Annotated in this window: 48 protein-coding genes; 23 read left to right on the forward strand and 25 right to left on the reverse strand. The window is 58.0% G+C overall.

Annotation, left to right across the window (positions count from 1 at the left end; genetic code table 11):
* Nucleotides 1-503: 503 nt before the first annotated feature.
* Nucleotides 504-1,781 carry an MFS transporter gene (locus QP977_RS04030; protein ID WP_284847160.1) on the reverse strand — a complete coding sequence of 426 codons (1,278 nt, stop codon included), beginning with the start codon at nucleotides 1,779-1,781 and terminating at the stop codon, nucleotides 504-506.
* Between the two features lie 261 nt (nucleotides 1,782-2,042).
* Between QP977_RS04030 and QP977_RS04035 the strand changes: the two genes are divergently transcribed.
* A complete protein-coding gene (locus tag QP977_RS04035; protein ID WP_284847161.1) occupies nucleotides 2,043-3,611 on the forward strand; it encodes an NYN domain-containing protein in 1,569 nt (522 codons plus the stop codon).
* Between the two features lie 181 nt (nucleotides 3,612-3,792).
* Here the strand turns inward: QP977_RS04035 and QP977_RS04040 are convergent, their stop codons facing one another.
* Complete coding sequence (locus QP977_RS04040) at nucleotides 3,793-4,647, reverse strand: PspA/IM30 family protein (protein WP_070827207.1); 855 nt, start codon at nucleotides 4,645-4,647, stop codon at nucleotides 3,793-3,795.
* Between the two features lie 161 nt (nucleotides 4,648-4,808).
* On the opposite strand from QP977_RS04040, the gene QP977_RS04045 reads away from it, so the two are divergent.
* Nucleotides 4,809-6,110, forward strand: coding sequence for a serine hydrolase (locus tag QP977_RS04045; protein WP_070549571.1), 1,302 nt, complete (start codon nucleotides 4,809-4,811; stop codon nucleotides 6,108-6,110).
* A gap of 104 nt (nucleotides 6,111-6,214) precedes the next feature.
* Here the strand turns inward: QP977_RS04045 and trxA (QP977_RS04050) are convergent, their stop codons facing one another.
* The 10 genes from trxA (QP977_RS04050) to QP977_RS10985 form a co-directional block, all read right to left on the reverse strand.
* Entirely contained in the window at nucleotides 6,215-6,595 is a 381-nt protein-coding gene (gene trxA / locus QP977_RS04050) for a thioredoxin (protein ID WP_016421700.1), read from the reverse strand.
* 142 nt (nucleotides 6,596-6,737) lie between these two features.
* Nucleotides 6,738-7,586, reverse strand: coding sequence for a fumarylacetoacetate hydrolase family protein (locus QP977_RS04055; protein WP_016421701.1), 849 nt, complete (start codon nucleotides 7,584-7,586; stop codon nucleotides 6,738-6,740).
* 89 nt (nucleotides 7,587-7,675) lie between these two features.
* On the reverse strand, nucleotides 7,676-8,872 hold the full coding sequence (locus QP977_RS04060) for an acyltransferase family protein (RefSeq protein ID WP_070827208.1): 1,197 nt from the start codon (nucleotides 8,870-8,872) through the stop codon (nucleotides 7,676-7,678).
* A gap of 142 nt (nucleotides 8,873-9,014) precedes the next feature.
* On the reverse strand, nucleotides 9,015-10,607 hold the full coding sequence (gene dnaB / locus QP977_RS04065) for a replicative DNA helicase (protein ID WP_049170075.1): 1,593 nt from the start codon (nucleotides 10,605-10,607) through the stop codon (nucleotides 9,015-9,017).
* 735 nt (nucleotides 10,608-11,342) lie between these two features.
* Nucleotides 11,343-11,795 (reverse strand): 50S ribosomal protein L9, encoded by a 453-nt coding sequence (rplI, locus tag QP977_RS04070; RefSeq protein WP_005511982.1) that lies wholly within the window; start codon nucleotides 11,793-11,795, stop codon nucleotides 11,343-11,345.
* A 100-nt stretch (nucleotides 11,796-11,895) separates the two neighbouring features.
* Nucleotides 11,896-12,462, reverse strand: a complete 567-nt coding sequence (locus QP977_RS04075) for a single-stranded DNA-binding protein (protein ID WP_070602149.1) — start codon at nucleotides 12,460-12,462, stop codon at nucleotides 11,896-11,898.
* A 121-nt stretch (nucleotides 12,463-12,583) separates the two neighbouring features.
* Entirely contained in the window at nucleotides 12,584-12,871 is a 288-nt protein-coding gene (rpsF, locus tag QP977_RS04080; RefSeq protein WP_005511978.1) for a 30S ribosomal protein S6, read from the reverse strand.
* A 311-nt stretch (nucleotides 12,872-13,182) separates the two neighbouring features.
* The gene (locus QP977_RS04085) at nucleotides 13,183-13,374 is read right to left on the reverse strand and encodes a hypothetical protein (protein WP_016421704.1); all 192 of its coding nucleotides are present in this window, start codon (nucleotides 13,372-13,374) and stop codon (nucleotides 13,183-13,185) included.
* Nucleotides 13,375-15,852, reverse strand: coding sequence for a transglycosylase domain-containing protein (locus QP977_RS04090; RefSeq protein ID WP_016421705.1), 2,478 nt, complete (start codon nucleotides 15,850-15,852; stop codon nucleotides 13,375-13,377).
* An 11-nt stretch (nucleotides 15,853-15,863) separates the two neighbouring features.
* Complete coding sequence (locus QP977_RS10985) at nucleotides 15,864-16,235, reverse strand: DUF5318 family protein (protein ID WP_224786660.1); 372 nt, start codon at nucleotides 16,233-16,235, stop codon at nucleotides 15,864-15,866.
* 272 nt (nucleotides 16,236-16,507) lie between these two features.
* Between QP977_RS10985 and QP977_RS04095 the strand changes: the two genes are divergently transcribed.
* From QP977_RS04095 to QP977_RS04110, 4 genes are all read left to right on the forward strand, one after another.
* Nucleotides 16,508-17,593, forward strand: a complete 1,086-nt coding sequence (locus QP977_RS04095) for an inositol-3-phosphate synthase (protein WP_016421706.1) — start codon at nucleotides 16,508-16,510, stop codon at nucleotides 17,591-17,593.
* Nucleotides 17,594-18,116: 523 nt separating this feature from the next.
* A complete protein-coding gene (locus tag QP977_RS04100; protein WP_016421708.1) occupies nucleotides 18,117-18,608 on the forward strand; it encodes a MarR family winged helix-turn-helix transcriptional regulator in 492 nt (163 codons plus the stop codon).
* Between the two features lie 158 nt (nucleotides 18,609-18,766).
* Nucleotides 18,767-19,699 (forward strand): universal stress protein, encoded by a 933-nt coding sequence (locus QP977_RS04105; RefSeq protein WP_005511918.1) that lies wholly within the window; start codon nucleotides 18,767-18,769, stop codon nucleotides 19,697-19,699.
* Nucleotides 19,700-19,745: 46 nt separating this feature from the next.
* Nucleotides 19,746-20,159 (forward strand): hypothetical protein, encoded by a 414-nt coding sequence (locus tag QP977_RS04110; protein ID WP_049170083.1) that lies wholly within the window; start codon nucleotides 19,746-19,748, stop codon nucleotides 20,157-20,159.
* Between the two features lie 154 nt (nucleotides 20,160-20,313).
* Here the strand turns inward: QP977_RS04110 and leuS are convergent, their stop codons facing one another.
* The gene (gene leuS, locus QP977_RS04115) at nucleotides 20,314-23,232 is read right to left on the reverse strand and encodes a leucine--tRNA ligase (RefSeq protein ID WP_070827209.1); all 2,919 of its coding nucleotides are present in this window, start codon (nucleotides 23,230-23,232) and stop codon (nucleotides 20,314-20,316) included.
* Between the two features lie 60 nt (nucleotides 23,233-23,292).
* Between leuS and QP977_RS04120 the strand changes: the two genes are divergently transcribed.
* The 4 genes from QP977_RS04120 to QP977_RS04135 all read left to right on the forward strand — a co-directional run bounded on the left by QP977_RS04120 (nucleotide 23,293) and on the right by QP977_RS04135 (nucleotide 27,101).
* Nucleotides 23,293-23,904, forward strand: coding sequence for an SdpI family protein (locus QP977_RS04120; protein WP_070827210.1), 612 nt, complete (start codon nucleotides 23,293-23,295; stop codon nucleotides 23,902-23,904).
* 72 nt (nucleotides 23,905-23,976) lie between these two features.
* Nucleotides 23,977-24,960, forward strand: a complete 984-nt coding sequence (locus tag QP977_RS04125) for a bile acid:sodium symporter family protein (RefSeq protein ID WP_049170088.1) — start codon at nucleotides 23,977-23,979, stop codon at nucleotides 24,958-24,960.
* Between the two features lie 108 nt (nucleotides 24,961-25,068).
* Nucleotides 25,069-26,199: a DUF695 domain-containing protein gene (locus QP977_RS04130; protein WP_070827211.1), complete on the forward strand. Its 1,131-nt coding sequence runs from the start codon at nucleotides 25,069-25,071 to the stop codon at nucleotides 26,197-26,199.
* Between the two features lie 14 nt (nucleotides 26,200-26,213).
* Nucleotides 26,214-27,101, forward strand: a complete 888-nt coding sequence (locus QP977_RS04135; protein WP_049170092.1) for a serine hydrolase family protein — start codon at nucleotides 26,214-26,216, stop codon at nucleotides 27,099-27,101.
* Between the two features lie 51 nt (nucleotides 27,102-27,152).
* Here QP977_RS04135 and QP977_RS04140 read toward each other — a convergent pair whose 3' ends face one another.
* From QP977_RS04140 to QP977_RS04155, 4 genes are all read right to left on the reverse strand, one after another.
* Nucleotides 27,153-27,503, reverse strand: coding sequence for a branched-chain amino acid transporter permease (locus tag QP977_RS04140; protein ID WP_049170093.1), 351 nt, complete (start codon nucleotides 27,501-27,503; stop codon nucleotides 27,153-27,155).
* Nucleotides 27,500-28,183, reverse strand: a complete 684-nt coding sequence (locus tag QP977_RS04145; protein WP_049170132.1) for an AzlC family ABC transporter permease — start codon at nucleotides 28,181-28,183, stop codon at nucleotides 27,500-27,502. The genes QP977_RS04140 and QP977_RS04145 overlap by 4 nt, the downstream gene beginning before the upstream one ends.
* A 111-nt stretch (nucleotides 28,184-28,294) precedes the next feature.
* Nucleotides 28,295-28,936, reverse strand: a complete 642-nt coding sequence (locus QP977_RS04150; RefSeq protein WP_016421725.1) for a YqgE/AlgH family protein — start codon at nucleotides 28,934-28,936, stop codon at nucleotides 28,295-28,297.
* Nucleotides 28,936-30,378, reverse strand: a complete 1,443-nt coding sequence (locus tag QP977_RS04155) for a CCA tRNA nucleotidyltransferase (protein WP_016421726.1) — start codon at nucleotides 30,376-30,378, stop codon at nucleotides 28,936-28,938. The genes QP977_RS04150 and QP977_RS04155 overlap by 1 nt, the downstream gene beginning before the upstream one ends.
* A 160-nt stretch (nucleotides 30,379-30,538) precedes the next feature.
* Between QP977_RS04155 and QP977_RS04160 the strand changes: the two genes are divergently transcribed.
* The 7 genes from QP977_RS04160 to QP977_RS04190 all read left to right on the forward strand — a co-directional run bounded on the left by QP977_RS04160 (nucleotide 30,539) and on the right by QP977_RS04190 (nucleotide 41,787).
* On the forward strand, nucleotides 30,539-31,396 hold the full coding sequence (locus tag QP977_RS04160) for an NUDIX hydrolase (RefSeq protein WP_191622131.1): 858 nt from the start codon (nucleotides 30,539-30,541) through the stop codon (nucleotides 31,394-31,396).
* A gap of 6 nt (nucleotides 31,397-31,402) precedes the next feature.
* On the forward strand, nucleotides 31,403-33,940 hold the full coding sequence (locus QP977_RS04165; protein WP_070546007.1) for a hypothetical protein: 2,538 nt from the start codon (nucleotides 31,403-31,405) through the stop codon (nucleotides 33,938-33,940).
* 27 nt (nucleotides 33,941-33,967) lie between these two features.
* The gene (locus tag QP977_RS04170; RefSeq protein ID WP_070827212.1) at nucleotides 33,968-37,576 is read left to right on the forward strand and encodes a murein biosynthesis integral membrane protein MurJ; all 3,609 of its coding nucleotides are present in this window, start codon (nucleotides 33,968-33,970) and stop codon (nucleotides 37,574-37,576) included.
* Nucleotides 37,577-37,775: 199 nt separating this feature from the next.
* Complete coding sequence (locus tag QP977_RS04175) at nucleotides 37,776-38,375, forward strand: sigma-70 family RNA polymerase sigma factor (RefSeq protein ID WP_065421637.1); 600 nt, start codon at nucleotides 37,776-37,778, stop codon at nucleotides 38,373-38,375.
* Between the two features lie 164 nt (nucleotides 38,376-38,539).
* A complete protein-coding gene (gene trxB / locus QP977_RS04180) occupies nucleotides 38,540-39,478 on the forward strand; it encodes a thioredoxin-disulfide reductase (RefSeq protein ID WP_005511625.1) in 939 nt (312 codons plus the stop codon).
* A 393-nt stretch (nucleotides 39,479-39,871) separates the two neighbouring features.
* The gene (gene trxA / locus QP977_RS04185) at nucleotides 39,872-40,192 is read left to right on the forward strand and encodes a thioredoxin (protein WP_016421730.1); all 321 of its coding nucleotides are present in this window, start codon (nucleotides 39,872-39,874) and stop codon (nucleotides 40,190-40,192) included.
* A gap of 410 nt (nucleotides 40,193-40,602) precedes the next feature.
* On the forward strand, nucleotides 40,603-41,787 hold the full coding sequence (locus tag QP977_RS04190; protein WP_048733139.1) for an N-acetylmuramoyl-L-alanine amidase: 1,185 nt from the start codon (nucleotides 40,603-40,605) through the stop codon (nucleotides 41,785-41,787).
* 26 nt (nucleotides 41,788-41,813) lie between these two features.
* On the opposite strand, the gene QP977_RS04195 is transcribed toward QP977_RS04190, so the two are convergent.
* From QP977_RS04195 to rpmH, 8 genes are all read right to left on the reverse strand, one after another.
* Nucleotides 41,814-42,767 (reverse strand): hypothetical protein, encoded by a 954-nt coding sequence (locus QP977_RS04195; RefSeq protein ID WP_070827213.1) that lies wholly within the window; start codon nucleotides 42,765-42,767, stop codon nucleotides 41,814-41,816.
* 11 nt (nucleotides 42,768-42,778) lie between these two features.
* Nucleotides 42,779-44,056, reverse strand: a complete 1,278-nt coding sequence (locus QP977_RS04200; protein WP_016421733.1) for a ParB/RepB/Spo0J family partition protein — start codon at nucleotides 44,054-44,056, stop codon at nucleotides 42,779-42,781.
* A gap of 21 nt (nucleotides 44,057-44,077) precedes the next feature.
* A complete protein-coding gene (locus tag QP977_RS04205) occupies nucleotides 44,078-45,034 on the reverse strand; it encodes a ParA family protein (RefSeq protein ID WP_016421734.1) in 957 nt (318 codons plus the stop codon).
* 278 nt (nucleotides 45,035-45,312) lie between these two features.
* Nucleotides 45,313-45,948 (reverse strand): 16S rRNA (guanine(527)-N(7))-methyltransferase RsmG, encoded by a 636-nt coding sequence (gene rsmG / locus QP977_RS04210; protein ID WP_049193120.1) that lies wholly within the window; start codon nucleotides 45,946-45,948, stop codon nucleotides 45,313-45,315.
* 320 nt (nucleotides 45,949-46,268) lie between these two features.
* Nucleotides 46,269-47,417, reverse strand: a complete 1,149-nt coding sequence (gene yidC, locus QP977_RS04215; RefSeq protein WP_049193107.1) for a membrane protein insertase YidC — start codon at nucleotides 47,415-47,417, stop codon at nucleotides 46,269-46,271.
* Between the two features lie 86 nt (nucleotides 47,418-47,503).
* Nucleotides 47,504-47,836, reverse strand: a complete 333-nt coding sequence (gene yidD / locus QP977_RS04220) for a membrane protein insertion efficiency factor YidD (RefSeq protein ID WP_080972909.1) — start codon at nucleotides 47,834-47,836, stop codon at nucleotides 47,504-47,506.
* Nucleotides 47,796-48,176 (reverse strand): ribonuclease P protein component, encoded by a 381-nt coding sequence (gene rnpA, locus QP977_RS04225; RefSeq protein WP_005511651.1) that lies wholly within the window; start codon nucleotides 48,174-48,176, stop codon nucleotides 47,796-47,798. The genes yidD and rnpA overlap by 41 nt, the downstream gene beginning before the upstream one ends.
* A 20-nt stretch (nucleotides 48,177-48,196) precedes the next feature.
* On the reverse strand, nucleotides 48,197-48,334 hold the full coding sequence (rpmH, locus tag QP977_RS04230; RefSeq protein ID WP_005511646.1) for a 50S ribosomal protein L34: 138 nt from the start codon (nucleotides 48,332-48,334) through the stop codon (nucleotides 48,197-48,199).
* Between the two features lie 694 nt (nucleotides 48,335-49,028).
* On the opposite strand from rpmH, the gene dnaA reads away from it, so the two are divergent.
* The 6 genes from dnaA to QP977_RS04260 all read left to right on the forward strand — a co-directional run bounded on the left by dnaA (nucleotide 49,029) and on the right by QP977_RS04260 (nucleotide 57,660).
* On the forward strand, nucleotides 49,029-50,777 hold the full coding sequence (gene dnaA, locus QP977_RS04235) for a chromosomal replication initiator protein DnaA (RefSeq protein WP_049170112.1): 1,749 nt from the start codon (nucleotides 49,029-49,031) through the stop codon (nucleotides 50,775-50,777).
* Nucleotides 50,778-51,279: 502 nt separating this feature from the next.
* A complete protein-coding gene (gene dnaN / locus QP977_RS04240; RefSeq protein ID WP_048731377.1) occupies nucleotides 51,280-52,470 on the forward strand; it encodes a DNA polymerase III subunit beta in 1,191 nt (396 codons plus the stop codon).
* A 9-nt stretch (nucleotides 52,471-52,479) separates the two neighbouring features.
* Nucleotides 52,480-53,679 (forward strand): DNA replication/repair protein RecF, encoded by a 1,200-nt coding sequence (gene recF, locus QP977_RS04245; protein ID WP_049170115.1) that lies wholly within the window; start codon nucleotides 52,480-52,482, stop codon nucleotides 53,677-53,679.
* 5 nt (nucleotides 53,680-53,684) lie between these two features.
* A complete protein-coding gene (locus tag QP977_RS04250; RefSeq protein WP_049170117.1) occupies nucleotides 53,685-54,347 on the forward strand; it encodes a DciA family protein in 663 nt (220 codons plus the stop codon).
* Between the two features lie 289 nt (nucleotides 54,348-54,636).
* Nucleotides 54,637-56,676, forward strand: coding sequence for a DNA topoisomerase (ATP-hydrolyzing) subunit B (gene gyrB / locus QP977_RS04255; protein WP_016421743.1), 2,040 nt, complete (start codon nucleotides 54,637-54,639; stop codon nucleotides 56,674-56,676).
* 96 nt (nucleotides 56,677-56,772) lie between these two features.
* Nucleotides 56,773-57,660, forward strand: coding sequence for an alpha/beta fold hydrolase (locus tag QP977_RS04260; protein ID WP_049189410.1), 888 nt, complete (start codon nucleotides 56,773-56,775; stop codon nucleotides 57,658-57,660).
* Nucleotides 57,661-57,671 lie beyond the last annotated feature (11 nt).

Consider the following 57,671-nt stretch of genomic DNA (forward strand, 5'->3'; position numbering starts at 1 on the left):
GAAAAGCACCCAAACAAAGGCGCCGCCACGCAATCCATCACCCGCAAGCACAAAAGGACCCAAAACAAACAAAGGCCCCCGGCACCCACCAGCAACACACACGCGCAAACGACAACCAAACAAGCACTTTCCCAAAAAAGTATTAGTTAGTACATCGGCACACTATTGAGTTCTCACACAACACACACCCACGAAGACAACCACCCCAACCAGGGCAACCACCACGTGAGCAGCGAGAGAAAACATTAACAAACAATTAACCAGAAAGTCAAACCAACGACTCCCAGCGGCTAACCGCACGAAAACATTTCCCCCACATCAACCAACCAAACACATAAACTGCCTGGCCACGCTGACCTCCAAATACATTACACACATGCCCCTATTTAAGCGAATCCGCTGGTAGAACCTGGAAAACGAATCACTTTAGTTAACTCTGTACGCCAGATTTGAGCCTTCCTACGGCTCGGGCGCTACTTTTCAGCAACTCAGCAATCGACCAATTACTTAGTCAGAGCCGCCTTGTCACCTGCGAGTCGTCGCCAAGCAGTGGCAGACGCGACCCCCATCAGCGCACCCGCACCCAGAAACACGCTGCCTGCACCCATCGCGGTAGCACCCAAACCAGCAACCGGCGGCAGGATGACCTGCGCCAAGCGGTTACCCATCAGTCGGATGGATAGCGCCTGAGCGCGCACCTCGGCATCCACCAGGGAGCTCACCCACGTCATTGACATGGGCATGACAAAACCCCACGCCAAGCCACAGATACCAACTGCGACAACCATCAGCCACGCACTCTGTAGCCACGGCATTGCCAAAAGCGGCAGGACACCGGCACAAACTGCAATGATAAGGACTCGATTGCGATTAGCTCGGTGCAAAACAGTCGGCATGAGGGCTCGGGAAATAATCGCGAGGCCACTACGCGCACCAAGGATTACCGTCACCTCGGCAACACTAAAGCCCAGTTCGCGTCCCAGCACCGGCACATATGCCGTCAACAGGTCAATGGCTACGATGACCGCAATTGATACAGCCATGGCGCTGGACATGCCGTCGATACGCAGGATGCTTAAGACCGATGCGCCACTGGCTTCGGCCTGCGCCGGTCGCCTCTCCTCCATCCGGCTGCGGTCGCTAACAGTCGACGCCGGAGAATACTCAGTTGAGCTAGCAGCTTGCACTTCGGCGGCTGCATTCGCTTCGTGCCGTCGATAAGCAGTTGCGACCGGCCAGCCGATGACCAGGGCGATCGCACCGATTCCCGTCATCGCCCAGAGCGCGGAAGTGGTGGCGGTCATGGCGCTGCCGTCGTGGTTGGGAGTGAGCAGACCCGCACCGACGATGCCGAGGAACTGCCCGACAGAGATTCCAAGCGTGAAGTATGCAAAGAGGCTATCAAGCCCGGCGACGCCGCCACGCAGGTGCGAAACCATGCCTTGAGCGGCGATGAGCGTGGTCATGTGGGCAAAACCCAGGGCCACGTAGCCGAGCAGAAGAATAGGTAGGTTCGGCGAGAGCGCCATTACTGCCGCAGCGATGACGGTGGCGACGAGACCGGAGTACATGACTTCGGTGGCACGATGGCTGTCGACAAGCTTGCCGGCGGGAAGCGCAATAATAAGAGGTACAAGTGAAAATGCGGCAGTGAACCAACCGACGGTGGCGGCGGAACCGCCAAAATCGAGGACTCGCCAAGAAAGCAGCACGCGACCGCCGTTGAAAACCGCTTGCCCCAACACAGTAATGAGAACCAATAGGCCGAACCAGCGTCTCATACCTGTTTGCAACTCCCCTTCTCCTGTGTGGTCGCACTCTTCGCGGGGTGATTTCTTTGCACGTCAATACCTAAATTGATCGGTGTTTTCTCGTCGGCTCGCACTTCTGCCAACCCGCGAAGAACGGTCAAAGCAATGCGGCTTATTAAGAATAGTCCCTGAAGTTAAACATGTTTAGCGCATAGAATGAATTATTCGGGCATCCTTGTCGATGTAACCGGTTTGCTTATTTAGTTAATAAAGAATCAGGAATTAGGAGCCATGCTTGAACGCACATTGGTGTTCGTCGATACGTCATATTTACTGGCGAGCTTTTACAACTCGTGGGAAACCGGAGCCCGCGGGCAATTAGAAATCGACCTTAGAGAAGTAGTTAGTGTCCTTGACCGAATGATTAACCAGCAGCTGAACCAGCCAGTTCAGCGGCAACTTTGGTACGACGGCATCCCGGAGTCGGGGCCGCATCGTTACCAGCGCTCACTGCGCACGATTGATGGTGTGCAGCTGCGCGCAGGTCAGCTCATTGAATGGGGTGACCGACGGACGCAGAAGGCCGTCGATACGCGACTCGTCGCAGACATGGTTGTCGCCGGCCTACGCAACCAAGTTTCCGATATCGTGCTGGTCTCGGGCGATGCGGACATGCTGCCCGGCGTCGCTGAGGCTTCGGCCGCCGGTGTGCGCGTGCATCTCTACGGCTTCGGCTGGGACTCTATGTCCGGTGCACTTCGCCATGCCTGCGATTCGACGACAATCCTCGATCCCCGCGAGGACTTCGCCGACGCCATGCAGCTCAATGTCCTCGAGGGTCCAATCCCACCGGTCGTCCGCACGAATAAGCCGCTGGGCGATGCCGAACCAATCGAAGATCTCGGCGCCACCTGCGTACCGGATACGCGCATCACTCCTCCAGGTGAGGGCTCGCTTGACGACGGCACGGAGAACACTCCCTCCGCCGCCGACGGTGACGTTGCTTCGCCGGAGGCCGGCACTCCGGAGGTTCCGCAGGACCAGCGCGTTGTGCCATCCCCCACGGCTGACAGCGATTCCGACTGTCGTAGCGAAGACAATGCCGCAGCCACGCCGACGGCCAAGGCCGACTCGCCGAAGTTCAACGAGGTCGAGCACGCGGCCAAGATGGGTGCCCGGGAAATCCCGGCGCAGGCTGAGCACCGCGCTGAGGTAGAGCGCACCGGCGGTTTGGAAGCTACACAGGTGGATTCCGCTGCTTCGGGCGTTTCGGCTGACTCGCCAACGCAGCCAGCGCAGCCAGCACAGCCTTCTCCAGCGGCCATGCCCGGCGCGACAGTCAACACTGGCAGTGGGGCTGGTAACGACACTGCGAACAACACCGGAGCCGAGAATGCAGGCGCGTCTGCCCCCGATTCCGCGTCGTCGACTGCAGTTGGCAGTGGGGGGTCGGCGACGGAGCCGTCGACAAGCGAAGACGGTGCCAACACGAGTACGCCGAAACCAAGCCCGCGGCCGAATCCTTCGATGATGGCGCCAAGGAGGAAGCTGCGTAGTCGATACGTGCCCCTGCCGAACGAGGTGTGGGCATCCGCGGGTTTTCAGACGCCGTTCGATGTGGGACAGCAGTACGCGAACTGGTGGTACGAGAATATTGCGAACGAGCAGGCGCGCGATAGTGCCCACTTGCTCTCTGGTGGTGGGCTGCCACCGGACATTGATCGTCCGCTGCTGCAGTTTGCGTGCGAAACCCTGCACGAATACACGCTGACGGAGACGCAGCGCGTCAATCTGCGCGATGGTTTCCACGCCGGTATCCGCGGAGTGCTGCTCGCGCGGAAGAACGGCGAATTGGAGTAATAGCGCGCCTCACGGATTCGGCAGTTTCGGTGGCTTCAGCACTGCTGGCGCTACTGTCGCTGCTGGCGCTGCTGGTGCGAGAAAGTGTCGGGGTTTATGTCAGTTTAGGGTGGTTTTTCCCGCTCAAACTGACATAAACCCCGACACTTTCTTGTTGACGATTGTTGGCAACTGGTGAACGCTACTTCGCTTCGTCTGCGTCCGTTGTGGTGTCCTCAACGGCCTCAACGGACTCGGCGGACTCGGCGGACTCGGCGGACTCCAGCTCGCCGGCGTTATCCTTCGCGGCAGAACCGGATTCGAGAGCAGCGTTTTCATTATTCATCTGGGCACGAATTTCGGCCAGACGCATGTCTGCAGCGGCATCGCGAGTCGAAGTCTCGATCTCAGCCATGCGACCTGCCTGTGAGGATTCCGCGAGCTCCTGAGCGCCCAACGCATTGGCGTAGCGGCCTTCAATCTTCTCACGGACCGAATCCAAAGTCGGCACATTCGGATCCTCGGAAATACCCTGCATGCTCTGGAGAGTCTTCGACGCGGTCTCTTGCATCTTGGCCTGATCCGCCTGCGACTCCAGCTTGCGGATATCCTGCTTAATCTGCTCGTAGCGAGCCTGCGACTGCTGCGCCTGACGCTGTGCCTCCTCAGCAGCAGATACGGCCTGCTGGTGGAGCTGCGTAGTATTTTCCAGCTCCTTTTCAACATTCACCAGCTGAGTGGCAAACACCTCAGCAGTGCTTTCCATCTTCTGTGCAGTGGCCTCATCGCCCTTGGCACGAGCTTGATCCGCATTGGCGAGTGCCTGCCGGGTGTTCTCGGTAATCTTGTCACGCTCAGAGGTCAACCGCCCCAGCTGCATTTCCAGCTGATTGCGGTTGCCGATGATAGCCGCAGCCTGACGCTGAATCTCCTGATGGCGCTGACGCTCGGCCTCAGCTGCCTGTGCAATCTGAACCTTAGGATCCGCATTGTCCTCGATCTTCTTATCGAACGAAGACATCATGTACTTCCAGCCCTTGGCAAATGGATTAGCCATGCAAATCCAACCTTCCTCAACATATGCGGAATAACTAATCGGAACCGAGAAGATTCCATCTCTTAAAAAATTGTACGTGAGCTAGCTCGCTCTCTCTCGGCAAACGGAAAGAGCTGGTTACCGACAAGCAAGACTCCCCCAGAGTTGTAAACTCTCTAAACATGGTTCATTGCCCTCAACGCACGTACCGCGGACTGGCCGCGAGTCTCGCCGCGGTAATTACTCTGTCAGCAACTGCGCCGCTGGCTAACGCGACAGTCACCGCAACTGCTGACTCCACCGATACCGGTGCATTTTCGCAGGTAGTCGTAGCAGCTCCATCGTCAACGGAGCCGGCTAAGCCCTCCGACGCAAAAACCAAGAAGACCACCGAAAAGCCAACTGAAAAGGCTCCCGAGAAGAGCACAGGGCGAACCGCAGAGAAGTCGGCGGAACAGTCGGCTGAGAAGTCGACCGAGAAAACCTCTTCACCGACATCGGAAACGTCCTCGACGGAGCCGTCGGAAAGCACTGTGAAAAGTGAGCCGAAGGAGTTTCCCCCACTTGTGCCAGGGGCGAAGACCCAGTGGGGCCTTGGCGTGCAAACTCGTCTCGACGAAGTGACTGAGAAGTTCGACGCTAAGGGCGGCATGCTCGGCATGGGCATTCTGGATCGCCAGACCGGTGAGTTCATCTGCAACTCACACTGTGATGATGTTTTTCGCCTCGCCAGCCTGATGAAGGTATTCGTCGCCGACGTTGTGGCCTATTCCAACTACACGCAGCCGAAGAAGGGCGAGATTGTCGCTGGCCAGGGTGATATGCCGGTTGAGGGCAACCCCGACGCCATGCTGCGCGACGACATGATTCGATACTCCAACAACGAAGCAACTGACGAGCTGTGGGATTCCTACGGCGGTGTACGCATCGTTGACAATGTCCGACAGCGCTACGGCCTCTCGGATAAGACTGTCGGCTCACCTATGTGGGGAGCCACCACCAGTACGCCAGCCGACATGGTTGCCTACTTTGACCGGATGCTGAGCGAAGAAGGCGGGCTGAGCGACACGGAGACCAAATACATGCGTCAGCTGATGTACTCACTGCCGCGCTACTCCTACGGCGATGCAGACCAGAACTTCGGTCTGCGTGCAGCGCTACCGAAGGAAACGATTGCCAACAAGTCCGGTTGGTACGAAGAGCAGCACACCACTGCCGGATTCCTTGGCGACGATGACCGTTACGCTATCGCGGTTCTGGGCAAAAACCTGACCGCCAACGAACTCACCGAAGCTGTCAAGCACGTGTTCCCAGACGGGCAGGTTCTGCCAACAGGTGAGAAGGAGACAAAGCACGCCCGCACCAGCGCACCACTGTCGATTGAGGAGGACTCAAACAAAGTCGCTCCAGCCCTGTGGGCGCTAGTAGCAGCACTCGCTGGCTTTGGTATTGGCTGGCTCATTCGTGGCCAGCGCGCGGACTAGATACAAAAAGCCCCCGCGCGCTTGAGGGCTAGTTCAGGCGCGGGGGCTTACGCGGAAGTGCTCCAAGTCGGAAAACGCACAGTACGCTGGCTGAACCGCAGAGTTTACTCGGTAGCGCTATCCTGTGCAGCCTGCTCGGCAATCTGCGCACGGACATCATCCATGTTCAGCTCCGAAGCCTGGCCAACCAGATCGCTCAGGGCGGCCTCCGGCAGCACACCAGAGTGCTGGAACAGCAGGATTCCCTCGCGGAAAACAAACAGCGTCGGAATCGACTGAATGCCCAGGGCGGCCGAAACCTCCTGGTTGGCATCGGTGTCAAGCTTTGCGAACACTACCTCTGAGTGCTTCTCGGAAGCCTTCTCATAAATCGGGGCGAACTGGCGGCACGGACCGCACCAGGATGCCCAGGCATCAACGAGCACAATGTCGTTGTTCTGAATGGTCTCGGCGAAAGTCTCGTTCGTAATATCAACAGTTGCCATGGGTCTAACTCCTCTTACTCTTTAACGTCGTGTTCTAACTTCACGTTCTTTACGTAGGTTTTTACCCGTTAGTCTCCCACAACGCACGCGGGGGTCGTTTCATTCCCGCCGGGTTCGCGGGAACGTCGTAAAGCGGCGCGTGCTAGTGGTTGATGCGGACAGTGTTGGCCTGTTTACCCAGGCCATCGATGGTGATGACCATTTCCTGACCATCCTGAAGGTAGGTCTGCGGGCTCATGCCGTGGCCAACACCCGCCGGCGTTCCCGTGGAGATGACATCGCCCGGGTTCAGCTGCACGAACTGTGAGATGTAGGCGATCAACTTCGCCGGGGAGAAAACAAGGTCCGCAATCGGTGCATCCTGGCGCAGCTCTCCGTCGACGTATGTGCGCACCCGCGCGGAGTCCGCATCGAAAGCATCGGCCGTGAGCATCCACGGCCCGAAAGCACTGGCGCGCTGCAACGTCTTCCCCTGTAGCCACTGCGCGGTAGCGTACTGGAAATCGCGCTGAGTGAAGTCATTCATAATCGCGTACCCAGCGATAGCGTCCTGTGCCTGCTCCTCCGACACCCGCAGGCAGGTCTCGCCGACGATAACCGCGAGCTCGCCTTCGTAATCGAGCTTCTCCGCGCAGGCCTCCGGCACTCGGATATCATCCTTCGCACCGGCGACGGCATCGGCAAACTTCGCAAATAACGTTGGCACCTCGGGGCGCTGGTGCCCCATCTCGTCGATGTGCGCGGCATAGTTCAAGCCGACGCAGACGATTTTGCCCGGCCGCGTAATCAGCGGTGCGAACGCCCACGCGCTCTCCGCCATGACGTTGTCAGGGTTGTTCCCCGCCTCCGCCAAGAGTTCTTCCGCTTCACGACGCCACGTTGGCCGCGCTAACACATCTCCGAGACAGTGGTCATCAAAAAGGACCGCTACGCCGTCGCCGAGAACAGCGGCGCGGGTTGCACCCTGGTATCGCAACGTTGCTAGACGCATGGCTTTCTCATTTCTTCATGGCTATTCTCTGTGTCACTTCTGCCGCCTGATCGGCTCCCGGTTCCACGCTACCGCCTTGTTGAGCTGAATTAGGAAGCAGGTTCGCTCTTAGGCTGCCGCGGAGCCTCGCCTTCAGGCAGGGAAGAAGGATTCTGACTGCGCTGAAGGGCACGCTGCCCCGGCGTAGTCATGCGCACTACCCACGCAGGACGGACAAAGAGCCACCCGGCACCGATGGCAAGCAGCAACCTGTGCAGACCAAGACACAGCATCGCCGCAATGATAGTCACCAGCGGCGTCATGATGACCAAATGTGGGTCCTTCGGCAGAATGAGGTCACAAATAATCATGACCACAACCAACATTGGAATGTGCATGAGGAAGATAGGCAGCGTTCGGCCGCCAACCTTTTCAAAGGGCACAACTAGGCGAGTGTTCTGCAGCATCGCCATAATATTGATTGCAGCCAGTGCGCCAGTGGTGGACAGGTACACGCGGGTGAAGCCGACGTTGCCTTCGTTAAAGCTCGAGTAGGTCGCCTGCACCCAGATCGCCACCGACAGGAACGCCGTCAGCGTCACTAGCAGTGAGAGGCCGCTGCGACGCTGTGCCATCCGGAAAACCCAGGGCGCACCGTACATGCCCAGCACGTAGAAGAACAGCATCTTGGTGACAAAGTCCCACGACCAGCTGGACGAGGCAAAAGGTGCCCATGCACTAATGAGGCCTGTAACGATGAGCTGAATCACCGGATGTACCCAGCGAAATGCTCGTGTGAGAATTGCGAACAGCGCCAGCGCCCACAGGAACCAAAGGTAGGAAGTTGGTTCGATGATCGCGTGAAGCGTGTTGTAAATTCGCGGCCCCCACGCGCTGTGGTCCGTGATCGGCGGCGGAGATACTATGCCATCGGCATCCACGTGCGTATACGGCATGAGGAAAAGCACGAAGTCACGCAGTGGAACCCAAATCACGTAGAGATAGACCATCACCCAGATTCGGCGATTGGCTAACTTATGCCACGACTCCTTAAGTGCCTTGCCGGCGAACAGCCCAGATAGCAGGAAAAACAGCGGCATACGGATTGGTCCGAGGAAGAAGTTAATCCCCGCCCACTGCGCCGTGTAGTAACCGTGCGCTTGCAGCTCTGTGATGGCATGGCCAAGCACAACTAAAAGAATGCACAGCCCCTTAGCCGCATCTACCCAACCGACGCGCTGTTTCGGCGCACTCTTCTGCCTTTTCGCTTTGGCCTCCGCTGCCACGGGAGCGGCAGTTGGTGACATAGTGCTTCCCCGCTTCCCGACGACTCCGCGTAACCCTCAAAACCTTCAAAACCATCAACGCACGAAAACTCGCCCTATTGACTGTCACTCACCTTACCTAGCCACCCGGATTGCACTAATTCTGGGTGGCTAGGCCAGGCACCTAGAGAGAACCGCTGGGCTCCTCCGCCAGGTTGGCGAACCTGGAGTAATGCAGCTGGTGGGCCACAGCAATGCTTCCGGTCGGTCCACCACGGTGCTTTGCGACGATAATATCCGCCTCACCAGCACGTTCATGGTCAGCCTCCTGCGAGTCCGGCCGGTAAATCAGCATGACGATATCGGCATCCTGCTCCAGCGAACCCGACTCACGCAGGTCCGAGACCTGTGGCTTCTTATCTGTGCGAGCTTCCGGACCACGATTCAGCTGCGAAATTGCAATCAGCGGTACCTCGAGCTCCTTCGCCAACAACTTGAGCTGACGGGAGAACTCCGAGACCTCTTGCTGCCTGGACTCGACTTTTTTACCCGAGCTCATCAGCTGCAGGTAGTCGACCACGATCATCTTCAGATCGTGCTTCTGCTTCAGCTGACGTGCCTTCGCGCGAATTTCCATCATGGTCAGGTTCGGCGAGTCATCAATAAACAGCGGAGCATCACGAATCTTGTCGCCGACCTCGACCAGCTTTGTCCAGTCCCGCTCATCCAGGTCACCGGAGCGCAAAGATGCCATGTTGATCTTCGCCTCTGCGGACATGATGCGCATCATGATTTCGTTGCGCGACATTTCCAACGAGAAAATTGCGCTGGTCATGCCGTTGCGAATCGAGGCCGAACGCATGAAGTCCATTGCAAGCGTGGACTTACCCACACCCGGACGGGCCGCAATAATCACCATCTGACCTGGGTGAAGGCCATTTGTCAGCTTGTCCAGGTTGGTAATCCCCGTCGGCACACCCTGCGCCAGACCGCCGTTTTGGGTAATAAGATCCAGTTCCTCCAGCGTGTCATCCAGGACATCGGCGATGGGAACGTAGTCATTCTTCGTGTTCTCACGTCCAACGCTGAAAATGAGCTGCTGCGCCTCATCCACCAGCTGCTCCGGCTCCGTGTCCTCCGCGCCCGCATAGCCAATCTGGGCGATTTTCGTGCCGGCCTCTACCAGGCGACGGATTGTCGCCTTCTCCGCAACAATGCGGGCATAGAACTGCGCATTCGCCGCCGTTGGCACCAGGGAGGCCAAGGTGTGCAGGTACAGCGGACCACCGATGCGCTCCAGGTCTCCAGTTCGATCCAGACGACCTGCCAGCAAAATGGGGTCAATTTCCGAGGACTCACCGTAGAGGTGCAAAATCGCCGAGTAAATCGTCTGGTGCGCTGGCCGGTAGAAATCCTCCGGCGTCAGCTGCTCGTACACATCCGCAACGACCTCTGAGTTCAGCAGCATCGCGCCGAGCACACTCTGCTCCGCCTCGATATTGTGCGGCGGGGTGCGCTCAAAAGTCGCGCCCGCGACCGCACTCGCACGAGCGCCACGACCACGGTCTCGCTCCCAGTCCCGCGCCCCAGATCCGCTTGCCGACGATCCGTTGCCCGAGCTCTGCGAGAAGGAATACTCCTCCGGTGGCGCATCCTCTACCGGCGGTTCCGGGGGCAGCGGAACGTCATCGAAGGAATCATCGTGGGAATTTACCGAGTAGGAGGACGCCTCGTCCCCTGCTCCGGAATGACCACCATCACCTACAGGCTGACTCATCGTGAGCAGCTCCTCCCCTTCTGGACCACTTAGGTGCCTTTTCAACCCTGTTGCTGACTGACCGTCACACTCAATATGTCTGTTCCGACCGCCAGCAGTGGACACCTGACTACCTACCGCAGTTATACCTGTTCGAGCGGATTGATGGACCTGTAAAAGTACCCTTGGAGTCCCCAGAAAACAATCTTCTACGGTGTTTATCCCCGAAGTTATCCACAGCACCTGTGGATAAGCCTGGGGAGAACATGTGCACAATCAAGAAAAGTCCAGGTGAACGGTCCGTAACCCTAAACCGCCGCTTGAATGTTAACGGGGGTAGCGGAGTTTCAATCCGAAAATATTCTATCTACGCAGGTCAGTGCGTATTTGCCTTAATCCTGCACAAATGTAATCCTCTGCTACCCCTTTAGCATCGATGCTGCTCATGCGGAGATTATTAACGATGAATTAATAAAAATCTCGCGCTCTCCAGAAAAGTTATCCACGGCAGCCAGGCAAGTTACCCACAGGTCTATCCACAGCAATCGTCGTTAGCCTGTGGACAAGTCGTAGACGCTCTTTCCAGCACCTGCGTAAAAGGCTTTAAACCAGCCTTAAACCACGAAAAGCCCCGACCTTTCACTACGAAAGATCAGAGCTTCACGTGTGCTGTTGTCATTGGGCCTCAGAGCCCGCGCAGTCTTTAAACGCGGTGCTCGTCAGCCGCCGTCAAAGTAAAAACTCTAAACCGCGAACTTACGCGGCGACGACCTGTACGGAAACATGCGCGGTAATCTGCGGGTGCAGCGCGATGTCAACGGTGTGCTTACCAAGGGACTTGATCTGGCTCGGAGCAAGCACGACTGCGCGCTTGTCGATAGCCTGACCGGAAGCCTTACGAACTGCATCGGCGATGTCACCCTTGGTGACAGAACCGAACAGCTTGCCATTTTCCGAAGCCTTCACAGCAACGGAGACATTGTCGAGCGAATCAATCTTCTGCTTGACTTCACGTGCATGGTCGAGGTCGCGGATAGCGCGAGCCTCCTGGGCACGACGAATGCCCTCGATCTGCTTTTCTGCGCCGCGGGTGGCAACAATTGCCAGTCCGCGAGGAAGCAGGTAGTTACGTCCGTAGCCGGCCTTGACCTCAACGATGTCGCCTGCGACACCGAGCTTGTCAACGTCGGCGGTGAGGATCAGCTTCATGATCCCTGCCTTTCGCTGGATATGTCTTTAAAAGATTATGAGAATTGTGGATGCTGAATCTGCTGCAAACTAGTCACGTAGTGCCGTGGCTGGAAGGAGTTTAGAACGGAGGCTCATCGCCGCCGAAGCTGCCACCGGCCGGAGGAGCTGAGTTCCACGGATCTTCCGCAGGAGCTCCGCCACCAAAACCGCGATCGCTCTGTCCACCCTGGTTGCCCTGGTTTCCACCAAAGCCACCGCCGAAACCACCACCGGCATTTCCACCCTGGCCGCGGTTACCGCCGCCAAAGTTTCCACCGCCGTTGCGTGGAGTGCGCGTAACCTGAGCTCGAGCGAACTTCAGGGACGGACCCACCTCATCGACCTCAACCTCAAAGACGGTACGACGCTCGCCCTCGCGGGTCTCGTAGCTGCGCTGGCGCAGACGACCCTGGACGATGACGCGCATGCCCTTGGAGAGACTTTCGACAGCGTTCTCCGCTGCCTCACGCCACAGGCTGCAGGTGAGGAACATGCCCTCGCCGTCAACCCACTGGCCATCTCGGTACACCCGCGGAGTCGACGCGACGCGGAAATTCGCCACGGCGGTGCCGTTCTGGGTGTACTTAAGCTCCGGGTCAGCAACCAAGTTGCCAACCACCGTGATTTGTACGTCTCCCTGAGCCATGCTTCTTCTCCTCGGTTGTATTCTGTCGAGCTGATGATGGGGCTTTCGCCCGCTATCCTACGGCTTTCGCATTACCGGTGTGCCCCATTCGAGCACTCTGGCTACGCAAATATGACGCAGATTAACGATCAACCCGCAGCACCTTGGTGCGCAGGATGCTGTCGTTCAGATTCAGACGACGGTCGAGTTCCAGCACGGTTGCGGACTCGCAGGTGAGGTCAACGACAACGTAGATGCCGTCTTCCTTCTTCTCGATCGGGTAGGCGAGGTGGCGCTTACCCCAGATGTCCACCTTCTCCACCTTGCCGTTCTCCTTGCGGACAACGTCAAGGTACTTCTCCAGGGACGGGCCTACGGTGCGCTCATCCTGAGACGGATCGATAATAATCATTACTTCGTAGTGACGCACGGACCTCATCACCTCCTATGGTCTAGTTCTTGTATTTCGGCTACACAGCGTGGTGCGCTGGCACTGTCTTTCATGCCAACCGCTATGCAGCAGGAGGATCGTTGCGTCAAGCAACCCTGCCAGGGTACCGCAGGCAGAGGTATATGTCCTAATCGCAGGCGCCATCGGCAAGCAGTACTGGCAAGCGGTGTCAGGGCGCCGAATAGAAAGAGACGCACACAGAGCTACTGCGTGCGCCTCTTTGAATTGTGAAGTTGTCGCGTGCTTGGTGGGCAGTTAACGCTCTAGCAACTGACTACCTGGCCTGCGTCCTACATTGATGTCGAGGAAGCATGTGCCAACGCAATAATCACCGGAATGACTGTCGCGAATAGGAAAGCTGCCAGGCACAGAGCCCAAATGATTGCCGGTTTCCACTTCTGCATGAAGCCCCAAAAGGCCGTGCCGAACATCAGGAAGCCAATCGCGACGCAGACGATGGTGAAAATCACCCACGTGTCCACTTACTGTCCACCTCCAGGGTTACCGGGGTCTCCGCCGCCTTCATTGCCACCGCCGAAACCACCGCCTCCCGGAATCGGGATGGGCAGTAGGTCAGCGATTCCGCCGCCACCGCCTCCGCCATCGCCACCCGGAACCGGAAGCGGTGCAGGCTGCTCCTCGGAGGACTCAGAGGTCGACTCCTCGGCCGACTCCTCTTCTGTGGTCTCCGGGGCATAGCCCTGGTCATAGCCAGAGTCAGAGGTCGACGGCGCCTGGTACTGCGGCGCACCTGCGACACCACCGATTGGCTCCGGCTTGGTGAAGTACTCAAAGTCCTCGTTAGACAGTGCGTTATCCATGGTGTACTTCCACAGATCGCCCGGGGTTTGCGAGCCGTACATGATGCCACCATAGGAGTTGTAGAGCGCCGAACCATCGACGTTGCCAACCCACACTGCAGTCGACAGCTGCGGTGTCGAACCGATCATCCACGCATCCTTGTTCTGGCCGGTGTCACCCAACTGCGTAGTACCGGTCTTGGCGGCCGACGGGCGACCACCACTCAAGGGCTTGTTGCTGTAACCGGCAATAGGCTCCATGGCCGATATCATATTGGTGGCCACTGCCTTGGAAACTCGACGGTCGCCCTTGTCAGCGTTGGACTCGTAAACAATCTCGCCCTTGGAGTTTTCGACCTTCTCTACGAAGTGAGTCTGCTGATAGACGCCATCGTTAGTCAGGGTAGCCAGACCAACGGCCATATCCAGCGGACGTGAGAGGTACTGACCCAGGGCGATACCGTCCTGCGAGTGACCGTTGTCGTCCATCAGAGTCTTTTCAATACCCGGGATGGACTCAGCCACGCCCAGACGATGAGCCATTTTGGCGGTGTCATCCGGACCATTCTTCAGGTCGCGCTGCAGGCGAATAAACGGGGTGTTCAGCGACTGCTTCAGGGACTCATAAAGCGGAAGCACGCCACCGCCGGCACCGCCGTCGTTGTGCAGAGTGACGTTACCGGACTGCACAGGTGCCGAAGAGTACTGCGCGGTCAGTGGAATACCTTGATCGAGAGCTGCTGCCAGCGCAAAAATCTTGAAAGTAGAGCCGGTCTGCAGACCGCTGTTTGCGTAGTCCCAACCAGTCGGATCGTCGCCACCGTAGTAGGCGCGGACAGCACCGGTCTTCGGCTCCACCGAAACGATGGCGGCACGCAAACCCGTTGACTGATCGACGTAGTTTTCCATCGCATCCAGGGCAGCCTGCTGCACCGTCGGGTCAATGGTCGTCGTAATACGTAGACCGCCAGTGTTGACCTCCTGCTCGGAGATACCTTCGCGCTCCAACTCAGCCAGAACCTGATTCTTAATCATGGCAGCCGGGCCGGGCTCCGGAGCCTGCTTCGGCGCCAACGCCGGATCGATGGTCTCCGGGTACTGCATTCCCGCGCGGTCCTGCGGCGAGACGATGTTCATCTCCACCAGGCCATCGAGGACGTAGTTCCAACGCTGCTCAGCCTCCGGGCGGTTAGTCCACGGATCCAGTGCAGATGGACGCTGAATCGAGGCTGCCAGCACAGCACCCTCTTCGGCATTCAGCTCACCGACTTCCTTACCGAAGTAGGCCTTCGACGCTGCCGCGATACCGTATGCGTTACGACCAAAGTAAATCGTGTTGAGGTAGGCCTCAAGGATTTCGTCCTTAGTCCACTCCCGCGCCATCTTCGCCGACATGACCAGTTCCTTGGCCTTACGGGTCAGCGTGCGCTCATTGCCCACCACAGCATTCTTGACGTACTGCTGCGTAATGGTCGAGCCGCCACCGGCACTGGAATTACCAGTCACGACTCCCAGAGCCGCACGGGCATAACCAGTCAAGGAAAAACCCGGGTTGGTATAGAAATCACGATCCTCAGCTGCCAGCACTGCATTGCGTACAGCATCCGGCACCTTGTCGATAGTGATGTTGCTTCGGTTACCGCCCTCGGGGACGATGCGCGTGATTTCCTTTTCACCACTGCGGTCATAAATCACCGCAATCTGGCTATTGGCCAACTCCTCTGGCTCCGGCACGTCCGTTGTCGCATAAGCAACACCGAACACAACTACCGGCAACAGCACGACCAGCGCCACGGCTAGACCGAGCCACGCTAAAATTCGCCGCTTATTATCAGTCGGCTGTTCTTCTTGCGCCATCGAGCTTTCCTCTTCATGGTCATCTGGTTCATGGTCATCTGGGGCGTACTGCCCCTTCTCCGGGTCCGGCTCGCTTGCCGACGTCATCTCTGAATCGGTAGCCAGACCCTCGTCACTGCCACCGACCGAAACAGCATCAATGCTGTCGCTGGAATCGTCGTCAAGCGATGCGTCATCGGAGCGTGCGTGCGTATTGAAGGAATCAGCATCCGGCTGATCCCACCACTCGCCTGATGAATTAGAACCCTGGCCCTCGTGAGGGCTGTTAGGACCGCCTGGGCTATCGGGTCGATCATTGCTCACGGGTGCTCTCCCTAGTTTTCTGACTCTTCTCGAGCTGCCTGAAGTGTCCGGGTCAGGAAACTCCACTTGCAGTCGGGGCACACCTCAACTTCTTTGACGGTGCACGAACCATATTCATTAACTATTGCGGATAATTCATTTTCAGTACAAGCAGAGCCGGAACGACGGCCCAAGTTTTCTCCGAACACCCAGAATACGAGTCGGAGATGGAATTTGCGACATACTGGGCACTCTTCCTGGGACTTTCTGCCGTGAAAACGCGCGGCAGCGACCAGCCGAGCATCGGCATCACAGAGTGATTTCCGTGAAATCTCCCCTACACGCCACTGCTCCAATAACTGCTTCTTGAGCAAGGAGTGATCAATCTCGCCCTGCCATGTCATCACGAAGACAGATTAGCAGGCTCGTGCGGGCTGGTTTCACCCCCGCTTTATCGGTAAACACATGCCCCCTCACGGTTCGGGCATCGGCAAAAAACGCATAAAGGTATAACGTCACGCTCGTTACCTCAATGCGCGCGCCCACTCACGGCCGCACCGCTGGCGCAAGGTCCTGGTGCGGGGTTCTGATGCTAGGTCTTGATGCGAGTTCCCGGTGTGAGTTCCCGGCGCGAGGTCAAAGCCTCCGAGCACATAGTTTCAAGGAGAATTACTAAATGAGTTCAATTCGCGTCGCTATCGTCGGCGTCGGCAACTGCGCCTCTTCCCTGGTGCAGGGTGTCGAGTTCTACCGCGATGCAAAGCCCGATGAGACCATTCCTGGCCTCATGCACGTCGTCTTCGGCGACTACCACGTCTCCGATGTCGAGTTCGTCGCAGCTTTCGACGTTGACGACAAGAAGGTCGGCAAGGACCTCTCCGAGGCCATTGTTTCCTCCGAAAACTGCACCATCAAGATTGCCGATGTCCCGACTCTCGGCGTTGAGGTTCAGCGCGGCCCGACCCTGGACGGCGTTGGCAAGTACTACGCGGACACCATCGACGAATCCCCGGCTGAACCGGTCGACGTAGTTCAGGCGCTGAAGGACGCCAAGGTCGATGTCCTGGTCTCCTACCTGCCGGTCGGTTCCGAGCAGGCCGACAAGTTCTACGCACAGTGTGCCATTGACGCTGGTGTGGCCTTCGTCAACGCCCTGCCGGTCTTCATCGCATCCGACCCGGAGTGGGCCAAGAAGTTCGAAGACGCGGGCGTTCCGATTGTCGGCGACGATATCAAGAGCCAGGTCGGCGCAACCATCACCCACCGCGTCATGGCCAAGCTGTTTGAAGACCGCGGTGTTCGCCTCGAGCGCACCCTGCAGCTCAACGTCGGCGGCAACATGGACTTCAAGAACATGCTCGAGCGCGACCGCCTCGAGTCCAAGAAGATCTCCAAGACCCAGGCTGTCACCTCCAACCTCACCGGTCCGCTGGCCGGCAAGATCGATGACCGCAACGTCCACATCGGCCCGTCGGACTGGGTGGACTGGCTGGATGACCGCAAGTGGGCCTACGTCCGACTCGAGGGCAAGGCCTTCGGCGAGGTGCCGCTGAACCTTGAGTACAAGCTCGAGGTCTGGGACTCCCCGAACTCCGCCGGCATCATCATCGATGCTGTTCGCGCGGCCAAAATCGCCAAGGATCGCGGCATCGGCGGCCCGGTTTACGCCGCTTCTTCCTACCTGATGAAGTCCCCGCCGAAGCAGCTTGCCGACGATGTTGCGCGAGCACAGCTCGAAGCATTCATCAAGGGCGAAGACTAAAAGGTACAAGCACTCAAAAGTACAAGCGAGCAGCTCCGAGAGCATGTGCCTTGAAAAGTGCCAGCCGGTTACCCATGCGGTAGCCGCTGGCGCTTTTGTGCTTCTCTAGCCTCCCCGCGCCCTCCCACGCTCTTCTCGTCCTCCTCGCCCTACTCGCTGCTGCGCCCATCTCGTCCCCGCCATGGATGCGTGCGCTGCAGTCGTCGTAAAGCTGACAGCAATACACCCGCGAGGATGAATCTGCGAGATATATCACAAGCCAAAAGGGTTCGCGAAAGTAGCCGTATGGCTACCTCCAACCCAACGTTCTAAGTACAGAAGAAGTGACACTTTAGGGGGTTTCTGCCAGCACCGAAAAACCTTATACGCAGATATGTTTAATGCCTTGTACTGGGGTTTTAGATGATTGGTGGAAGATTCCTGGTGATTTCATTGCCGAAATCACCAGTTGTAGAAAAATAAATAGCACCCCAAATAAATTTCGTATTGGCAACTAGCACTGTTCGCATATAACATCGTCGCTATGACATTATCTTCGGGCTCGATTGGCAATCCTGATGCCGTTACTCCTCTGTCGCTCGCTAAGCGCATTCGCCCTCTCCTGACTCGCGCTGAGCTGCTCTACAGCCGCCGCTCCTCGGAGTCCCAGCTCAGTCGCGCGCAGCTGTCCATCATGATGACCCTGGAGGCACTGGGCGCCTGCCGTATCAGCCAGTTGGCTGAGGCCGAGGCCATCCGCATGCCCACCGCCTCCAACGCCGTGCACCACTTGGAGGTCGCCGGCATGGTGGAGCGCGTCCGCGACAGCAAAGACCGCCGTGGCGTCCGCGTTGAACTGACCGACCGTGGCCGTGAAGAGCTGCACCGCGTTTCTGAAGAGCGCAATCAGCAGATGGCTGAGATGTTCAGCACGCTGACCCAGGAAGAGCTGGAGTTTGGCGCTGGTCTTGAGACGATTCTGTCCAAGATCCTCGAAAACTACCCGGAGCACCCAAAGACAAACCCAAGCGTCTAGTCTCTTTTCCAGCTAGCCCTGCCACCTTTAAGCCCACAGGCAGGATACATAGCTTTTACACTTCCTCGGTGCCGTTTTAAATATGCCCGCCTATCCACGTAGGCTATTACCCAGAAGCACCACTTGGATATTTCTGAGTAATCACAGGAGGATTAGCGATGGCTTCCCGCCCGCTTCGTATCATGATTGCGTGGCGTCCAGGCGAGTACGGCACCGAAACGCTTGCTTACGCCGCTTGGTTAGCTCGCACCACGAAGGTGCAGATTCGCGTTGTCAGCGCACTGTCGCGTGGCTGGCCGCTGACCTCACTGGCTCGGTTGAGCACCAATGACTCCTGGGTTTCCCACGAAACCGAGTCTCTTGAAAAAATCATCAAGGATGAGCTAAAGCTCGCTGGCCTGCGCAAGGGCATGCTTGACGACGATGCCGTACGGATCATCGAATCCTCCAGCGAATCCACAACTATCTGCAACGAAGCCGAAGAATTCGAAGCCGATGTGGTTCTGCTTGGCACCCGCCGAAGCAATACCAAGGACTGGGCCGCCAAGAACCGCAGTCGCTTTACTGCGGGATCAACCTCGGATGCGCTGCTGCATTACTCACCAATCCCGCTGGGATTGGCGATTCCCGGCGCGAAGCTTTCTAAACACGGTGTGACCCGTGTCAGCATTTGCTACATTGACACCCCACAGTCGCACCACGCATTGAATAAGGCTGCTGACCTGGCATATCGCTGGGAAGTTCCCCTGCGTTTGGTCTCATTTACGCCGCGTGGTGCGACCATGTACCCGACGGAGAACGGCTACGGCCCCTCCTCTGACCTGATGATTGAGTGGCGCGAGCAGGCTATGGGCCTGCTCGACCGCGGTATCGACCGCGCGCATACCCGTTACCCAGACCTTTCCATTGATGCGGAAGTAGCCTCCGGCAACGGTTGGGAAGAGGCCATTCAGTCCATCAAGTGGAAAAAGGGAGACTTGCTCGTTTTGGGTTCGTCTACTCTTGGCCCATTCGGGCGAATTTTCATCGGCTCGTCGACTAACCACATCGTTCGCCACAGCCCAGTGCCAATGCTGATTACTCCGGCCTAGTATGGCAGGCACATCAGACGGCATTTAGAGGCGAGGGGAGCAGAAGGTGGATAATTCATCGGAACGCAGTACACCAGAGCGCAATGAGGATGAAATCTTCGACGAGCTTGAGCGCAAGATGTATTCCGGCAAGCGTGCCTACATCTACACCGCGGGTGTGATTCTTACGACGCTGCTCGCGGGCCTCATTATTGGCATCGCCGGCGCCATTGTCGGTGGCCCCACCTGTGATGCGGGTAAGTCCAGCTTCCTCTGCTCCCGCACTTGGGAGATCCTTTTCCCCGTTGTCCCGGGCGTAATCTCCCTGGTCGGCTGCCTTTTGGGCTTCTGGCAGACCTACGTGGAGTGGAAGAACTTCCGCAACTGGCGCGCGTGGCTCGCTATGTGCTGGGTGCTCATGCCCTTCACTTTGATGTGGATGCTCTCCACATTCGGCGTCCTGATTCTGGGCGTTAAGTAGGGGTAAGAGGCGGCCAGCCTCGGAGCCACCCCTTGAGGCTTTTGCGAGAAAGTCTCAAGCGAGAAAGTGTCTGGGTTTATGTCAAATTTGAGCCGATTTTAGGCTTCAAACTGACATAAACCCAGACACTTTCTTGTAGGCATTAGCCTCCCGGCTACTTCTTCACAACTAGATTGACCATCTTGCCCGGAACGACAATGACCTTCACGATATTGCCACCGGCGTTCTCCACAGCTGCGACAACCTTTTCGTCGGCACGCGCGGCGGCCTCGATGTCCTCGCGGGAAGCATCGGTAGCCACGTCAATGCGAGCGCGAACCTTGCCGTTGATCTGAACTGGCAGCTCAACGGTGTCGTCGACCAGCCACTTTTCGTCAACTGCCGGCCACGGACCGTGTGCCAGGGACTCGGTGTGGCCGAGACGGCTCCACAGTTCCTCCGCGATGTGCGGTGCCACAGGGCCAAGCATGAGGGCCAGCGGTTCCACGGCGGCGCGCGGGGCACCGGTCGAACCGTAGGTCTTAGTCAGGTAGTTGACGTACTCAATGAGCTTTGCGACGGCCGTGTTGTCACGCAGCTCTGCGTAGTCAGAGGTAACCCCTTCCACGGTGCGGTTGAGCGCCTTGAGGTCGTCGTCGGAAAGCGCTGCGTCCGTGACGGCGAGCTCCCCGGAGTCCTCATTGACCACCAGGCGCCAAGCGCGCTGGAGGAAGCGCTGCGAGCCGACCAGATCCTTCGTCGCCCACGGGCGGGAAGTGTCCAGCGGACCCATGGCCATCTCGTAGACGCGCAGGGTGTCGGCGCCGTAGTTGTCGCAGACCTCGTCGGGGGAGACAGCGTTCTTCAGGGACTTGCCCATCTTGCCGTACTCCTGGAAAACTTCCAGGTCAGAGCCGTCTTCGGCGCCGCCTGGGATGAGGAACTTATCATCGCGCTCAACAACCTGATCGGCCGGCTGGTAGACACCACGGGCATCGGTGTAGGCGTAAGCCTGGATGTAGCCCTGGTTGAACAGACGGCGGTACGGCTCCTTGGAGGTCACGTAGCCGAGGTCGAAGAGGACCTTGTGCCAGAAGCGGGAGTAGAGCAGGTGCAGCACTGCGTGCTCGACGCCACCGACGTAGAGGTCGACGCCGCCTGGGTCGTCCTTACCGTGAGTCTCCGGGCGAGGGCCGGTCCAGTAGCGCTCGTTTTCCAGGTCAACGAACTCCTCAGCGTTGTTCGGGTCGATGTAGCGCAGCTGGTACCAGGAGGAACCTGCCCAGTTCGGCATGACGTTGGTGTCACGGCGGTACTTCTTCTTGCCATCGCCGAGATCGAGCTCGACATTGACCCAGTCAGTGGCCTTGTCCAGAGGAGCCTTTGGCTCGGTGTCGGCGTCGTCCGGGTCGAAGGTGACCGGCTTGTAGTCCTCGACCTCTGGCAGCTCGACCGGAAGCATGGACTCGGGCAGCGCGTGGGCGTGACCGTCCTCGTCGTAGACGATGGGGAAGGGCTCGCCCCAGTAGCGCTGGCGGGCGAACAGCCAGTCGCGCAGCTTGTACTGGACCTTCTCGTGACCAGCACCTTCCTTCTCCAACCACTCAATGACGGTGGCGATGGCGGTGTCCTTGTCCAGGCCATTGATGTCCAGGCCGGAATCATTGGCGGAGTTCACGCACGTACCGTTACCGACGTACGCCTCCTTTGCAATGTCACCACCTGCGACGACCTCGCGGATTGGCAGACCGAAGGCAGTGGCGAACTCGTAGTCGCGCTCATCGTGGGCCGGGACAGCCATGATGGCACCGGTGCCGTAGCCAATCAGGACGTAGTCGGAAATGAATACCGGCACCTGCTCACCGCTCACCGGGTTGGTGGCGTAAGCGCCCAGGAAGACACCGGTCTTTTCCTTGTTCTCCTGGCGTTCCAGGTCGGACTTGGAGGCAATTGCGGCGCGGTAAGCGGCGACGGCCTCGGCTGGGGTTTCCTTGCCGAAGGTCCAGCGCTCATCCACGCCCTCGTAGGAACCGCTGCCGGCTTCGACCAGCTGATCCACCAGCTCGTGCTCAGGAGCAAGCACCATGTAGGAGGCTCCGAAGAGAGTGTCCGGGCGAGTGGTGAAGACCCTGATCTTGGTGGAGACCTTCGGGCCGACCTCGGCTGTGAAGTCGACCTCGGCACCGCGGGAGCGGCCGATCCAGTTGCGCTGCATGGACTTGACCTTGTCCGGCCAGTCCAGCAGCTCCAGGTCGTCGACCAGGCGGTCAGCGTATGCGGTGATGCGCATCATCCACTGGCCCAGCCGCTTGCGGAACACCGGGAAGTTACCGCGCTCCGAACGGCCCTCGGCGGTCACTTCTTCGTTGGACAGCACAGTGCCGAGGCCCGGACACCAGTTGACCATCGAATTCGACTGGTAAACCAGACGGAACTCATCCACGGCTTCGCGCTGCTCGGTCTCGCTGAGCTCAGCGTAGACGCGACCGTCCTTGGTAGCCATCTCGCCCGACTCCAAGAGTGGAATCAGCTCATCGATGCGACGGGCCTTCTTCTGATCCTCATCGAACCAGGCGTTGTAAATCTGCAGGAAAATCCACTGCGTCCACTTGTAGTAGTCCTGGTCAGTGGTCGCGAAAACACGGCGGCGGTCATGGCCAAGTCCCAGGCGGCCCAGCTGTCGCTCCATGTTGGCGATATTCGTTTCCGTCGTCACGCGCGGGTGCGTACCGGTCTGGATTGCGAACTGCTCCGCCGGCAAGCCGAAGGCGTCGTAGCCCAGGGTGTGCAGCACGTTTGCGCCCTGCATGCGGTGGAAGCGCGCGAAGACGTCGGTGGCGATGTATCCCAGCGGGTGGCCTACGTGCAGACCGACACCGGACGGGTACGGGAACATGTCCTGGACGAAAAGCTTGTCCTTCGGCGGAGTCGAGCCGTCGGCAGCTGCCAAATCGCCCACCGGGTTGGGGGCGTAGAAGGTGCCGTTATCTTTCCAATACGCCTGCCACTTTCCCTCTAGCTGAGTCGCCAGCTCGGGGGAGTAGCGGTAGTCGGTGGCTTCTGCCGAGGACGAGGACTTTTCGCTGTTGGTCATGGTCTCACAGTCTAATAGGTGCGTTTGGCACGTGCTCAACCACCTATATAAATTGGAAGCATGATTGTCATCCCTGTAATTACCCTGGTTCTGGCTGTTTGCATAGCCGTTGTCGCTGGTTTGGCATGGTCGGCGAAGCTACCGGGTAATAACTGGATCGGAATTCGTGCGCCTGAGGCTCGAAAGTCCCAGGAAAACTGGGATATTACGCACCGCGTTGCCGGCCCGCCGTGGGCTGTGTCCGCTGTCGCTTTCCTCGGTGCCACCATGCTCGGCTTCCTCGCCATCCGCCCGGAGGCCTCTGGTTGGATGTGGCTGTGGTACGCCGTCGCTCTGCTCGCCGGTATCGCCATGCTCGGCATTGGTGCGGCTATCGGCTCGCACACCATCGCGCTTTACGACGCCAAGGTCTCCGCCGAGTCCGGCTCCGGTTGTGGGTGCGGTGACGGTGACAGCGGCTGTGGCTGTGGCTCCGCCGCCACTGATGCCACCGACACTGCGGCTGATGATGCCTGCTGCTCCGACAACCCGGCAGCAGACTGCGGTGTCTCCGGTGGCTGCAGCTCCTGTGGTCTGGAAGGGTTGTGCACGGACAAGGGCTCATCCGCGAATGTCACTTTCAAGCCTGTGGACAAGGATGCGCTGCGCAAGGCAGCTGAGCAGAAGAAGTAAAAAAATTATTGCAGAGAAAAGCTTCTGCAAAACAGTAAGACAACATCTGGTTGCCCACTAAACTGTTTGTCCATGTGGCAACGAATTGTGAATTGGCGTCCAGATCCCCTCATCGTCGGTATCGTTGCTGCAGCGATACTGGCGATTATTTTTCCTGCAAGCGGCACTACCGCTGAGGTTTTCAGCTGGGCCACAAAGATCGCCATTGGCTTCTTGTTCTTCCTCTATGGCGCGCGCCTGAGCCCGCAGGATGCGTTGGCCGGTGTTAAGCATTGGCGGCTGCACATAACCATTCTGGCTTTCACATTCGTGCTGTTCCCAATCCTCGGCCTGCTCATGAAACCCCTGGATTGGATTCTCTCGCCTGGCCTCTACCTGGGCATTTTGTACATGACACTGGCACCGTCGACGGTGCAGTCGAGTGTGAACTTCACCTCCATCGCCAAGGGCAATGTCGCCGGCGCAATCGTCAGTGCCTCGGCATCTAACCTGCTGGGCATTGTGGTCACACCGGTGCTGGTGATGCTGTTGATGGCCACCGGTGGCGGCGTTCATGTGGATTCGTCGGTGTTCTTGGATATTTCGCTGCAGTTGCTGCTGCCATTCGCAATCGGCCAGCTCACTCGCCGTTGGACCCTGAAGTTTGCCGCCGCGAAGACGACTAAGAACGTTGACCGCCTATCTATCGCAATGGTCGTTTACGCAGCCTTCTCCCAGGGCATGGTGCAGGGCATCTGGTCGAAGGTGCCGGCAGGGGACATTGTCATCCTGTGTGTGCTTTCGGTCGTGCTGGTGGAATTCGTTTTGCGGTTGTCCGGATTCATCGCAAATAAGATGGGCTTCGACCGCAAGGACCGCATTGCGATTCAGTTCTGCGGTTCGAAGAAGTCCCTGGCCACCGGTCTGCCCATGGCTGCCGTTATCTTCGGTGCCGATGCCAGCCTCTACATTTTGCCGCTGATGATTTTCCACCAGATTCAGCTGATGATCTGTGCGGTCTACGCCGCTCGCTGGGGCAAGGAAGCAGAAGCTGAGCCGGAGCCACAACCCGCTTAACGCGGTCTAGCGCATGGACCCGAGGAGCGAATCCGGCTTGGCACATATACTGGGGCGCACAACATATGGTTCGGTTTTAAACGAGCAAACGAAAGTGTGAGATTCAGCATGGCTAACGAGAATCCGGCTCCGTTCTCCCCGGAACAGCGCGCCGCAGAAGAGACCGCAATCAACGAGTTCTGGTCGTGGTGGAACTCTTTTTGCGCCGATGCGCTCGACTCGATGTTTAGTGTCCAGCTCGGTATCGATGGTGCTCCGAACGCCGCCGATGTGGACATTATTGATGTCCAGAAGGAGGTCGGCGGCCGCATCGCCGCTATTAATGACCGGCTCATCTGGGGGTTTGAGGCTGGCGCTCCGTATTCTCGCCACCTTCTGACTGTTAGCGCTGCGGGTGACCCTGAGCTGCGTCCGGTCGCTCGCCGTTGGCTGGAGGCCGCGCCTGACGACGGCGCGGTGTGGTCTTTCACCGACCTCCGTCAGGCGGATCCGGCGATGAAGCTGTCGCTGGGGGATGTCGCGGCCACGTTGGTTGCACAGGGTGCTCTCGAGGCCGATGCTCCGGCCGAGGTCGATCCGGCAGACGCCCGCGTGGCTGTTAGCAGTGGTCATGGGGCAGTGGACGTTCGCCTATTCCACCCGCTGTTCCCGGCAATTGCTCAGTTGGAGGACGGTGAGCGCTTGGTAGCTCAGCTCGGTTTCACGCTGCTGCAGCTGGCTCTGGGGGAGGAGGACTTCGGCCTATGGCTACGCGGTTTTGCCTTCGCCGGCGAGGAGCCGGAAGGTGCGATCCCGCTACCGGAGCTGGGCGGTGTCGTCGAGAAGCTCGCGGAAGAGTGCCCCGAGTGGCTCACCATTGATGCCGAAGCCAACGGCCAGCCGCTCGTCGTCGCCACCCGCGCTCCGATTACGCAGCTGGTGAGCCCGACTATGACGCAGCATGTGCTGATTCAGCTCATGCTCGGCAATATTGACGACAAGGGCTTGCCGACGGACGAATCGAAGGAATCCCTCTCCGAGTTCAATACCGCTGCCGCTGAAGCCATCGCTGAGGACAAGGGTATTTTTGTTGCAACTGAGCAATCCGATGGCATGGCTCTGATGCACTTCTTTATTGACCCGGCATCTGATGCGGAGGCGGGTCTGCAAGCTGTTGCGGAGACGTGGACCGAGGGAGAGCATGTCATCGATACCGCTTACGATCCAGCTTGGCAGCGCGTCGGTCACCTGCGCGTGTAGATTGGTTTTTTGTTATGAACGCTCGTCATCGTCTTACTCCACGGCCTTCCCGCGCGATTCGCATGGGTCTTACCGGTGTCATCGCTGTCACCAGCCTTCCGCTGGCAGCTGGAAACGTCGCTGCGGCTCCGCAGCCAAAACTGACTCCGCAGGGCACTATTGATGCTCCGGGGCGAACCCAGATCAGCTTTACCCACACCCCAAGTGGCACGCACTACGGTACGGCGAACGAGAATGAAGCTCGTCCGGGGCTTTCGATTGTCAAGCTCTACATTGCGGACTACGTCTTCAAACATGGCACAGAAGCGGACAAGGCGAAGGCCACAGAGATGATTCGCTACTCCGATGACAATATCGCCAGTGAGCTCTATGGCCGTTACCCGGATTCCATCAACGCCACTGCGCGTGAATACGGCCTCAGCAACACCCACGATGCAGGTCACTGGGGAAATTCAACTACGTCCAGCGCGGACACTGTGAAGTTCCTGGAGGCCAAGAAGCGTGAGAACACTTCTGACCCGGTTCTGGTTGCTATGAGCACCGCGTCACCTGTGGCAGCGGATGACTACCGTCAGGATTACGGCACCGCCACGCTGCCGGGTGTTATTGGCACAAAGTGGGGTTGGTCCGATGACCGCCAGAGCGTTCACGCCTCGGCATCCATTGGACCTGACTTCAGCGTCGCTGCTAACACCTACGGCACGAAGGAAACTCACACCAGCGATGTTCAGAATGCCTTCGACGGCACGCTGGGCACTCCATCGCTGCCGGACATCCCAGGCGTCCCGAACCTGCCCGAGAGCCCAAATCTCGGCGAACTACTGAATCTGCCGGAATCCCCGCAGCTGCCCCAGATTCCGGGACTACCGGACTTCACTGGTCAGGTACCGGCACAGTTCTAGCCACTGCCGCTAGCCACTGGTCCGCTGGCACCGTCCCACACACAGCGCACCTCACGCGACAAGGTTCACGAGGACCATATACAGCGCCGTGCCTACAAAAATCGAAATCACGGTGTTGCGCCGCCACCAGTGCAGGCCAACGGTGACGGCCAGCGCTACGGGCACGGCCCAGGCAGCGCCGGGGTCGCCACTCTCACCGCTGAGTCCTAGCCGCCCGAAGACGGTGTAGGCAACCAACGCCACCATGACTCCAACCGGCATGGTCGTGCCGAGGAACTCGAACAGGGGAGACCCCTTCAGAGTGCGCACGAATGCAAACGGCAGCGCACGCAGCGCAAGAGTCACCGTACCCATCGCAAAGAGCGCGGCAAGCACATAGCCGGAATCGGGCATCGCGGTCATGCTCGCTCTCCCTCCGTCGTACGCTGATTGCTTGCCGACGTCATGCGCATCACCCGATCCACCCGCGGTGACCACACGCGCAACAGCAGCAGGCCGAAGTACATCAGCAGTCCGATAACCAGCATCTGGTTCGGGTTAATCAGCCAGCCCACCAGCGTGCAGACGATAGCGGACAGGGGCAGTGACCAGTCCTTAGAAGTCTCAAACGCGTCCATGGCCAGCACCGTAAAGAGCGCCACCAGTGCGAACTCGGCACCGCGGATACCCTCGGGCAGTGCTGCGCCGGTTAGCGCCCCGACAATGCCGGAGCCCACCCACAATAACTGGCAGAGAATCTGAATCGTCAGCAGTCGGTGGCCCGACATCTTTTCGGTCGGATTTGCTGCAGAGACGATGGCATACGACTCGTCGGTAAGCGCGTATGTGGAATATGCGCGGCCGAGACGAGACTGTATCCGGTCGCGTGGGAACGTCAGTCCGTAGAAGACGTGGCGGAAGTTGACCATAAAGGACGTCACGGCACAGCCGAGCAGACCCGTATGCGCCATAACCAGGCCGACAGCGAGGAATTCCATCGACCCGGCGTAGACCACGAAGGAGAAGATGGGGGCCCACCACCAGCTAAAGCCAGTTTGTGCGATGAGCAGGCCGAATGCGAGCCCTAGCGGAATGAGTCCCATGCCCACGGGCAGTGTCTGCCGGATGCCGGCAGCTATGTCGCTGCGGTCGCTGTTTCCTGTGGCGCTACTTCCTTCAGCCCTGTTTCCTTCGGTATTGATGTGCTCACTCATCTAGTTGTCACGTACATCTACGGGATAGGTGCCATACAGTGGCAGCGGCCAGGGCTGACGGCGCATGCAATCACCCCAGATGTCCGCGGCAGCAGGCGCGAGTACATCTGAGGGCAGGGCAGGGGCGACGTACCAGTCACCGCGCTCGAGCTCGTCTTCCAGCTGCCCCGGATCCCAGCCTGCGTAACCGGCGAAGATGCGTGCGCCATCTATGCGGTCGCGTACGCCCTCCGGCTCCGCACCGAGGTTGACCAGCGCAAACCTGTGAGCGATGCGTTCCATCAGCGGGGCACCGGTAATACTGTCGGTCTCCTCTGGGAGGGTGGCACCATTTCGCACCACACCAATGCAGATTGGCTGTGTCTGGTTGACCGGACCCCCGACGTAGAGCACCGGCGGCTTGGCCATCAGCGGCGCCCAAGGCTCGAGCACATTGTGCACCGGCGTCTGCGAACGCTGCGTGAGATCGACACCAAGGGTGCCGTGTTCATCGTGCTCAATAAGGAAAATCACCGAGCGGGAAAACTCCGGCGAGAGCATGCCGGGTGCTGCGAGCAGCAGCATCCCGGCAGCCGGGTCGTTGCGCTCAAGGCTGGTAAAAAGCCGGTCGCCGTAGAGATTTTCCGGATTAATCGATGCCATTAGCTCTCACTTTCGCTTTCAGCCTGCTCACCGGACTGCTCGTACCACCATTTCTTCAGCGCCAAGATAGCATCTTCACGCTCCAGCGGACCGGACTCCAATCGCAGCTCTTTCAGGTAATTCCAGGCCTGTCCGACTTCTTTGCCGGGCTTCAGGTCCAGAATTTCCATGATTTCGTTGCCATCCAGGTCGGGGCGGACGCGTGCGAGGTCCTCCTGCTCGGCGAGCTCCTTGATTCGCGCTTCCAGGCTGTCGCAGGCTCGTGCGAGGCGTGCTGCTTTACGACGGTTTCTCGTCGTACAGTCGGCCCGCACGATTTTGTTGAGTCGTTCCAACAGATCTCCGGCGTCGTTGACATAACGTCGCACCGCCGAGTCCGTCCACTTGCCTTCGCCGTAGCCGTGGAAGCGCATGTGCAGGTAGACCAACTGCGAGATTTCGTGGTTGGTCTTCTTCGGGAACTTCAGTTTCCGAAGGCGGCGCCGCACCAGCTTCGCACCAACCACTTCGTGCTGGTAAAAGGTGACGTTTCCCTGCTCGTTGTAGGCACGGGTAGCGGGTTTGCCGCAGTCGTGCAGCAGTGCCGCCCAGCGCAGTACGAGGTCCGGTTCACCGGGTTCTTCCTGGTCAATAGCTTGCCGCATGACCTGCAGAGAGTGTTGGTAGACATCCTTGTGCTGGCGGTGTTCATCCTGCGTCATGCGCATGTCGGAAATCTCCGGCAGCACGCGGTCGGCCAACCCCGATTCCACCATCAGGTCGATACCTCGGCTTGGGTCCGCACCCAGGATGAGCTTGTTCAGCTCGGTGGAGATGCGCTCGACCGTGATGCGGTCAATTTCGCTGGACATTTCCTTCAACGCCTTGAGCACACGCGGTGCCACATCGAACCCCAACTGGGATGCGAAGCGGCAGGCACGCAGCATCCGCAGGGGGTCGTCGCCAAAACTGACCTCCGGCGCACCCGGGGTATCCAACACACCCGCGACAAGATCCTCGAAACCTCCGAGCGGGTCAAGGAAGGTGCGGGTGCCGTCACCGTGGAGCTCCACGGCGATGGCGTTACAGCGGAAGTCACGGCGGATTAGATCGCCCTCCAACGTGTCACCGAAAGTGACCTCCGGATTCCGGCTGACCTGGTCATACGTATCCGCGCGGAAGGTGGTGATCTCCACCTGACGGCCATGCCGTTCCGCGGAGAGTGTGCCGAATTCAATGCCGGTATCCCAGACAATGTCCGCCCAGTCATCGAGGATTGCGCGTGTCACCTCCGGGCGCGCGTCGGTGGTGAAATCGAGATCCACGCCCAGTCGCCCTAAGAGAGCATCGCGCACAGAACCGCCCACGAGGTACAGGCGATGGCCAGCTGCACTAAACGCAGCTGCCAGCGAATCCAGGATCTCCGACTCCTTGGCGATTGCCTGATCCGCCACTGCCAGCATTGCCGTCCTGCGCACCTGTGGGTCCGCGTCAGCAGTCGCCGGAGTAGCACCGTGAGGTGTAGTCCCTCCGGGCTGGTCACCATTTGTCGTTGAAGGAGTCGATTGTGTCACGACCGACACAATACCCGCTTATACCTATAAACCCGGTAGTCTAAGTGGAATGAACAACGTGGTACGCAATGACAACTCGGCGGCGAAGAGCCGTCGACGTCGTCGGCGACCGCGCAGAAGGGGTGGCGTTTCCTCGTCCACCAACACTAGCAACGCTACTACCAGCGGAAATTCTGCGAAACGTAGTGGCTCCGGTGCCAATGGCCCCCAAAAGGCCAAGCCAAACTCCGGTGGCGCCAAGAAATCTTCCAAATCACCGAAGTCGGCACGACCCTCGAAGCAGTCGAACAACCGCGGTGGCCGTAAGAACGGTCAGGATAGGACCAATCGCCGTCGTCACGCACAGACGAAGCGCACAAACAATCGCCGTGCGCACTCGTCGCGCGCGCAAAATGCAGCGCCGATGCAGACCTCGATTGAGACTTCGGCGGGCGGACTGGTCGTCTCGGGGCTTGCCGAGGCGGTCGGAGATGGCGGCAAGGTCAACCTGTCACGGATTTATGTCGCGCTCATTGGTCGGCACGATCGTCGCGGGCGCCTGCTGTGGTCGATGCCTAAGGGCCATGTCGAACCCGGCGAAGCTTTCGCTTCCACCGCCGAACGTGAGGTGTGGGAAGAAACGGGCATTCGCGGCGAGGTCATCGAAGAGCTCGGTGTGATTGACTACTGGTTTGTCTCCGATGGCACGCGGATTCACAAGACCGTGCACCATCACCTTCTGCGCTACGTCGATGGCGATTTGAACGACGAAGACCCCGAGGTCACCCAGGTCATGTGGGTCCCTGTAGACACCCTGGTGGAACGGTTGGCCTACGCTGACGAACGCAAACTGGCCCGGCGCGCGCACAATCTGCTGCCCGATCTCGCCCGCGCGGAAAAGCGAGCAGGCCGGCAGACGCCGAGGTGATTGCGCATGTTCAGGTTGCAGTTGCCAAGAAATGTTGTTCGTAAAGTCACGGCCGCTTCCGCAGCGCTCATACTGTGCTTGCCGACGACCGTTGCGCCCCCAGCTTTTGCGCAAGATGAGCAGTTGTGGGGCAGTGGCACCAATCGTGTCGGTGAACAGGGCCCCCTTCGGCTTTCGATAACCAGCTTCACTCCGCATGTCGCGGCTCTGCATTCGACACTGACCATCAAGGTGCAGGTGCACAACACCTCCGATGCGGATATCAGCAATGTTGCGCTGCGCCCACAGCGGGCCGGCGCACTGGCTTCCTCTGCAGATGCGCGGACGATTCTCGCTGAGCCTGAATCGGTGTTTGATGTGGCTGGGACCTTCAGTGCCCCCATCGAGCTGAAAGCGGGGGAGAAGCGTGAGGTTACGCTAAGTGTTCCTATCTCCGCACCGTCCCCAGAAGGACTCGACATCACGGAAGCCGGCACGTTTCCGCTGCTCATCAATGCTAACGGGCAACCGGCAGATGACATCGACCGCCTGCTGGCGGAAACACGCGCACTGCTACCGGTGACGGATCCGCAAGCCGCAGGTGATGAGCCGGAACCGCCTGCCGGTGATGAGAACGACAACGATGAGACCGACAATTCCGATGCGCCCACCCGCCGCGACCCAGTGCCGTTTTCGCTGATTTGGCCCATCAGCCAGCCAGTGCCACTGGTCGGCGGTGAGACCGGTGACGCACCCTCGTCGCCGAATCTCATCCTCACCGACAATTCTTTGGCCGAGTCTCTCGAACGCGGTGGCCGCCTCGACGGTTTGCTCACCTCGTTGGAAAAGGGCTTTGCCGGCCCGGATGGGCAGAGGTTGCGGGAATCGACCTGCATCGCCATCGACCCGGAGACCCTCGACGCAATCTCCAGGATGACCCGCGAATACTGGATTGGCACCAGCCGCCCAAGTCCTGTGGAGTCCTCTCCGCGACTGCGGGATTCCTGGGGAAACGCGGATGACACCAATCTCACGCATATGCCCGCCAGTGACAATGCTGCCGCCTGGCTCAATCGGCTGCACGATCTCACACAGGACACCTGCACACTGTCACTGCCGTGGGGCGGCACCGATGCCAGCGCCGTGGCTCGCGTGGGGGATCACGAGCTTTCGATGGAGGCACTCGCCGCTGGTCGGCAGACTATCGCCAAGCATTTGGACGTTCAGGCACTGCCGGGCCTCTATTTGCCGGCCGAGGGATACGTGACGTCGGAAAGCGCCCCGCTGTACTCGGCGGCCACGGCCCTGAACGGGACCACCCCGGAGCGCGCATTCGAAAACCGCGTAGATACCAGCGAGACGATGCCACCCTCGCCCACTCCACCCGAAGCCGCGCACGACACCACCGTGTTAGTCGCAGACAACACCGCCTTCACCGCCGATGGTCAGACACTGCGCCCCGGCCATAGTGGCGTGCTTGCCGACGGTAGCCGCGCCTTCGCCCTCCCTGGGGCACTGACAACCTCTCTGGCTGCAACAGGACGGTCTCCCCAGACTGTGGCGTATTCGAATTTGCTCGGACGCTACGATTTCCGAATCGACTCCGAGGCTGCACGGATGCAGACAGCGATTGGCACTCTGTTCCAATCACTGACTGATTCGGATGACCCTCGCGCGGCTGTGGTGGCAGCACCACCGTCCGGTTGGGATCCACGCGCTAGCGACGCTGAAGATTTCATGGCCGCGGTCCGGAAAGCCGTGGACGATAACCTGGCTGAGCTGACTCCGCTGATGGACTCCATCACCACTTCAGCTCACGACCTGGATGCGGGCTCGGTTACTCCAATTGACGAACTTGCCGATCCCGCGCCAGTGAGTGAGACGCTCGTGGAGAAGGCTCAACTGGCCTCCCGCGAAATCACGGACCTGACCACAATCATGTCCAACGATCCCAATGTCGCACTGACACGGTATGAATTCACCCGTCCCCTGCGGCACGACTTGCTGCGCTCGTTTACAACTCTCGGCCGGCGAAATCAGCTGCAGTCAACTGACGTGCAGCGGCGGAGCGAAGAACTCAGCGACCAGGCACTGATTATGAATCGACGCCTGCGCAATTCGGTGACGTTGGTAGCTCCCGGCGGTGTCTACACCCGCGCAACGCAGCTGTCGCCGATTGCGGTGCTGGCTCGTAATGGCCTGCCGCTGCCGGTTCCCGCGTTCGTGCGCGTCGGCGCTGGAGATTCGGTGTTGGAGGAGAAGTATGAGGCCGCCATCCCCGCCAAGGGGTCGGTGACTGTTCAGTTCACTCCGAAGTCGGGTGATGATGCAGAATCCACTCCGGCAACCAATGCTCCAGAGGGAGACCGGCCACGGGATAGTGGAGACAACTCCCACAATCTGTTGCTGTGGCTCGAATCACCTGGCGGCACGCCCATTTCCCGATCAGTGAGTATTTCCGTGCAATCGGGCGCTTCGGTTGGGGTTTTGGCTATCGTGACCCTCGTCATCGTCACTGTTGGTGGGTTTTTTGCCGCAAAACGGTCACAGTACTTTCGGAAATAGACCCCCTTTTAAGCAACAATAGGACATGTGACTGACTCAGACGCGCATAAATCTGGACTTCGAGGCCGCATTCGTCGCCCCGCGCCACCGGCTCCGGTTCCGGCGGCGCGGCCAACGGCTGAATCTCAGCCGGCCGAAGCGGCCCCGGACCTAACTCGCGTATCCGGCCATAAGGCAAATGCCGATACCGCCACTGACGCGATGACGGAATCGGCATCACCATCGCCAGCAAAGGCGGCAACTGCGACAGCAACCGCTTCCAGCGATTCCTCCGCAGGCTCGACGGCGGACGCAAATCAGGGACAGTCGAACTCGGACATCGTCGCCTCCACGGGCTCGATGGCAATCGCTACCCTGATTTCGCGCATTACGGGTTTTTTGCGAAACCTGCTCATCGGCGCGACGCTGGGTCCGGCTGTGGCTTCAGCCTTCAACGTCGCCAACACACTGCCGAACCTGATTACGGAAATCGTCCTCGGCGCAGTGCTGACTTCTCTGGTGGTGCCAGTGTTGGTGCGCGCGGAGAAGGAGGATCCAGATCACGGTGCCGCCTTCATTAGACGTCTCTTGACTGTCTCTATGACGCTGTTGGCAGTGGTGACGGTGCTGGCGGTGATAGGTGCGCCACTGTTGACCAGATTGAGCCTTAACGAGGCCGGTAAGGTCAACGTTCCGCTGGCAACGTCATTTGCGTTCTTACTATTGCCGCAGATTATCTTCTACGGCATATTTGCGCTGCTCATGGCGGTGCTAAACACCAAGGGAATCTTTAAACCCGGTGCGTGGGCACCTGTCGCCAACAACGTCGTGGCCATTGCCACGCTCTTGCTATATCTGTTCCTGCCCGGCCAATTGAGTCCGGATTCGGACGGTTCACTCTCCGATCCGCACATCCTGCTTTTGGGTCTTGGTACCACCCTGGGTGTCGTCATTCAGGCAGCCATCATGATTCCCTACCTCAAGCGCGCGGGCATTGATTTGCGTCCGCTGTGGGGTATCGACGACCGCATCAAACAGTTCACCGGCATGGGTGTCGCGATTATTACCTACGTGGCAATTTCCCAGGCTGGTTACTTCATCACCACCAATATTGCCTCGACTGCCTCCAAGGCCGCGCCGACGATTTACCAGCAGGCGTGGCTGCTGTTGCAGGTGCCCTACGGCATCATCGGCGTTACCTTGCTGACCGCCATCATGCCGCGACTGTCCCGCAATGCAGCCGACGGCAATGATGGGGCAGTGGTCCGCGATCTGTCCATCGGTACCCGCCTGACCATGATTGCGCTGGTGCCGATCGTTGCCTTCTTCACCGCATTCGGCCGCCCCATCGCCGTCGGTCTTTTCGCGTATCTGGAGTTCCCCCGCGAAACCGCAGAGATTCTCGGCTGGACGCTGTCCTTCTCGGCGTTCTCGCTTATTCCATACGCCATTGTGCTTTTGCACTTGCGCGTTTTCTACGCCCGTGAAGAGGCCTGGACCCCGACTTTCATCATCCTCGGCATTACCACCGTCAAGGTGATTCTGTCGTTCTTCGCTCCTCGTCTGGCTTCTGACGACGAGACCGTCGTCGTGTTGCTCGGTGCCGCCAACGGTTTCGGTTTCGTCGCCGGCGCAGTAATTGGCTTCTTGCTCTTGCGCCGCACTCTCGGACACTTGGACAGTAAGGCGACCGTCCACACCGTGCTGTGGGCACTGGGGGCGTCGCTTGTCGGTGTCGCCGTTGCTTGGGGCGCATTCGCATTGACCGACCTTGTGCTGTTCGATTTCTTCGGTTCCTTCGGTGTGCTACTGCAGACCATCGTCACCGGCGTGGTCTTCCTCATCGGTACCGGCCTGGTGCTCGCTCAGGCTCCATTGGAAGAGGTCCGCGTTCTGGGTGGCTTCCTCGGCCGCATTCCGGGTCTACGTCGCTTTGCTCCGCAGCCTCATGCAGCCGACAATGCCGTCGCCGACCGTGAGGATATGGAGCGCGAACGTGGCTTCGCCGCTGATGCTTTCTCGATTGCCCCGTCGAACCTGATTGGCGAGGCCACGGGTCTGGCAAACGAGGGCTTCACCGCTTCGCCGCTGTTGCCGCCGATGCCGACGCAGGGTTCTCGCCCGACCCGCTATGTACCCGGCGAGATGGTCTCAGGTGGTCGTTTCCGTCTGCGTTCTGAAGTCGCGACCTACCCAGGTCTGCGCCTGTGGCGCGCCATGGATATGGGAGATCCCGACAACTCAGATGTCGCACTTGTCTTCGTCGACACGATTGCACTGCCGTACTACGACACTTCGCCATCGGTTGCTGCCCAGAAGATTGCCACGACGACCAACGAGCTGCGTGACCTGGCCGGCACCGGGATGTCCCGCATTCATAGCGTGGCGAAGACACGCACCGAGGTGCTCATCGTCGCCGACTGGACCAGCAGTATCGGTATTGAGCGGTTCGATCAGGCCGCCCACCCGGATGCCCTGGCACTCGCAGTAGCATCACTTGCCGAGACAATCGCCGACGCCCACGAATCTGGACGTTGCCTTGGCCTGACAAACAAGCCTGGGCAATTGCGCATCAGCAGCGACGGCCACATCTACGACGCTTTCCCCGTCGTTTTGCCCGATAGCTCGCAACGTTCGGACTACAACGCGTTGCTTTCTGTCATCGACGAGCTGTTCTACAACGTGCCAAATATCCCCTCCGATATTTCTGCTGCCATCGACCGCGCGAAGCAGGTTCGCCCGGAGAGCTTCAACCAACAGGAGTCGCCAGCTCGCACACTCGCGGAGGATTTCCGCACTGCAGCGCTCGGCCCCGACTCTTCGGAGTTTCTCGCAATCGACCCCGACACCGGTGCGCGCGAATCCATCGATGCCGACGGTGCAGCCCAATCAAACGCTCACCACACCAAGAATCGCACCCGCGCATTCAGCACCGGCGCAGTCGTTGTCGGTGTAGTCATTGTCGGTGCACTTGTCGCCGCGGGCATCTTTGGTCTGGTTAACCGTTCCTCGGACGCACCGATTAACTCCGAGTCGGTACGACGCGGCCCGGCTCCGATCACGACGCTTTCGCTTGCCGACGCTAACGAGTGGCAGGCCGACAGCGACAACCCGGCAGCCGGTCCAGACAATCCGGACATGGCTGAGCTGACCATCGATAATGACGAGGAAAGCTTTTGGGTAACTTCGACTTACCTCAGCCAGTTCGGCAATCGCCCAGAGGACTTCAAACCTGGCGTTGGTATTCGGGTCACTCTCGATGAACCGGCAACCATTCGAGAGCTTAAGGTCGCGGCGACCCCGGGCGCGCACATTGAAGTTCGCGGCCTACGAGATGCTGACTCGACGAACTTGGATGACACAACGGTTCTCGGAAGCGCTACTGCCACCTCAGGTACGACGACCATCGAAATCGATAGCCGCGACACTGAGTGGAAGAACCTTGTTGTCTGGATCTCCGGCTTGCCGACGGCTGCGGAAGCGGTAGCCGACAGCGACTCAGACACTGACGCTGATACAGATGCTGATACAGATGCTGAGTCGCAGAATTCCGATGCGGACAACCCACTTGTCGGCGACCGCAATCTGGCTGAGCAATCTCCGGATTCGTTGCTGCCAGTTGCTATTGGCGACATTCAGGTGCGTGGTACGGAATAACGCTCTGAGCTTGCCTTAGGTGGCAACAGTTCAAGTTGTCCCAAGTTATCCACAGCTACTGGGACGTTTTGAAATTCATCCACAGCCCGCGGTCTCCACGGCAGTTTTGCCAAGCGGAGAGCGCGGGTTTCGTGTTTGCATAGGAGCCATGAACTTTGGGGGAAGAAATCGAATTGGGGACAGTCACCGTAAGGCCCGCATGGGTCGGCGACTGGGGGATTGTGGCGTCGTCGGTATGCAAAAGCATGCATCTGCGGACGAGGTCGATCGTGAATTATTGAAGGCGCACCTGGCGGGGGATCGTCGCGCGTTCGCGGTGTTGGCACGGCGTTATTATCCGCAGTTGGTAGCGATGGCGCGGCGCTATCGTCGGGATGATTTCGATCCCTTGGATGGGGTACAGGAGGGGCTGGCGCGGGCAATTGCGGGGGCGGCGAATTTTCGCGGGCGTTCGACGGTGGCGACGTGGCTGACGTGCATCGTGAAGAATGCGTGTATTGACCACAACCGCGGTCGTTTCGGGGAGATCCCTCTCTGCGATAAGGAGGAGGATTTTGAGACGTTTATGAGTTCACAGCCGATTCCCTGCCCGGATGTTCCGCTACGTGTGACTATGGCCGCCGCATTGGAGCAGCTGCCAACGGATCAACGGGATGCCCTGCTGTACTTGGACATCTTTGGATATTCGCTGCAGGAGACCTCTCGCAGTATTGGGCAGCCGAGCGGGACGTTGAAGTCTCGGCGGGCGCGGGCGCGTCGTACGCTTCGGCGACAATTGGAAGAAGTGCAGGTGGCCTAACAACTGCGGAGCAGGGGAGAGGCTGGGGGAATAGAGATGGCTAACCTCACGTTGGTTGAGGTGGCTGGTTCCGGTAATTTCTTTCCCGGAGCTGAAAAATTTGCTTACTACTGAGCATCACTGTGCGCCATGTGATGTGAGAGATAAAAATTATAGGAGTCTTCATGAGCGATATCGTTCACGACCTGATCATCGTCGGTTCCGGTCCCGCCGGTTACACGGCTGCCACCTACGCAGCCCGTGCCGACCTGAAGCCTGTGGTGTTCGAGGGCATCGAGTTTGGCGGCCTGCTTATGACGACTACCGATGTGGAGAACTACCCAGGTTTCTCCGAGGGCATCATGGGCCCAGAGCTGATGGATCAGATGCGCGCACAGGCAGAGCGCTTCGGCGCTGACCTGCGCATGGAGATTGTCGATCGCATGGATCTCACCGGCGATATCAAGTCTGTCTGGGTTGGCGAAGAAGAGCACAAGGCTCACGCTGTCATCCTGGCAACCGGTGCCGCTCCGCGTTATGTGGGTGCTCCGGGTGAGCAGGCGCTGCTTGGTCATGGTGTCAGCGCTTGTGCCACCTGTGATGGTTTCTTCTTCCGCGACCACGATATCGCCGTCATCGGCGGCGGTGACTCCGCAATGGAAGAGGCAACCTTCCTTACCAAGTTCGCCCGCTCGGTGACGATTGTCCATCGCCGCGATGAGTTCCGTGCGTCGAAGATCATGGTCGAGCGCGCGCAGAACAATGACAAGATTCGCTTTGCGACGAACAAGGTTGTGTCCCAGGTTCTTGGTGAGGACAAGGGTTCGGTTACCGGTCTCGAGCTGGAAGACACCGTCACTGGTGAGAAGTCCGTCCTGGATGTGACTGCCATGTTCGTAGCAATTGGCCACGAGCCACGTTCGCAGATGGTTCGCAATCAGCTGGATTGCGATGAGAATGGCTACATTCAGGTAGCCGCTCCGAGCACCCAGACCTCTCTCAAGGGCGTCTTTGCGGCGGGCGATGTTGTTGACTCGCATTACCAGCAGGCAATTACCGCCGCTGGTTCTGGCTGCAAGGCTGCGCTGGATGCTGAGCACTACTTGGAAACTGTTGCTCGGTAGCTGACAGCAGGGCAGTCGCACTAGCTGGATAAACACCTAATAGTTGGGGTATCGCAATTGTTGGATAAGCCCTACGATTGCAGATATCCAACTATGGGGAATATCCGATAGCCGGTAAGCCCAATTGTTGTTAGCTGTAGCTCAATCAGGGCGCAGCAGGACGTGTTATAGCCCGGTACGCCCCGTACTCATCGAGCACTTGCAGCGTTCTCAAGAACACCATTAATTAACAATTTAGTACTTCACTCGCACCACCGGAAGCCCTAATTTTTGACGCCTTGAGCGCCAAATCCGTACGCGAGGCTGAAGAAGCTAGGTTGAAAAATTAGAATCAAGACCACAAAACAAAACCACTAAGAACTCAAACGAGCTCATTCTAAGGAGAAGAATTTCATGGCTCCGGTAACCGTCACCGCCAACACCTTTAAGTCCGATGTCCTCGAATCCGATAAGCCGGTGCTTGTTGATTTCTGGGCAGAGTGGTGTGGCCCGTGTAAGAAGATTGCTCCCGTTTTGGACGAGGTTGCGACCGAGCTCGATGGCAAGGCCGTCATCGCCAAGGTCAACGTTGATGAGGAGCGTGCACTGGCTGGCATGTTCCAGATCATGTCCATCCCAAGCCTGCTCCTATTCAAGGACGGCAAGAAGGTCGAAGAGATTCGCGGAGTCCGCCCGAAGGGCGAAATCACGTCGCTCATCGAAAAGCACCTTTAAAAGAACTTGGGGTTGCTCCTTATCCGATACGAGGTTACGACTGCCCACCCGCCACTTCGCTATTGCCACCTTCGTTGGACACACCCCATTATGATGTGACTGAAGTTGTGGTTGTGATTTAGAGTTAGTCCTGGGGTTCTGCCGTCGGGCTAGCCGACGCGCCCTCGTAACAATCAATTCGCGCCTGCGACCTGGTAATCTTGCTGGAAATGGCGGTTTACGTCTTCCTTAATACCGTGAAGGAACCAGGTTGCCGCCAACTTGAGAGGTATTGCTGACCATATCCTCTGAGAGTGCGCGAGATTTCTTAACTGAAGTTTCGTTTAGCTCACTGGCCAGTAATACTGATTAAGTGTTGTGAGGACCCACAACGGCCTAAACATAATTGTGGAGTTCGGAAGGGAGTTTTCGTGCCAGAGTTTCTGAAGGTGGGCGATAGGTCACCTCGTGTAGCCGAGGTACGTTCTACCCTGGCTCGTCTTGGGCTTCTGCCCAATTGGGAGGGCTCAGCCGCGGAGGAGAACTCGCCTCAGTGGTCTGGTGACGATGACCTCTTTGATGAGGATATGCGCAACGCTCTCCTGGCGTTCCAACAGTCCCGCGGTGTCTATGCCGACGGGATCATCCGCGACAGCACCCTGCGCCTACTGCGAGAAGCCTCGTACACTCTGGGCACCCGCGTACTGTCCTACGATCCACTGTCACAAATGACCGGTGAGGACGTAGGCGTTCTCCAAGCTACCTTGCAGGAACTCGGCTTCCACGATGCCCGAGTAGACGGCCACTTTGGCCCGAAGACCGATGCCTCTGTACGTGAATACCAGCTCAATTACGGGCTGGAGCCCGACGGTATCTGTGGTCCCGTTACTCTCCGGGCGCTCAGCTACTTGGGCAGGAGGGTTACTGGTGGCTCTGTAAACGCCTTCCACGAGAAGGAAATACTGCGCACGATGGGGCCGAAGCTCTCTGGAAAGCGCATTGTCATTGATCCAGGTCTTGGGGCAGGGGAGCCCGGCATTGTGGTCGACGGCCCTTACGGTCAGATTTCTGAAGAAGAGATTCTTTGGGATTTGGCCTCTCGCATTGAGGGTCGCCTTGTCGCGGCAGGTGCAGAGACTATTCTGTCTCGTCCTCGTACCGACAATCCGTCCATCGAGGATCGCGCTGAGATGGCCAACGCATTTGGCGCTGACGTCTTCATCTCCCTGCAGGCCGACCACTATCACAACAACCGCGCCAGCGGTATTGCGACTTTTTACTTTGGCTCGATGAAGGGCTCCAACTCCATTCTGGGCGAACAGCTCTCTGGCCTTATCCAGCGAGAGATTGTTGCCCGTACGAGCCTGGTAGACTGCCGCTCGCACGCCCGTACCTGGGATCTCCTCCGTCTGACCAGGATGCCCACGGTGGAAGTCGCCGTTGGTTACCTGACCAACGAGGATGACGTCGCAATTCTTTCTTCCCCAGATCAGCGTGACGTAATTGCCGAATCTATCGTTGTCGCTGTAAAGCGTCTGTACCTGGGCGATGAAGAGCAGCAGCCAATGACCGGCGCTTACAGCTTTGCGCAGCTGATTGAAGAGGAAAAAGCCTAAACACGGCTGATCAATCAAACCCGGCGCTAAAGACTGAACAGCTTTGAGCGCATAAAGGGTTCTTTCGCACTTAGATCCAACGCATGGCCGATTTCTTCGTCCCAATCCAATTCCGCATCCAACTCGATACGGAGTTTCGGATGAATCGGATGTGGAGTGACCACCCGAAACCCGGAGTCAAGAAGGGTTCGCGTACGAATCAAATCACCGGCGTTATGGTTAATCGCCGCCAACGAATCTGAAATACACGGCTTAGGATTTAGCTTTTCTTCAAGTTGCGCTTCGAAATCAGCGATTAGGTTCTCCGTACCGTCGTCAGGCGTTGGCGACGACGGCGTAAATGCCGACATAGAATCCGCCGTGCCACTGCAACCAAACGCTTCTACCGCTGAAATCCCGCGCAGCGCGAGCTTGTGCAGAGCGGTCACAATGAGCACGCGGAGCATGTCATCGTCAACCTCTAAAGCGTTGTAATGCAGACTCGTCAGCGCAATCGCATCCGGCGATATTGGTCCGGAAGGCATGGAAAATGTCGTCGGGCAGAAGCGTGGCGGAGCAAAGAGCAGCGTGCCGACGGTCTCAGGTTTCCCATCGATAAGTGATGCCGGTGGCTTTCGTCGTAGCGAATATCCGCACGGTCCCCAGGAAAGGTAGACGGTATTGAGCCATGCTTCCTTCTCCAAGCGCACCTGGGCGGCTAAATCAGGGCTTAAATCGCCATTTAAGAGGTTTTCACTAGCTCCGCCTGGCCGAGTAGGGGGTTGGCCGTCCGAATGCTTTAAATCACCGTTAGGCGCTTCATCCTCTTCTGGCGTGCTGGGGTCCAAATTAGGTTCGCGCGGCTCAGTCGAGAACTGGGGTAGGGCAGTTGCTGTACGGATATGCTCCATGCCCTGTTCCCAAAACAGGCTTAACATCGTCTCTGGATAGATTCCCTCGATGTCGGCCAGCGAAATTTTCTCGATGAATACTTCAGTCACAGTAACCGGGTTTACTCTTCGTCGAGATGCATCAGTGACATGATGCGATCAAAGTCCTCGAGGTTGCCGAATTCGATAACGATTTTGCCCTTACGCTTGCCCATCTGGGCAGTCACCTTCGTATCAAAAGAATTGGACAGGCGGTCAGCCCAATTGTGAAGGACCTCCGGCTGCGGAGTGGGCTCACGGTGCTGCTTTTTCGGTCGCTCGCCGGCATTGAGTAATGTCACTGCTTCTTCGGTCGCACGGACGGATAGTCCTTCAGCAACAATTCGCTCGGCGAGGCGCTGCTGTTCTTCCTTACCTGCCTTAACTCCAAGCAAGGCACGTGCGTGACCAGCCGACAGAACACCGACCGCTACTCGTCGCTGTACCTCCACCGGCAACTGCAAGAGTCGAATCATGTTGGTAATAACGGGCCGCGAGCGACCGATTCGATCCGCCAGCTCTGCCTGAGTTACACCAAACTCTTCGAGTAGCTGCTGGTACGCAGCGGCCTCTTCGAGTGGGTTCAGCTGAACGCGATGGATGTTCTCTAGTAGGGCATCGCGAAGCATGTCCTGGTTTGGAGTATCGCGAACGATGGCGGGAATCGTGTCGACCCCAGCTCGCTGAGAAGCACGCCAGCGACGTTCACCCATGATGATTTCAAACTCGGGTTGCGGCGCGTTCGGATCTTCCTTGCGCGCTGCCTCGAGTGCGGCCGCACGACTATCCTCAGAGATTGGTCGTACGATAATCGGCTGCAATAGACCGAACTCACGAATAGAGTGAGCGAGCTCATTTAGGGGCTCCTCATCGAAGACCTCTCGTGGCTGCTTCGGGTTCGGCGTGATCAGCTTCAAGTTGATCTCGCGATAGGTCGCGCCAAACTCGTTTGCGGCCGAAGCGTCAACATCGGTAGCCTCGGCGCTGCCATGGTCCGCTGCTCCCGACGTCGTCGAGGGCAATGTTTCACGTGAAACATCACTAGACTTACCAATAACCTTATCGTCACTGTGACGTTTCTGCGCCTCATTGGTATGAGGTTTGCTCTGGCCGGATTTTGCAGATTTTCCGGCGTTTTTGCCTTCAGTCAACGAGGTGCCGGATCCCGTCGCGGCTGCCCCCAGTACGTCGGCAACTCCGCTACTTCCAGGCTGCTTCGTCCCCTGGGTACGGCGGGGACCGAAGATAATATCCGCGGCACTCTCACCTACCGAGGGGTTAGCCGCCGGAGCAGTTGGGATCAGCGCGGCGATACCGCGACCGAGCCCTCCCTTGCGGTTCTCCTTTTTTTGATTCGACATCGGTAACTACTCCTAGTGGCTTTAATTTGTCTCAGTGGAATTGGACGGGGTAGGGGAGGAAGCTGGTTTTTGCCCAATCGCACTTCCACCCGGAACTGCGGAATAGTCGCCACGCGTTGCCAATTCCTTCGCGGCGTCAAGATAAGCAACTGCGCCCCGAGACCCTGGATCGTAGGAAATTACGGTCTGCGAATATCCCGGCGCCTCCGATACCTTCACGGATCGAGGGATGAGATTACGTAGCACAACCTCACCGAAGTAGTTACGAACCTCATTGGCAACTTCTTCCGAAAGCTTGGTGCGGCCATCGAACATAGTGAGCAGCACAGCAGAAATATGTAGCTCCGGATTGAGATGCTGACGAATCATCTGCACGTTATTCATCAGCTGAGTCACACCCTCCAAGGCGTAAAACTCACACTGAATCGGAATCAAAACCTCGTTGGCGGCAGTCATCGAATTCAGAGTCAACAGACCGAGCGAAGGAGGGCAGTCAATAATGAGAAAGTCAAAGCCGTTGTCAATCAGGTACTGATCTGACACTGCATCGAGAAGTCGGCGCTCACGGTTCAGGAGCGAGACCAGCTCAATCTCGGAGCCCGCCAAGTCCAACGTCGCTGGCACACAAAAGAGATTCTCAGATTCAGGGGAACGCTGGATGACATCGTCAATCTGTAGTTCGCCAATTAGAAGCTCATACGTCGACGGGGTCCCGGAAACATGCTCAATCCCCAGGGCCGTAGAAGCATTTCCCTGCGGGTCATTATCGATGACTAGCACCTTGAGACCATGCCGCGCGAGCGCCGACGCGATGTTGACTGCCGAAGTGGTCTTGCCCACGCCACCCTTCTGGTTGGCGATAGTAATACGGCGCGGGCGTTCGGGGCGTGGAAGCGATAAACGGTTCGGGGCCTTAACTTGCGCTGCCCGTTGAGCTGCCGCAGCGATGGGTGTGTCTTGCCAGGACTTCCGGCTCATTAACTATTCCCCTTACAAGCACAGCAATCACCAATCATGGCCACTGGAGTGCGAATAAAAACTTAGTAACTATCTGCAAAAGCGTAATCATCAAGCCCCAACAACCGTTAGACGCCGACGATTGTGGAATGTTTCACGTGAAACATCCACCTTGGTCGCTAGGACTTTGCCATACCGCGATACTTATCCCACTCTAGCCCGACGGCACTACGCGCCTCAATGCCGAAACCAGAACACAAACGAATCCGCAGTGGAGTTGGGGGAGCGGGGCTTACAGCCTACTTCTTCTGAATAATCACGGCGTACGTCGAAGTTCCCAACACGGAACCGCCGACCTCTACGACGCGGGGATTAATTCCCTTCGCCTTAGCAATAAGCTTTGCATCCCGATCGATTTCCTCTTGGGCAGTTCCACCCTTCAGTGCAACCATCGCGCCTCCGGATTTAACTAAAGGAAGCGACCATCCCGCCAACTTCCCAAGAGGGGCAACAGCGCGGGAGGTGACGACATCCACTTGGCCAATCTCAGCGCGAACCACTTTCTCCTCAGCACGCCCGCGAACTACCGTTACATTGTCCAGCTCAAGATCTTCCACAACTTCGTTCAAAAAGGTTGTACGGCGCAGCAATGGTTCCACAAGAACCACCTTCAAATCCGGTCGCGCAAGAGCAAGCGGAATGCCGGGCAAGCCAGCCCCCGAACCAATATCCGCAACTACAAGCCCTTTGCCTATCGCTTCTCCAACTACCGCAGAATTGATAATGTGCCGATCCCACAGCTTTGGAGTTTCACGTGGTCCAATCAAACCTCGGACTGTCGCCTCCTCGGCCAACCATGAGTGGTAGCGGTATGCCCGATCGGCATTGTCTCCAAACACGGTATCTATCACCGAACGCAGATCTGCATCGACCAAACCTGCGGAGGCTTCTTGCTTATCGACGTCTTTCGCGGAGTTACTCAACAGTTCCTCTAACCTTTCCAATGGGGCAGCTGTGCCGTCACTCGTCGAGCTTTTCAACACCCCTAGTGTACGACAGTGCAACAACGATGTTTCACGTGAAACATTGACTGGGGATGGATGCCAAACTCGAGACTCCAGAGAAAATTACAGATCTGTAATAACAGCGACGTTGTTTGCGTGGGAGGGGACTAAGGCAAACAAAAACGCCCCGCAGCAAATACGGGGCGTTCTGATTAATTAACTTATGTAGACGAAGCGCAGTGCTACTTCAGCTATTTCTTCTTGCGCTTCCGTTTCTTCCGATTCGCGGGATTCTGTCCCGGCGCCGGCTTGGAAGCCGGACCCTGCTGTCCCTTCGCCGAATTGCCATCCGGAAGGTGGCTAGAAGCCTTGTTCGCAGTAGAAGCCTCACCAGACTGCGACTGCTGCGCTTTCTGCGCTGCCTGGCGCTTGCCTCCCTTCTTGGGGTTGATTGGCTTCTGGCCAACCTTCGGAGCGAGCTTCTCCTGTGCCTCGCGCTTGGCAGCCTTCTTGGCTGCGACAGCTTCCTTCTCTTCCTCATCCAGCTTGCCAAAGATGTAGCGCTGCTGGAAGTAGGTCCACACGTTGTTAGTCACCATGTAGACAAGAAGACCGATGTGCCAGAAAGCACCGGTAACAAGAATCATGATTGGGAAGAACCAAAGCATCATCTTGTTCATCATGTCCATCTGCTGCCCCATAGGGCCTTCCTGGCGCTTCACCAGACCGGCTTCCTGGCGGGCACGCGTGCGCTCAACAGACATACGAGCGTTGAAGTGCGTTGCCAGTGCCGCGACAACAATCAGCGGGATAGCAACGATCATGATGTCCATGCGGGTGAAGTCTGCAGGCGTACCAGGCACGGTAAAGGCTGCGTATTGATCCTCACCCATTCCAACCGAACTGGACAGTGGAGCATTGAGCACACGAGCCAGGAGGAAGGACCGCACCTCATCTACACCGAAGATGTAGTTAGGCGTATTCCAATTCTGCTCCACCGACATGCCGAGCGCATTGCCCGACGTACCCGTTCGGTTAAACGAACGCAGCACGTGGAAAAGACCGATGAACACAGGCATCTGAACCAGAATCGGCAGACAGCCGCCGAGCGGGTTGACACCCATTTCCTTCTGTAGCTGGCGCATAGCAAGAGCCTGAGCCTGCTGATCATTCTTGTACTTCTCCTTGATCGCCTGCATCTCAGGAGCGAGTTGCTGCATCTTGATGGCAGAACGCTGCTGGTTCAGCATCGGCTTAAACAGGAGGATACGGATGGTGACCACAAGCAAAATAATGGCCAGCACCCACGAGATACCCGAGGAGGGATCGAATAGGAAACCTGAGGCCTTATGCCAGAACCACAGGATGGCCGAAATCGGCCCATACACGAAATTGAGCACGGTCTAAGATCACTCCGTTCTTTAGGGGGCAGCGCACTCGCGCCTTCGTCTACAAAGCCCGGTCAAAGGCTAAGCATTACTAGAGGTTACCTGTGCATTCGCTTTAACCACGAACCCAGGCCGGGGAATGTAGCTGGAACTGGATCCCAGCCGCCCGGATGCCAGGGTGCGCAACGGAAGATACGCAGGAGAGTCAGCCACAGGCCACGAATAGCTCCGAAGCGGCGCACGGCCTCAAGACCATATGCGGAGCACGTCGGTTCAAAACGACATGTGCTCGTTGGCTTCAGATTAGAGATACGGCGGCGGTAGAAGAGAATCGCCCTCTCAGCCACACGTGCACCGGGGGCCTGGGCGAGGGGGCCGTCGTCAAGCGAATTAGCGCCGACGTTCGTATGTAGCGAGTGCCGATTGCACATCGTGGGACAGCTCCTGGCTGGTGGCTGTGGCAGAAGCGGGCAGCGCGCGAACGACAATGTCCATAGTGGACGGGAGATCCTGCGCGGCCGCAGCCATAACATGGCGGAGCTTGCGGGATACAGCGTGACGAGTCACGGCGTTGCCCACAGCTTTAGATACGACAAGACCGACACGTGGACCACCAAACCTGGCAATCTGCGTATCGGTCTTATCTTCACCGCCAGAAGCGGCGGTGTCACGAATATGCAAGACCAACGTCTTGCGTCCGATTCGGCGTCCACGTCGTACGGTGACCGTGAAGTCACGCGAAGAACGCAGCTTATTGCTCTGAGGGAGCACCGAAATCGGTGTCCTCTTACTTAAGCGGACAGGCGGGCACGGCCCTTGCTGCGGCGTGCTGCCACAACGGCGCGACCGGAACGGGTACGCATACGGGTACGGAAGCCGTGCACGCGTGCACGACGGCGGTTATTCGGCTGGAACGTCCGCTTCGACACGGTTGACACTCCTTGAAACTCAAACGACCACGAGTCCACGCTGAACACACCGCAGTAAACTCCTCGCTTCGAGTGCGAGGCAGCGATGCGTCTGACGCATTCCCGTGATGCACGGAAAAATTACTTACCGACAGATTGAAAGCTACATGCGTTCTGTCGGGTCCAAGCACAAGCTCGGACTCATATCTCAATGGATATGAAACACCCAGATAGGTTACGTCGAATCGAGCGAGAAATTCAAATCAACACGCCGGATTTACCTGGAGAATCATTTTCCAAGTTTTCCGACGGTACCGATGTTGACCTGTGGAAATACTAACCTATGCACTGCAATCCACAGGGCGTTTATCCCATCAGCTGTGGATAACTTCCACACCATGAATCACAGCGAGCAGGGGAAATAACGTGTTTACCTAGGTAAACGCAGACTAGGGGGCTATTTTTCATTGTGGGCAAACTGTGGATAAACTGTTAGTCAATTAGCGACAAGGTTTATCCACAGGTGTGGACAAACATGTGGAAGTCCTGCTCGGGGCGTATAGCACCTTGTGTAGAAACACCCCACAGGGCGAATTACAAGAAATAGCCCCCAAATGGGCAGATATGGCGCTCTCGCCATGCCAAAAACACTCCACAAAAACAGGTCGCCTCGATAAATTTGATGAACGTAAACATGTAAAAGGACATTCACACAGTGAGCGAACAACCAGAATTGCCAGGTGGACTCTGGGAGCAGGTCGTTTCTATCCTGACTTCACCAGAAGGTGCGCCGGAGTTGGGCATTGCACCACTACGCCCGCCACACAAGGCACTGCTGCGGTCAGTGACGCACACTGGTGACTTTCCAGGTTTTTTCCTGCTCAGCACTCAATCGCCAGTGGTGCAGGCACTGGTAAAAGAAGAGCTCAAGGGCATTATCGAGGCCGTCTTAGCCTCGCTGACCGGCGAGGAGTTGGAAACGGTCATCACCGTTGCCGATCCTGCTGACGACGCTGAAGATAGCCAGGCAGCAGAGACCACTCAACCATCTGCACAGCACTCGGGGCAGATGCCATCTGCAGCTTCGCGTCCGCAGCAGGCTCAGCGTCAACAGCCAAACCAGCAGCACCAACAGCAATCTGGCCGCAACTACCCGTTCCCCAGTGCAGATGCGAATGACTTCAATCGCCACGAGCAGCACCAGGGATCGACGCAGACGCCACAGGTGCCGCAGACACACCAGCAGAATGTCCATAATCAGCAGAGTGCCCAGTCACAGCACCGATCGATGGACGCAGTGGATTCAATGGCGCAGGGGCTTTCGCACTCATCTGCCGAGAATCCGATGACTATTGCTGATCAGCGCCAGGTCACAAGTCCTTTCCGCTCCGAGAGCCACGGCACTCCAACCGAGATGAGCATGCCTTTCGAGGAGCCCACCCTCAACCCGAACTACACCTTCGAAACCTTTGTTATTGGTCCGCAGAATAAGTTCGCCGCCGCAGCCGCCGTCGCTGTTGCAGAGTCTCCGGGGCGCACCTACAACCCGCTGTTTATCTCCGGCGGTTCGGGTCTTGGCAAGACGCACCTGCTCCACGGCATTGGTCACTACGCCAAGCATTTGTACCCTAACCTGCGGGTTCGTTACGTTTCTTCGGAAGAGTTCACCAACGACTTCATTAATTCCGTGCGTGACGACGCCCAGGAATCCTTCAAGCGTCGCTACCGCGATTTGGACATGCTCATCATCGATGACATCCAGTTCTTGGAGGGCAAGGAAGGTACACAGGAAGAGTTCTTCCATACGTTCAATGCCCTGCACCAGTCCAATCACCAAATTGTGCTGTCGTCGGACCGCCCACCACGCGAGCTTAAGACCCTGGAGGATCGCCTTCGTACCCGCTTCCAGTGGGGGCTCAATCCGGATCTGCAATACCCGGACTTGGAGACGCGAATCGCAATTCTGTCGAAGAAGGCACAGCTGTCTGATTTGGTCGTTCCGCATGATGTACTCCAGTACATCGCGGAGAACACCTCGTCTTCTATTCGTGAGCTCGAGGGGCGTCTACTGCAGATTAGCGCTCACGCATCCATGATTCATGAGCCTGTGACCTTGAAGTTTGCGCAGGAGATCCTCGGTGCCGACGAAATCGAGGTGCAGATTACCCCGGAGATCATCATCTCCACCACCGCTGAGTACTTCGACCTAACGGTTGCGGATTTGGTGGGCCCGGGTAAGACTCGCCCGGTCGCTCATGCTCGCCAGATCGCGATGTACTTGACAAGGTCCTTCACTGAGCTTTCGTTGCCGTCGATTGGCCGGGAGTTCGGAAATCGTGACCATTCGACGGTTTTGCACGCTGAACGCAAGATTGTTAAGGAAATTCAGGAGAAGAAGCCCTCAAAGGACCAGGTCAACGACCTGACTACACGCATTCGAGACCGAGCTCGCGGCACGGCTTAAAAACCTTGGGCTCGGCGTGCGGAATTCTTGTTATTAACTGCGGTTTTTCCGTGCACAGAGCTGTGGACAACTCGTAAATTTTGTGGATGAAAGATGAAGCCCGAACACTATCCACAGACACCCCAAGTTATCCACAGTTAGACGCACTGGTTATCCACAACGCGAAATCAGTGAAGACCAGCGGGAATCATGTAATTTCACAATGTGCACACCCCCTATTACTACTCCCGACTTTAAAAATCTCTAGAAACTTCTAGATAAAAGGGGGCCAGCGCACAACCTCTGGCAAGCAACCTCTCGCGCACAACTTCATAAATGCCAAGAACGAGCAAGAACTAGGATTAAGCACTAGACGGACTACAAGAATGCCAGTGAGGTCTTTGGCAGTCTGCAGTAGAGTTGTACGATGGAATCTTTGTAACTCCAGTCATGTGCGCTGACATAGCGTGCTGACAACACAAAAGACGGCTAATAACAGACATCCAATACCGGTGGAGGAACGATGGAGCAGACCGAAGTCCGTATTCGCGCGGCTAAGGACGATCTCGCGGGTGCGGTGAGCTGGGTTGCTCGTAACCTGCCTGCACGCCCGACTCAGCCGATTCTGCGTGGCATGATTTTTCTCGCGGATGACAATGGTCTGCAGCTCGCTGGCTATGACTACGAGGTCTCGACTCAGATTCGTATTAGCGCAGAGGTCGATGAGCCCGGTCGCTTCGCCGTCAATGGCAAGTTGGTTTCTGACATTGTCTCTAAGCTGCCGAATAAGCAGGTAGAGATGCACTTTGATGGCACGAAGGTCATCGTTCGCTGTGGTTCTTCCCGCTTCGAGCTACCAAGCCTGACCTTGGAGGATTACCCTCAGCTACCAGAAGCTCCGGCTGCTACCGGCACTGTCGATGCCGCTCTGTTGGCTGAGGCTATTGGTCAGGTCGCTATCGCTGCCGGCAAGGATGAGTCGCTGCCGATGCTGACCGGCATCCGGATGGAAACCGAAGGTAACGAGGTCACTCTCGCTGCCACCGACCGTTTCCGCCTGGCGGTTCGCAGTTTCGAGTGGGAGCAGATCCCGGAGGGGGAGACCAAGCTGCTCATCCCGGCAAAGACCTTCGCGGAGACTGCCCGCACTCTCGATACCACTTCCAGCGAGCCAGTGACCTTGGCATTCGGCGACGGATCTGATGATCGTGAGGTCGGCTCCGAAGGTCTGCTGGCTATCCTCGCCGATCCTCGTCGCACTACCACGCGACTGCTGGACGCCGAGTTCCCGAAGTTCCGTCCGCTGCTGCCGAAGCAGCATTCCTCCATGGCTGTTGCTCGTGTTGACCAGCTGCAGGATGCCATCCGTCGTGTGTCTCTGATGGCGGATCACGGTGCGCAGATTCGCATGGACTTCTCCGACGGCCAGGTTGTCCTTTCCGCTCATGGCGACGAGGTCGGTCACGCAGAAGAGACTGTGGCCTGCAACTTCTATGGGGAACCACTTCTGATCGCCTTCAACCCGCAGTACCTGCTCGAGGGGCTCAGCGCTGTTCGCTCCCACCGCGTTCTGCTGGGCTTTACGCAGCCGTCGCGTCCCGCGATTCTCATTCCAGAGCCGGAAGCTATCCCGGAGCTCGGTGAGGACGGCTTCTACCCAACGCCGGAGACCGACTTCACTTACCTGCTGATGCCTGTGCGCCTGCCGGGCTAGTTTGCGGCTATGCACATTCGGTATTTGTCCTTGCGGGACTTCCGCTCCTGGCCGGAGTTGGAAGTCGAGTTCACGCCTGGAATTACCGTATTTACCGGGCAAAATGGCTACGGCAAGACCAATATTGTTGAGGCCGTTGGATATCTCTCCACGCTCGGCTCGCATCGAGTGTCTACGGATGCTCCGCTGGTTCGTTCGGGGACCCCGTCGGCACGCATTTCGGCGACGGCAGTCAATGATGGCCGCGAGCTGACGGCGCATCTGCTCATCAATCCGCATCGCGCGAATCAAGCGCAGATTAATCGCACGCGGCTGAAGTCTCCGCGGGAGCTGCTGGGGATCGTCAAGTCGGTCTTTTTCTCGCCCGAGGATCTCACGCTGGTCAAGGGCGAGCCCGCTTCCCGTCGCCGATACATCGATGATTTGCTCGCTTTACGACGGCCACTGTCCGCCGGTATCCGCATTCAATATGACAAGATTTTGCGTCAGAAGAATGCGCTGCTGAAGTCGGCGGGCTCGACGCTGCGCCGTGGCTATTCTTCCTCGGAGGGGCAGGCCGCACTGAGCACGCTGGATACCTGGGATGCGCAATTGGCGCAGGTGGGAGCGGCGTTAATGGCTGCGCGCATGGATTTGATCGCCGAACTGTCGGAACACGTCAGCGAGGCCTATGCCACGCTTGCCCCGCACTCGCGCCCAGCCACGATTGCCTATGCGCCGAAGGTCGACAGTCTGGATGGCGGGCCATTGCCCAGCGAACCGGAGCTGCTCGAGGCACTGCTGCTGACGAAGATGGCGGAGCGCCGCACCGCGGAGATTGAGCGCGGTTCCTGTCTCGTTGGTCCGCATCGCGATGATCTCGACCTCATTCTCGGCAATGACCCCGCCAAGGGCTTTGCTAGCCACGGCGAGACCTGGTCTTTTGCACTCGCGCTGCGTCTCGGCGCGTACTTTTTGCTCCGGGCCGATGGACCCGACCCGATTTTGGTGCTTGACGACGTGTTTGCGGAGCTCGACCGGCATCGTCGGGAAGCTCTCATGGAAATCGCGCAGCAGGCTGAGCAGGTGTTGATCACCTCGGCGGTGGGGGAGGAGTTGCCTCAGGCACTGGTCGAGGATTCTTCTGTCACTCATCACACGGTGACGGTGGCGCAGACTGAGCAGGGGAGAATCTCACTGCTGGATGAAAACCCAGTCGCGGAAGAGTGACGGGTATGGTCGAGAACATGGAGCCGGATAACTCACCGGAAGAAGAAAAGGACCTGATCAGCGACGCTTTCTTCCGCATGCGCGATGCCGCTAAGGAGGGCGGTCACAAGTTACCGAATCTCCAGCGGCCACCGAAGAAGAAGGGCTCGTGGTCTGGCCTCGATAGCCGTGTGCCTGTGAAGGCCGCGGAGGGGATTGTTGCGGACGTCGATAAGCAGCGGGCAGCGCAAGCAGTGGTACGAGATCGTGCCGGTACGGTGATTTCGCCGAGCTTATTGAAGGAGGCGGGGATTCGGCTGTACCGGAAATATGACCGTCGACCTGCGCCGATTGGTGCGGTGCTGAATAAGGCAGTAGTTGATCGCGGCTGGCAGATCCATATTGCCCACGGTGTGATCATGACGGAGTGGGATTCGATGGTCGGCAAGGTTGTCGCGGAACACTCCCAGGTCAAGGAGTTCAAGGACGGCACTTTGGTGGTCGAGTGCCAATCGACAGCATGGGCAACACAGCTGCGGCTAGCACAGCGACAGGTTTTGAAGTCGATTGCGGAACGCGTCGGGGATGGAGTGGTTGAGGAAATTAAGGTGCTTGGGCCAAAAGCGCCGAATTGGCGCAAGGGCAAATTGCACATCGAGGGCCGAGGACCGCGTGATACTTACGGGTAAAGGTCGGTAAACGGTCTACGAATACCCGTCGGTATGCGTAAAACTGCGAAATTTGGTCCTTTGAGCGCATCGGCTATATCCACAGTAGGGGACTACGTTGGGGTAAGATGGGCAGGAGAAAACCGGCAGGCGGTTCTTGAGACGTTATCGACTTCCAAACTAGCCAGACCTATCTAGTAGTCCTATGTAGTTCTGGCTGGCGCTGATAGCGCTTGACCGCCGGCCTATTTTTCGCGCGCTGACGAATGTTGCGCGGGGAGAGAACCAAGAATAGGAGACGCGCCGAACCGTGGCTGCTACCGAACATCAATATGACGCCTCATCGATTACCATCCTCGAGGGCCTCGAGGCCGTGCGTAAGCGGCCGGGTATGTACATTGGCTCGACTGGTGAGCGTGGCTTGCACCACCTGGTGTGGGAGGTTGTAGACAACTCCGTCGACGAGGCGATGGCGGGTTACGCCACCGATGTTGAGGTCACTCTGCTGGAAGACGGCGGCGTTCAGGTCCGCGATAACGGCCGTGGTATTCCTGTCGAAATGCACCCGTCGGGTATGCCGACGGTGCAGGTGGTTATGACTCAGCTGCACGCCGGCGGCAAGTTTGACTCCGAGTCCTACGCTGTTTCCGGTGGTCTGCACGGTGTGGGTATTTCGGTGGTTAACGCGCTGTCGACGCGTATGGAAACCGAGGTCATCCGCGATGGCTACACCTGGTACCAGAACTTCGACCAGGCTGTTCCGGAAGAAATTATCCGAGGTAAGAAGACTCGCGGTTCGGGTACCACGCAGCGTTTCTGGCCGGACCCGGAGATTTTTGAGACCACCGATTTCAAGTTCGACACCATTTCTCGCCGCCTGCGCGAGATGGCGTTTTTGAACAAGGGCCTGACCATCACGTTGGTGGACAAGCGTGTCTCCGAGGAGGAGCTCGAGGCCGAGGCTCTGGCGGAGCAGGCGGAGACCGAATCCGCTGAGATCGCCAAGGATGCGGTTGAGGAGCAGAAGGAGAAGGCAGAGAAGACCACCAAGCCGAAGGAGCGCCGCAAGGTCTTCCACTACCCGAATGGTCTGCGGGACTATGTCGAGACTCTGAACAAGTCGAAGAACATCATCCACCCGACCATCATTTCCTTCGATGCTGCAGGTGACGGCCACGAGGTCGAGATTGCAATGCAGTGGAACTCGGGTTACTCCGAGTCGGTGCACACCTTCGCCAACACCATTAACACCATTGAGGGTGGCACGCACGAAGAGGGCTTCCGTTCTGCGTTGACATCGCTGATGAACCGCTATGCGCGTGAGCACCGCCTGTTGAAAGAGAAGGAAAACAACCTCTCCGGCGAGGACTGCCGTGAAGGTCTCGCTGCCGTGATTTCGGTGAAGGTCGCCGATCCGCAGTTCGAGGGCCAGACGAAGACGAAGCTCGGTAACACCGAGGTGCGTTCCTTCGTCCAGCGCATGACTAATGAACACATCGGTCACTGGCTGGAGGCCAATCCGGCTGAGGCCAAGGCCATTGTTAACAAGGCCATTGCTTCGGCGCATGCCCGTCAGGCGGCTCGTAAGGCCCGTGACCTGGTACGTCGTAAGTCCGCGACCGATCTTGGCGGTCTTCCGGGTAAGTTGGCGGACTGCCGTTCGAAGGATCCGAAGCAGTCCGAGCTGTTCATCGTGGAGGGTGACTCCGCAGGTGGTTCTGCAAAGGCAGGCCGAAACTCGCTGTTCCAGGCCATTTTGCCGCTGCGCGGTAAGATCTTGAACGTCGAGAAGGCGCGCCTGGATAAGACTCTGAAGAATAACGAGGTCCAGGCCATTATTACGGCGCTGGGCACCGGTATTCACGACGAATTCGACATCGAGAAGCTGCGCTACCACAAGATTGTGCTGATGGCCGACGCCGACGTCGATGGTCAGCACATTGCCACGCTGCTACTGACGCTGCTGTTCCGTCTGATGCGTCCGCTGATTGATGAAGGGCACGTCTACCTCGCCCAGCCGCCGCTGTACAAGCTCAAGTGGGCCAAGGGTGAGCCGGGCTACGCCTACTCCGATGCTGAGCGCGATCAGCTGCTGGAAGAGGGGCTGGCTGCCAACCGCAAGATCAACAAGGACGATGGTGTTCAGCGTTACAAGGGTCTCGGTGAGATGAACGCCGCTGAGCTGTGGGATACCACCATGGATCCGGATCACCGCGTGCTGCGTAAGGTCGCCCTCGAGGACGCGCAGAAGGCCGATGAACTGTTCACCATTCTGATGGGCGATGACGTCGCTTCACGACGTTCGTTCATCACCCGTAATGCGAAGGACGTTCGCTTCCTCGACGTTTAAGCCGGTACCTGGTTTTAGTTTTCGCCTTGTCGGTTCCCCTGACAAAACCTCAGTTCAGCCATTAATGTTTATGAAATGGAAGATACTCGGGGAAGCATGGTCAACGGGGAACCGCCAGTCGAGCCACGTATTGTGCAGGAGACTTTGCCAGATGGCTCCGTGACCCCGATGGCGCTTCGGTTTCCCGAAGGTTCGCCTCGGGGCATTGTCGTTATTTGGCCGGGCTTTGGCATGGGTGCTCGCTACTACCGGCCGATTGCCCAAGAGTTACAGCGTCGAGGTTTTTGCGTCCTGACCTCGGAGTTGCGCGGCCAGGGTAACCAGACTGCGGTGGCCACCCGCCGTCACAATTGGGGCTACCAGGATCTCGCATCGGTGGATTACCCGCTGGCCGTGGCGCGGGCTCGCAAGGAGTTTGATCACCTCGCGGCAGGGGAGAGCACAGGGGAGAAGCTACCCGTCTACTTGCTGTGTCATTCCATGGGCGGTCAGATTGCCTCGCTGTATCTGGCCCGACCGGAAGCGGACGTGGCCGGCGTAGTGATGGTCGGCTCCGGTACTCCGCACTACAACTGTTTTACTGGCAACGAGTACAAGCGGCTTCGCTACGGTGCACCGTTTATGCAGGTGGTGTCCCAGATCCTGGGCTATTGGCCAGCGGGCAGGCTTGATTTGGCCGGCTATGGCCGCCAGGCTCGTAACCATGTGGTGGAGTGGGCGCGGTTCTCGCGCACGGGTCTTCTGCGACCGCGCGGTGCGGATATCGACTACGCCGCTGAGATGCCGAAGGTGACCACCCCGGCGCTGCTGCTGAACTGTGGTGGTGACCGTGACTGCCCGGAGGCTTCCGCACAGGCGCTGGCACGGATGCTGCCGAATTCGGCAAAGTACGAGTTCATTGAGCAGCGGCTGGGCCACAATCGCTGGGCGCGTGAGCCACAGGCTGTGGTTGACCGTCTAGAGCAGTTTATTGAGGAAATTTAAACCGCAATTTT

It is taken from the genome of Corynebacterium sp. MSK012 (assembly GCF_030232435.1).
Classification (GTDB): domain Bacteria; phylum Actinomycetota; class Actinomycetes; order Mycobacteriales; family Mycobacteriaceae; genus Corynebacterium; species Corynebacterium jeikeium_D.

Coding starts and splice junctions, on each gene's coding strand:
- QP977_RS04030 (WP_284847160.1), bottom strand. CDS start 1,781: ATGAGACGCTGGTTCGGCCTATTGGTTCTCATTACTGTGTTGGGGCAA.
- QP977_RS04035 (WP_284847161.1), top strand. CDS start 2,043: ATGCTTGAACGCACATTGGTGTTCGTCGATACGTCATATTTACTGGCG.
- QP977_RS04040 (WP_070827207.1), bottom strand. CDS start 4,647: ATGGCTAATCCATTTGCCAAGGGCTGGAAGTACATGATGTCTTCGTTC.
- QP977_RS04045 (WP_070549571.1), top strand. CDS start 4,809: ATGGTTCATTGCCCTCAACGCACGTACCGCGGACTGGCCGCGAGTCTC.
- trxA (WP_016421700.1), bottom strand. CDS start 6,595: ATGGCAACTGTTGATATTACGAACGAGACTTTCGCCGAGACCATTCAG.
- QP977_RS04055 (WP_016421701.1), bottom strand. CDS start 7,586: ATGCGTCTAGCAACGTTGCGATACCAGGGTGCAACCCGCGCCGCTGTT.
- QP977_RS04060 (WP_070827208.1), bottom strand. CDS start 8,872: ATGTCACCAACTGCCGCTCCCGTGGCAGCGGAGGCCAAAGCGAAAAGG.
- dnaB (WP_049170075.1), bottom strand. CDS start 10,607: ATGAGTCAGCCTGTAGGTGATGGTGGTCATTCCGGAGCAGGGGACGAG.
- rplI (WP_005511982.1), bottom strand. CDS start 11,795: ATGAAGCTGATCCTCACCGCCGACGTTGACAAGCTCGGTGTCGCAGGC.
- QP977_RS04075 (WP_070602149.1), bottom strand. CDS start 12,462: ATGGCTCAGGGAGACGTACAAATCACGGTGGTTGGCAACTTGGTTGCT.
- QP977_RS10985 (WP_224786660.1), bottom strand. CDS start 16,235: ATGACATGGCAGGGCGAGATTGATCACTCCTTGCTCAAGAAGCAGTTA.
- QP977_RS04095 (WP_016421706.1), top strand. CDS start 16,508: ATGAGTTCAATTCGCGTCGCTATCGTCGGCGTCGGCAACTGCGCCTCT.
- QP977_RS04100 (WP_016421708.1), top strand. CDS start 18,117: ATGACATTATCTTCGGGCTCGATTGGCAATCCTGATGCCGTTACTCCT.
- QP977_RS04105 (WP_005511918.1), top strand. CDS start 18,767: ATGGCTTCCCGCCCGCTTCGTATCATGATTGCGTGGCGTCCAGGCGAG.
- leuS (WP_070827209.1), bottom strand. CDS start 23,232: ATGACCAACAGCGAAAAGTCCTCGTCCTCGGCAGAAGCCACCGACTAC.
- QP977_RS04120 (WP_070827210.1), top strand. CDS start 23,293: ATGATTGTCATCCCTGTAATTACCCTGGTTCTGGCTGTTTGCATAGCC.
- QP977_RS04125 (WP_049170088.1), top strand. CDS start 23,977: ATGTGGCAACGAATTGTGAATTGGCGTCCAGATCCCCTCATCGTCGGT.
- QP977_RS04130 (WP_070827211.1), top strand. CDS start 25,069: ATGGCTAACGAGAATCCGGCTCCGTTCTCCCCGGAACAGCGCGCCGCA.
- QP977_RS04135 (WP_049170092.1), top strand. CDS start 26,214: ATGAACGCTCGTCATCGTCTTACTCCACGGCCTTCCCGCGCGATTCGC.
- QP977_RS04140 (WP_049170093.1), bottom strand. CDS start 27,503: ATGACCGCGATGCCCGATTCCGGCTATGTGCTTGCCGCGCTCTTTGCG.
- QP977_RS04145 (WP_049170132.1), bottom strand. CDS start 28,183: ATGGGACTCATTCCGCTAGGGCTCGCATTCGGCCTGCTCATCGCACAA.
- QP977_RS04150 (WP_016421725.1), bottom strand. CDS start 28,936: ATGGCATCGATTAATCCGGAAAATCTCTACGGCGACCGGCTTTTTACC.
- QP977_RS04155 (WP_016421726.1), bottom strand. CDS start 30,378: ATGCTGGCAGTGGCGGATCAGGCAATCGCCAAGGAGTCGGAGATCCTG.
- QP977_RS04160 (WP_191622131.1), top strand. CDS start 30,539: ATGAACAACGTGGTACGCAATGACAACTCGGCGGCGAAGAGCCGTCGA.
- QP977_RS04165 (WP_070546007.1), top strand. CDS start 31,403: ATGTTCAGGTTGCAGTTGCCAAGAAATGTTGTTCGTAAAGTCACGGCC.
- QP977_RS04175 (WP_065421637.1), top strand. CDS start 37,776: ATGGGTCGGCGACTGGGGGATTGTGGCGTCGTCGGTATGCAAAAGCAT.
- trxB (WP_005511625.1), top strand. CDS start 38,540: ATGAGCGATATCGTTCACGACCTGATCATCGTCGGTTCCGGTCCCGCC.
- trxA (WP_016421730.1), top strand. CDS start 39,872: ATGGCTCCGGTAACCGTCACCGCCAACACCTTTAAGTCCGATGTCCTC.
- QP977_RS04200 (WP_016421733.1), bottom strand. CDS start 44,056: ATGTCGAATCAAAAAAAGGAGAACCGCAAGGGAGGGCTCGGTCGCGGT.
- QP977_RS04205 (WP_016421734.1), bottom strand. CDS start 45,034: ATGAGCCGGAAGTCCTGGCAAGACACACCCATCGCTGCGGCAGCTCAA.
- yidD (WP_080972909.1), bottom strand. CDS start 47,836: ATGTGCAATCGGCACTCGCTACATACGAACGTCGGCGCTAATTCGCTT.
- dnaN (WP_048731377.1), top strand. CDS start 51,280: ATGGAGCAGACCGAAGTCCGTATTCGCGCGGCTAAGGACGATCTCGCG.
- recF (WP_049170115.1), top strand. CDS start 52,480: ATGCACATTCGGTATTTGTCCTTGCGGGACTTCCGCTCCTGGCCGGAG.
- QP977_RS04250 (WP_049170117.1), top strand. CDS start 53,685: ATGGTCGAGAACATGGAGCCGGATAACTCACCGGAAGAAGAAAAGGAC.
- QP977_RS04260 (WP_049189410.1), top strand. CDS start 56,773: ATGGTCAACGGGGAACCGCCAGTCGAGCCACGTATTGTGCAGGAGACT.